55 protein-coding genes and 3 rRNA genes (2 of these 58 only partly in view) are annotated in these 57,671 nt (G+C 43.1%); 18 read left to right on the plus strand and 40 right to left on the minus strand.

From position 1 onward, the window contains the following. The 6 genes from EVU92_RS02815 to gspC all read right to left on the minus strand — a co-directional run. On the minus strand, positions 1 to 466 hold the 5' portion of the coding sequence (locus EVU92_RS02815; RefSeq protein WP_130049930.1) for a prepilin-type N-terminal cleavage/methylation domain-containing protein. It extends 134 nt beyond the left edge of the window; 466 of the gene's 600 nt are visible here — the first part of the coding sequence; its start codon is at positions 464 to 466; the stop codon falls past the left edge of the window. A gap of 55 nt (positions 467 to 521) precedes the next feature. Beyond that, a complete protein-coding gene (gene gspG / locus EVU92_RS02820; RefSeq protein ID WP_130049931.1) occupies positions 522 to 941 on the minus strand; it encodes a type II secretion system major pseudopilin GspG in 420 nt (139 codons plus the stop codon). A 78-nt stretch (positions 942 to 1,019) separates the two neighbouring features. Continuing rightward, complete coding sequence (gene gspF, locus EVU92_RS02825; protein WP_130049932.1) at positions 1,020 to 2,255, minus strand: type II secretion system inner membrane protein GspF; 1,236 nt, start codon at positions 2,253 to 2,255, stop codon at positions 1,020 to 1,022. Positions 2,256 to 2,257: 2 nt separating this feature from the next. Next, complete coding sequence (gspE, locus tag EVU92_RS02830) at positions 2,258 to 3,823, minus strand: type II secretion system ATPase GspE (RefSeq protein ID WP_130049933.1); 1,566 nt, start codon at positions 3,821 to 3,823, stop codon at positions 2,258 to 2,260. Continuing rightward, positions 3,816 to 5,879, minus strand: coding sequence for a type II secretion system secretin GspD (gene gspD / locus EVU92_RS02835; protein WP_130049934.1), 2,064 nt, complete (start codon positions 5,877 to 5,879; stop codon positions 3,816 to 3,818). Before gspD ends, gspE begins: the two co-directional genes overlap by 8 nt. Before the next feature lie 22 nt (positions 5,880 to 5,901). Beyond that, positions 5,902 to 6,843: a type II secretion system protein GspC gene (gspC, locus tag EVU92_RS02840; protein WP_130049935.1), complete on the minus strand. Its 942-nt coding sequence runs from the start codon at positions 6,841 to 6,843 to the stop codon at positions 5,902 to 5,904. A 210-nt stretch (positions 6,844 to 7,053) separates the two neighbouring features. On the opposite strand from gspC, the gene hslR reads away from it, so the two are divergent. The 3 genes from hslR to EVU92_RS02855 all read left to right on the plus strand — a co-directional run bounded on the left by hslR (position 7,054) and on the right by EVU92_RS02855 (position 10,149). Next, positions 7,054 to 7,473, plus strand: a complete 420-nt coding sequence (gene hslR, locus EVU92_RS02845) for a ribosome-associated heat shock protein Hsp15 (protein ID WP_233786780.1) — start codon at positions 7,054 to 7,056, stop codon at positions 7,471 to 7,473. A 12-nt stretch (positions 7,474 to 7,485) separates the two neighbouring features. Next, a complete protein-coding gene (gene hslO / locus EVU92_RS02850) occupies positions 7,486 to 8,331 on the plus strand; it encodes an Hsp33 family molecular chaperone HslO (RefSeq protein WP_130049936.1) in 846 nt (281 codons plus the stop codon). A gap of 279 nt (positions 8,332 to 8,610) precedes the next feature. Then, the gene (locus tag EVU92_RS02855; protein WP_130049937.1) at positions 8,611 to 10,149 is read left to right on the plus strand and encodes a phosphoenolpyruvate carboxykinase; all 1,539 of its coding nucleotides are present in this window, start codon (positions 8,611 to 8,613) and stop codon (positions 10,147 to 10,149) included. Positions 10,150 to 10,952: 803 nt separating this feature from the next. On the opposite strand, the gene rrf is transcribed toward EVU92_RS02855, so the two are convergent. From rrf to EVU92_RS02965, 21 genes are all read right to left on the minus strand, one after another. After that, a 5S ribosomal RNA gene (rrf, locus tag EVU92_RS02865) occupies positions 10,953 to 11,067 on the minus strand. Between the two features lie 124 nt (positions 11,068 to 11,191). Next, positions 11,192 to 14,074, minus strand: a 23S ribosomal RNA gene (locus EVU92_RS02870). A gap of 278 nt (positions 14,075 to 14,352) precedes the next feature. Continuing rightward, a 16S ribosomal RNA gene (locus tag EVU92_RS02875) occupies positions 14,353 to 15,893 on the minus strand. The 16S, 23S and 5S rRNA genes sit together here, the layout of an rRNA operon. A gap of 733 nt (positions 15,894 to 16,626) precedes the next feature. After that, the gene (rplQ, locus tag EVU92_RS02880) at positions 16,627 to 17,028 is read right to left on the minus strand and encodes a 50S ribosomal protein L17 (protein WP_004589197.1); all 402 of its coding nucleotides are present in this window, start codon (positions 17,026 to 17,028) and stop codon (positions 16,627 to 16,629) included. A 39-nt stretch (positions 17,029 to 17,067) separates the two neighbouring features. Beyond that, positions 17,068 to 18,054 (minus strand): DNA-directed RNA polymerase subunit alpha, encoded by a 987-nt coding sequence (gene rpoA, locus EVU92_RS02885; RefSeq protein WP_130049939.1) that lies wholly within the window; start codon positions 18,052 to 18,054, stop codon positions 17,068 to 17,070. 24 nt (positions 18,055 to 18,078) lie between these two features. Next, positions 18,079 to 18,699: a 30S ribosomal protein S4 gene (rpsD, locus tag EVU92_RS02890; protein ID WP_036974007.1), complete on the minus strand. Its 621-nt coding sequence runs from the start codon at positions 18,697 to 18,699 to the stop codon at positions 18,079 to 18,081. 21 nt (positions 18,700 to 18,720) lie between these two features. Then, a complete protein-coding gene (rpsK, locus tag EVU92_RS02895; RefSeq protein ID WP_036974009.1) occupies positions 18,721 to 19,107 on the minus strand; it encodes a 30S ribosomal protein S11 in 387 nt (128 codons plus the stop codon). 13 nt (positions 19,108 to 19,120) lie between these two features. Continuing rightward, positions 19,121 to 19,477, minus strand: a complete 357-nt coding sequence (rpsM, locus tag EVU92_RS02900) for a 30S ribosomal protein S13 (protein WP_036974011.1) — start codon at positions 19,475 to 19,477, stop codon at positions 19,121 to 19,123. A gap of 128 nt (positions 19,478 to 19,605) precedes the next feature. Next, positions 19,606 to 19,719, minus strand: a complete 114-nt coding sequence (rpmJ, locus tag EVU92_RS02905; RefSeq protein WP_002959476.1) for a 50S ribosomal protein L36 — start codon at positions 19,717 to 19,719, stop codon at positions 19,606 to 19,608. 22 nt (positions 19,720 to 19,741) lie between these two features. Next, complete coding sequence (gene secY / locus EVU92_RS02910) at positions 19,742 to 21,070, minus strand: preprotein translocase subunit SecY (protein ID WP_036974013.1); 1,329 nt, start codon at positions 21,068 to 21,070, stop codon at positions 19,742 to 19,744. A gap of 10 nt (positions 21,071 to 21,080) precedes the next feature. Next, a complete protein-coding gene (gene rplO, locus EVU92_RS02915; protein WP_054554386.1) occupies positions 21,081 to 21,515 on the minus strand; it encodes a 50S ribosomal protein L15 in 435 nt (144 codons plus the stop codon). A gap of 4 nt (positions 21,516 to 21,519) precedes the next feature. Next, positions 21,520 to 21,702, minus strand: a complete 183-nt coding sequence (rpmD, locus tag EVU92_RS02920) for a 50S ribosomal protein L30 (RefSeq protein ID WP_016710201.1) — start codon at positions 21,700 to 21,702, stop codon at positions 21,520 to 21,522. 3 nt (positions 21,703 to 21,705) lie between these two features. Next, positions 21,706 to 22,212: a 30S ribosomal protein S5 gene (rpsE, locus tag EVU92_RS02925; RefSeq protein ID WP_036974018.1), complete on the minus strand. Its 507-nt coding sequence runs from the start codon at positions 22,210 to 22,212 to the stop codon at positions 21,706 to 21,708. Positions 22,213 to 22,221: 9 nt separating this feature from the next. Then, positions 22,222 to 22,572, minus strand: coding sequence for a 50S ribosomal protein L18 (rplR, locus tag EVU92_RS02930; protein ID WP_130049940.1), 351 nt, complete (start codon positions 22,570 to 22,572; stop codon positions 22,222 to 22,224). A 9-nt stretch (positions 22,573 to 22,581) separates the two neighbouring features. Then, positions 22,582 to 23,115, minus strand: a complete 534-nt coding sequence (rplF, locus tag EVU92_RS02935) for a 50S ribosomal protein L6 (protein ID WP_054554387.1) — start codon at positions 23,113 to 23,115, stop codon at positions 22,582 to 22,584. Positions 23,116 to 23,128: 13 nt separating this feature from the next. Further along, complete coding sequence (gene rpsH, locus EVU92_RS02940; RefSeq protein ID WP_054554388.1) at positions 23,129 to 23,521, minus strand: 30S ribosomal protein S8; 393 nt, start codon at positions 23,519 to 23,521, stop codon at positions 23,129 to 23,131. 21 nt (positions 23,522 to 23,542) lie between these two features. Continuing rightward, a complete protein-coding gene (gene rpsN, locus EVU92_RS02945; protein WP_130049941.1) occupies positions 23,543 to 23,848 on the minus strand; it encodes a 30S ribosomal protein S14 in 306 nt (101 codons plus the stop codon). A gap of 10 nt (positions 23,849 to 23,858) precedes the next feature. Beyond that, positions 23,859 to 24,398: a 50S ribosomal protein L5 gene (rplE, locus tag EVU92_RS02950; RefSeq protein WP_054554390.1), complete on the minus strand. Its 540-nt coding sequence runs from the start codon at positions 24,396 to 24,398 to the stop codon at positions 23,859 to 23,861. A gap of 16 nt (positions 24,399 to 24,414) precedes the next feature. Further along, positions 24,415 to 24,729, minus strand: a complete 315-nt coding sequence (gene rplX, locus EVU92_RS02955) for a 50S ribosomal protein L24 (protein ID WP_036974032.1) — start codon at positions 24,727 to 24,729, stop codon at positions 24,415 to 24,417. A gap of 10 nt (positions 24,730 to 24,739) precedes the next feature. Then, the gene (gene rplN, locus EVU92_RS02960) at positions 24,740 to 25,108 is read right to left on the minus strand and encodes a 50S ribosomal protein L14 (RefSeq protein WP_010378257.1); all 369 of its coding nucleotides are present in this window, start codon (positions 25,106 to 25,108) and stop codon (positions 24,740 to 24,742) included. Between the two features lie 274 nt (positions 25,109 to 25,382). Beyond that, on the minus strand, positions 25,383 to 27,326 hold the full coding sequence (locus EVU92_RS02965; RefSeq protein WP_130049942.1) for an AsmA family protein: 1,944 nt from the start codon (positions 27,324 to 27,326) through the stop codon (positions 25,383 to 25,385). A gap of 225 nt (positions 27,327 to 27,551) precedes the next feature. Between EVU92_RS02965 and EVU92_RS02970 the strand changes: the two genes are divergently transcribed. The 4 genes from EVU92_RS02970 (at position 27,552) to EVU92_RS02985 (ending at position 30,457) form a co-directional block, all read left to right on the plus strand. Next, positions 27,552 to 27,971 (plus strand): hypothetical protein, encoded by a 420-nt coding sequence (locus EVU92_RS02970; RefSeq protein WP_130049943.1) that lies wholly within the window; start codon positions 27,552 to 27,554, stop codon positions 27,969 to 27,971. Between the two features lie 8 nt (positions 27,972 to 27,979). Next, the gene (locus tag EVU92_RS02975) at positions 27,980 to 28,180 is read left to right on the plus strand and encodes a helix-turn-helix transcriptional regulator (RefSeq protein ID WP_130049944.1); all 201 of its coding nucleotides are present in this window, start codon (positions 27,980 to 27,982) and stop codon (positions 28,178 to 28,180) included. Positions 28,181 to 28,325: 145 nt separating this feature from the next. Next, positions 28,326 to 29,492: a hypothetical protein gene (locus tag EVU92_RS02980; RefSeq protein WP_130049945.1), complete on the plus strand. Its 1,167-nt coding sequence runs from the start codon at positions 28,326 to 28,328 to the stop codon at positions 29,490 to 29,492. A 287-nt stretch (positions 29,493 to 29,779) separates the two neighbouring features. Next, a complete protein-coding gene (locus EVU92_RS02985) occupies positions 29,780 to 30,457 on the plus strand; it encodes a TorF family putative porin (protein ID WP_130049946.1) in 678 nt (225 codons plus the stop codon). A 63-nt stretch (positions 30,458 to 30,520) separates the two neighbouring features. Here EVU92_RS02985 and EVU92_RS02990 read toward each other — a convergent pair whose 3' ends face one another. Further along, positions 30,521 to 31,417 (minus strand): aldo/keto reductase, encoded by an 897-nt coding sequence (locus tag EVU92_RS02990; protein WP_205987917.1) that lies wholly within the window; start codon positions 31,415 to 31,417, stop codon positions 30,521 to 30,523. Positions 31,418 to 31,584: 167 nt separating this feature from the next. Here EVU92_RS02990 and EVU92_RS02995 point away from each other — a divergent pair, with 167 nt between their 5' ends. From EVU92_RS02995 to EVU92_RS03010, 4 genes are read left to right on the plus strand one after another with little or no spacing between them, the layout of a single operon-like run. Further along, positions 31,585 to 32,295 carry a YIP1 family protein gene (locus EVU92_RS02995; RefSeq protein ID WP_130049947.1) on the plus strand — a complete coding sequence of 237 codons (711 nt, stop codon included), beginning with the start codon at positions 31,585 to 31,587 and terminating at the stop codon, positions 32,293 to 32,295. A 48-nt stretch (positions 32,296 to 32,343) separates the two neighbouring features. Further along, positions 32,344 to 33,510, plus strand: a complete 1,167-nt coding sequence (locus tag EVU92_RS03000) for an efflux RND transporter periplasmic adaptor subunit (protein WP_130049948.1) — start codon at positions 32,344 to 32,346, stop codon at positions 33,508 to 33,510. Continuing rightward, positions 33,510 to 34,217, plus strand: a complete 708-nt coding sequence (locus EVU92_RS03005; protein ID WP_063702351.1) for an ABC transporter ATP-binding protein — start codon at positions 33,510 to 33,512, stop codon at positions 34,215 to 34,217. The genes EVU92_RS03000 and EVU92_RS03005 overlap by 1 nt, the downstream gene beginning before the upstream one ends. Next, positions 34,210 to 35,448, plus strand: a complete 1,239-nt coding sequence (locus tag EVU92_RS03010) for an ABC transporter permease (protein ID WP_130049949.1) — start codon at positions 34,210 to 34,212, stop codon at positions 35,446 to 35,448. The genes EVU92_RS03005 and EVU92_RS03010 overlap by 8 nt, the downstream gene beginning before the upstream one ends. On the opposite strand, the gene EVU92_RS03015 is transcribed toward EVU92_RS03010, so the two are convergent. Continuing rightward, on the minus strand, positions 35,449 to 35,772 hold the full coding sequence (locus EVU92_RS03015) for a hypothetical protein (RefSeq protein WP_130049950.1): 324 nt from the start codon (positions 35,770 to 35,772) through the stop codon (positions 35,449 to 35,451). It abuts the gene before it with no gap. Further along, positions 35,769 to 36,083, minus strand: a complete 315-nt coding sequence (locus tag EVU92_RS03020; protein WP_130049951.1) for a Bor family protein — start codon at positions 36,081 to 36,083, stop codon at positions 35,769 to 35,771. Before EVU92_RS03020 ends, EVU92_RS03015 begins: the two co-directional genes overlap by 4 nt. A gap of 174 nt (positions 36,084 to 36,257) precedes the next feature. Between EVU92_RS03020 and EVU92_RS03025 the strand changes: the two genes are divergently transcribed. From EVU92_RS03025 to EVU92_RS03035, 3 genes are read left to right on the plus strand one after another with little or no spacing between them, the layout of a single operon-like run. After that, positions 36,258 to 37,112 carry an endonuclease/exonuclease/phosphatase family protein gene (locus EVU92_RS03025; protein WP_130049952.1) on the plus strand — a complete coding sequence of 285 codons (855 nt, stop codon included), beginning with the start codon at positions 36,258 to 36,260 and terminating at the stop codon, positions 37,110 to 37,112. 8 nt (positions 37,113 to 37,120) lie between these two features. Further along, a complete protein-coding gene (locus EVU92_RS03030; protein ID WP_130049953.1) occupies positions 37,121 to 37,483 on the plus strand; it encodes a DUF5329 domain-containing protein in 363 nt (120 codons plus the stop codon). A gap of 28 nt (positions 37,484 to 37,511) precedes the next feature. After that, positions 37,512 to 38,189 (plus strand): nitroreductase family protein, encoded by a 678-nt coding sequence (locus tag EVU92_RS03035; RefSeq protein WP_130049954.1) that lies wholly within the window; start codon positions 37,512 to 37,514, stop codon positions 38,187 to 38,189. On the opposite strand, the gene EVU92_RS03040 is transcribed toward EVU92_RS03035, so the two are convergent. From EVU92_RS03040 to EVU92_RS03050, 3 genes are read right to left on the minus strand one after another with little or no spacing between them, the layout of a single operon-like run. Beyond that, entirely contained in the window at positions 38,182 to 39,243 is a 1,062-nt protein-coding gene (locus tag EVU92_RS03040) for an efflux RND transporter periplasmic adaptor subunit (RefSeq protein ID WP_130049955.1), read from the minus strand. The two genes, EVU92_RS03035 and EVU92_RS03040, sit on opposite strands and share 8 nt — an antisense overlap. Next, complete coding sequence (locus EVU92_RS03045; RefSeq protein ID WP_130049956.1) at positions 39,233 to 42,520, minus strand: efflux RND transporter permease subunit; 3,288 nt, start codon at positions 42,518 to 42,520, stop codon at positions 39,233 to 39,235. The genes EVU92_RS03040 and EVU92_RS03045 overlap by 11 nt, the downstream gene beginning before the upstream one ends. A gap of 3 nt (positions 42,521 to 42,523) precedes the next feature. Then, positions 42,524 to 42,829 (minus strand): metalloregulator ArsR/SmtB family transcription factor, encoded by a 306-nt coding sequence (locus EVU92_RS03050; protein ID WP_130049957.1) that lies wholly within the window; start codon positions 42,827 to 42,829, stop codon positions 42,524 to 42,526. Between the two features lie 132 nt (positions 42,830 to 42,961). Here EVU92_RS03050 and EVU92_RS03055 point away from each other — a divergent pair, with 132 nt between their 5' ends. From EVU92_RS03055 to EVU92_RS03065, 3 genes are all read left to right on the plus strand, one after another. Further along, positions 42,962 to 43,150 carry a DUF2892 domain-containing protein gene (locus EVU92_RS03055; RefSeq protein ID WP_054562832.1) on the plus strand — a complete coding sequence of 63 codons (189 nt, stop codon included), beginning with the start codon at positions 42,962 to 42,964 and terminating at the stop codon, positions 43,148 to 43,150. A 1-nt stretch (position 43,151) separates the two neighbouring features. Next, entirely contained in the window at positions 43,152 to 43,496 is a 345-nt protein-coding gene (locus EVU92_RS03060) for a rhodanese-like domain-containing protein (RefSeq protein ID WP_130049958.1), read from the plus strand. A 62-nt stretch (positions 43,497 to 43,558) separates the two neighbouring features. Then, the gene (locus EVU92_RS03065; protein WP_130049959.1) at positions 43,559 to 45,349 is read left to right on the plus strand and encodes an alkaline phosphatase D family protein; all 1,791 of its coding nucleotides are present in this window, start codon (positions 43,559 to 43,561) and stop codon (positions 45,347 to 45,349) included. Here the strand turns inward: EVU92_RS03065 and EVU92_RS03070 are convergent. From EVU92_RS03070 to EVU92_RS03090, 5 genes are all read right to left on the minus strand, one after another. Further along, positions 45,346 to 45,888 carry a PH domain-containing protein gene (locus tag EVU92_RS03070; RefSeq protein WP_130052212.1) on the minus strand — a complete coding sequence of 181 codons (543 nt, stop codon included), beginning with the start codon at positions 45,886 to 45,888 and terminating at the stop codon, positions 45,346 to 45,348. The genes EVU92_RS03065 and EVU92_RS03070 overlap by 4 nt on opposite strands. Positions 45,889 to 45,985: 97 nt before the next feature. Then, entirely contained in the window at positions 45,986 to 50,302 is a 4,317-nt protein-coding gene (gene pulA, locus EVU92_RS03075; protein ID WP_130049960.1) for a pullulanase-type alpha-1,6-glucosidase, read from the minus strand. A 22-nt stretch (positions 50,303 to 50,324) separates the two neighbouring features. Beyond that, positions 50,325 to 53,219, minus strand: coding sequence for a TonB-dependent receptor (locus EVU92_RS03080; RefSeq protein ID WP_130049961.1), 2,895 nt, complete (start codon positions 53,217 to 53,219; stop codon positions 50,325 to 50,327). Between the two features lie 186 nt (positions 53,220 to 53,405). Further along, positions 53,406 to 54,023, minus strand: a complete 618-nt coding sequence (locus tag EVU92_RS03085; protein ID WP_130049962.1) for a LysE family translocator — start codon at positions 54,021 to 54,023, stop codon at positions 53,406 to 53,408. 39 nt (positions 54,024 to 54,062) lie between these two features. Further along, a complete protein-coding gene (locus EVU92_RS03090; protein ID WP_130049963.1) occupies positions 54,063 to 54,467 on the minus strand; it encodes a DUF3224 domain-containing protein in 405 nt (134 codons plus the stop codon). A 77-nt stretch (positions 54,468 to 54,544) separates the two neighbouring features. Between EVU92_RS03090 and EVU92_RS03095 the strand changes: the two genes are divergently transcribed. Continuing rightward, positions 54,545 to 56,317 (plus strand): ABC transporter transmembrane domain-containing protein, encoded by a 1,773-nt coding sequence (locus EVU92_RS03095; protein WP_130049964.1) that lies wholly within the window; start codon positions 54,545 to 54,547, stop codon positions 56,315 to 56,317. A gap of 225 nt (positions 56,318 to 56,542) precedes the next feature. On the opposite strand, the gene EVU92_RS03105 is transcribed toward EVU92_RS03095, so the two are convergent. Beyond that, positions 56,543 to 57,175, minus strand: coding sequence for an OmpA family protein (locus EVU92_RS03105; protein ID WP_130049965.1), 633 nt, complete (start codon positions 57,173 to 57,175; stop codon positions 56,543 to 56,545). Positions 57,176 to 57,255: 80 nt separating this feature from the next. Then, positions 57,256 to 57,671: the 3' portion of a transporter substrate-binding domain-containing protein gene (locus EVU92_RS03110; protein ID WP_130049966.1), read on the minus strand. The gene runs 454 nt beyond the window's last position; 416 of the gene's 870 nt are visible here — the last part of the coding sequence; its start codon lies beyond the right edge, outside the window; its stop codon occupies positions 57,256 to 57,258.

Consider the following 57,671-nt stretch of genomic DNA (forward strand, 5'->3'; position numbering starts at 1 on the left):
GCGGTATTTTGAGCTTTTTTAGCTCAAGTAGGCTGTCTTCGTCACCACCGCTCATTAATTCACGCCAGTTTGACTGCTCAAGCAAGTTATCTTGTGCCCAGGCTAAATCATCAAGGTTAAGAGTAAGCTTAAAGCGCTCATCAACCTTAATTGGGGCAAACAATTTTTCACGGTCAAAAGTAACCCACTTATCACCGTCAAAAACTAAAAATTCAAATGTATCTTGGTCAAGGTGAAAACCTAACTCAACCTGATTTAAAATTGCAAACTCAGAAGCCATATTAATCGTAGTGTGTAATCTGAGAGCTTGTTTTTCGAGTTCTTCTTCAGCACCACCATCAAAACTGTAGGCAACCATTTTGGTGACAAAACCAATCACCACAAGCACCATTAAAATCTCGATTAGGCTAAACCCTTTCGCGTGCTTAGCACGGTCAGCCAAACGCAAACGACCAAGGCTTACCATAATAGTAAGCCTTGATGTGTATAAGCTTTGTTCAGTTGGCTGAATTTAGGCATTGTTACTTTTCTTCATCCCAGTTACCAATGTCATCATCAGTACCTGCTTCACCATCAGGACCCATAGAGAAGATATCAATTTTACCGATTTCTCCTGGGCTGATTAGTTGGTATGGGTTACCCCATGGATCTTCTGGTAATTTCTCAAGGAAACCGCCATCAGGAAAACGTCTTGGAATTGGCTCAATGCTTGTTTTGTTCACTAGCGCTTCTAAGCCTTGCTCTGTGGTTGGATACGTTTTATTTTTAAGCTTGTATAGGCTTAACGCATCTTCAATTTGTTGAATATCTAAGTGTGCTTTATCGATTGCAGCTTCTTCTTGCTGACCCATGATATTTGGCGCCACAATTGACATGATCATACCAATGATAACCAGTACTACCATGACTTCTAGTAATGAGAAACCTGACTGTTTGTTCACAAAAATACCTCTAACTTTCTTCAAAAATTTATTATAGAGCGACAGTGTTAACTGCTAATTGCTCTAGTATTCCCTAATTTAAAGACCTACAGCCTTATTCATTGCCATAATCGGCTGTAATATTGCCATAACAATAAACAATACAATTACCGCCATTGAGGCAATCATCGCAGGCTCTAATAGTTTCAGAGACACGTTTACCATGCTCTCAAACTCACGATCTTGGTTATTTGCCGCACGCTCAAGCATCTGCTCAAGTTCACCTGACTTTTCACCACTGGCTATCATGTGTAGCATCATAGGTGGAAAAAGTTTGGTTTGCTGAAGTGAAGCACGAAGGCTAGCCCCTTCACTTACACGTGTTGCAGCATCTTGCACCGACTTTTTCATTTTCTCGTTAACCAATACACCACCCGAGATACGCATCCCTTCAAGTAGTGGTACTGAGCTTGACGACAAAATACTTAAAGTACGCGCAAAACGCGCCGTATTCACACCTCGTGCAACCTTACCAATCCCCGGTAAATGAAGCACTTTTTCGTCATACCAGTAACGAATATGCGGCTGCTTAAGCGCTTGCTTAATTGCCACAGCTAATGCGGTTATAATGACTAAACTTATGAACCAGTAGTTTTGTACAAAATTACTAGCTGCCATTACCCATTCGGTAGTCCATGGTAAAACCTGTTTTGACTTTTCAAAGGTCTTCAAGATTTTTGGTACCACAGTACCTAACAGTACCGACACAATTGCAATAGCAAATACAACCAGGATGGTTGGATACACCATCGCTTGTGTTATTTGACTACGCATATGCTGGCGTTGTTCCGTGTAATCAGCTAAACGATTTAAAACTTGATCAAGGTGACCCGATTTTTCACCAGCGGCCACCATAGCACGATATAAATCATCAAACACATGCGGGAACTCGCTCATGCCATCGGCTAGGGTGTAACCTTCAACTACCTTAGAGCGAACGGCCATTAACATACGCTTTAAACGCGGCTTTTCACATTGTTCAGCTACCGCCATTACGGCTCCCTCAACAGGCAATGCCGACTGTATTAAGGTTGCAAGCTGGCGAGTGATCAAAGCTAAATCTGAAGTAGAAATTTTTGGTTTAAAGAAACTACTCAATAAAGAGCTCTTCGCTCCTTTAGCTTGCTTTTCACCTTCAGCAGCAGCCACGACCTCTAACGGCATTAAACCCTGATCACGTAGGGTTTGGCGGATTTGTTTTACCGTGTCGGCTTCAAGAATGCCTTTTTTCTCTTTACCTTTGCCATCAAGGGCACGGTATTCAAATGCTGCCATGATTAACCTTCCTCACGTGTTACACGCAAGACTTCTTCTAAGGTAGTGCGACCCGCTAACACACGATTACAACCATCTTGACGAATGCTTGGACTGTGTTTGCGAATATACTTTTCAACACTTTGCTCGCCTTTACCACTGTGGATCATTTCACGAATTGCTTCATCAACAACCAACAATTCATGAATACCAGTACGGCCACGGTAACCATTAAAGTTACACTCTTCACACCCTACGGCACGATAAATTGTTGGCGGCTCAGCAGGGTTGACCCCCAATAACTGACATTCGCGCTCATCGGCAATGTGACCTTCTTTACAGCTATTACATAAAGTACGTACTAGACGTTGTGACAACACACCTAATAACGATGATGATAGTAAGAAAGGCTCAACGCCCATGTCTTCCATACGTGTGATAGCACCAGCAGCCGTATTAGTGTGCAGTGTCGACATAACCAAGTGACCAGTTAATGAAGCTTGCACACCAATTTGTGCCGTTTCAAGGTCACGGATCTCACCAACCATTACTACATCAGGGTCTTGACGAAGGATGGCACGTAAGCCACGTGCAAAGGTCATATCAACCTTAGTATTGACTTGCGTTTGACCAATCCCTGGGATCTCGTACTCGATTGGATCTTCAACAGTGAGGATATTACGATCCCGCGAGTTAATTTGGCTCATGCCTGCATACAAAGTGGTACTTTTACCAGAACCCGTTGGACCGGTTACTAAGATAATACCGTGGGGCTTACTGATTAAGTCAGCAAACAATTCACGGTTACGCTCAGTCATACCTAAATCTTCAAGATTCAGCCGTGCGTTGTTTTTATCAAGTAGACGCAGTACAACACGCTCACCAAAGCTTGATGGCATAGTAGAAACACGCACATCAACAGCACGACCAGCAATTCGTAAACTAATACGGCCATCTTGAGGTATACGTTTTTCGGCAATATCTAGTTTTGCCATAACCTTAATACGCGACACCAACAATGAGGCGAGTTTACGATTTGGCTTTAATACTTCTTTTAATACCCCATCAACCCTAAAGCGAATCACTAGCTCTTGTTCAAAGGTTTCGATATGAATATCCGACGCACCTTCTTTAATCGCTTCGCTCAGCATAGCGTTAATTAGTTTAATAATTGGCGCATCATCATCACCAGCAAGTAGATCTTCAGTTTGCGGCAACTCATCTGCAAGCGAGAATAAATCCACTTCGTTACCGATATCTTCCATCATTTGCTGCGTTTCAGAACTATCACGCTGATATGAGGCCTCTAGCAACAACTCAAATTTGTCATCTGGTAATTGTTCTAGTGAAAAACCATGACCCGCGATACGTCGTACCTCAAGTAATGCATCAACGTCTAACTCACCGCGGTAATACACAGTCCAGTTATCCTGATCTTTACCTAATAATACACCTGTACGACGCGCGTACGAGAATGGCAAACGCTTGGTTGGCAAGCTAACAAGATCATCGCTTGTTAGCAGCTCATCATGATTTGCTGGCACATCGGGTGCTAACTCATCATTGATTTCTGTAATTGCATTAGTCATCGTTGCGCTCATTCGCGTTTTGTTGCTTTAGATATTCTTCGTAAGTTGGCGGTAATACCAAGGCATCATTCCATTCAGGAAGAATTGGTGCATCCGTCAACGGCATTAAATCAATACCATCTTCTTTTTGTTTGTGTTGTTCGCCACGGATAAAGTTATATTTAGAGTGGCTCAACTTATTCATACTAATGCCATCACGCACAATGGTAGGACGAATAAATACAATCAGATTACGTTTACGCTTATTAGTGCTGGTTGAGCGAAATAAATGACCAAGTACCGGGATATCACCTAATAACGGTACTTTAGAGACGCTTTCTTGCACGTCTTCATCAATCAGGCCACCTAGTACAACCATACCACCATCATCAGCCATAACCGTGGTTTTAATTGCACGTTTATTCACTGAGATATCTACCGCAGTAGCACCACTTACACTGGAAACTTCTTGTTCAATCGTTAGCTGAACCGCTGAACCGTCATTGATTTGTGGTGTAACTTTTAGCTTTACACCTACTTCTTGACGTTCAACTGTTTGGAATGGGTTAGCGTTATTTGAGCCTGTTTGCGAGCCTGTGATAATCGGTACTTCTTGACCAACAATCATTGACGCTTCTTCGTTATCCATAGTCGTTACAGACGGCGTAGCAAGAATATTAGAGTTAGTATCCGTTGAAACAGCTTGGATAATTGCACCCCAGTCGTTCTTAACAATACCCATTGCTAAACCATTGATACCGCCGAGCAGTTGTCCGAGAGGCCCCAGATCACCTTCAACGGTTTCTTCATAAGGAGTCGTATTACCAGTCTCATTACCTGTAATCGTTTTTTGTATCGTTTTATCACGAGCTTGCTCAGCAGCAACTGCCAATGATCCAACAGGTACTGTTGTACCATTGTTGAACTGCATCATCCCGCCTTGCTCTGAAATCCATTGCAAGCCTAAGTTGATACCATCAGCCTCTAACACTTCAACGATGATAGCTTCAACAAGTACCTGTGCTCGACGTACATCAAGACGTTCTATCACTTGTTCAAGTGAGCGCATCGTATCTGGTTGCGCAGTAATAACCAGAGAGTTTGAATCAGGGTGTGCTTCAATACTTGTTTCGTTTTGGTTGCGAGAACGAGTTTTAGTCGCACCACCTTGCGCATCTTCGGCTAATGTTTTGCTCACACCTTGCAGTACTTTTACAAGGTCTTCAGCTTTTGCGTAGTTTAAATAGATAACCTTAGTATTACCTTGGTTCTCTAACTCACCATCTAAACGGCTAATTAATTCAACAGCACGAGTACGTGCTTGCGCCTCTCCACTGACAATCACACTGTTAGTACGACCATCAGCAACAACCTTAGGAATTAAGAACTCAGGAACGCTTCCCTTGCCACCATCTTTGTAAATATTCTCAACAACAGATACCACATCGTCTGCGGTAGCAAATTTAAGCTGTACAATATCTACACGCTTATCACCTGCTTGGTCAACAGAGCGAATAATTTCTACTAAGCGGTTAACTGAAGCAGCATGACCAGTCAACATCATCACGTTCGCAGCATTAAAGTTTGCAACGTGACCACCATCTTTTTGGTCACTAAATTGACGAACTAGAGGACCAAGCTCTTGTACACTTACGTTTTTAACACGTACCACACGTGTCACCATCATATCGCCACTGGCTTGGTTATCTTCAGTGATCAGCGGTACATTCGACTTTTTAGCATCAGAACTTTTTTCAATTTTAATAATACCGTTATCCATCTCAACAGCTGAATAACCATAAACTTCGAGTACATTTAAGAAAAACTGATAATAAAGCTTCTCGTCCATTAGCTCGTAACTGCGCACGTTTACTTTACCGCGCACATTTGGGTCAATAATAACGGTTTTATTTAAATTCCGACCTACGATATTAATGAACTCATTAATATCAGTGCCTTTAAAATTAGCTGCATACTCAACAGCTGAAACTGAAAGCGATAATCCTGTTAATAAAAAAAGCGCTGCATATTTAGCTAACCCTTTTTTGATTTTTGTGAGGTGTAGCGCGTGAACCATTCTATAAAAACTCCAAAGCTAGTTATTGCAGGCTAAATTGCACATCAATTTGTTCACCATCGCGTTCGATAGTGATACTTGCGTCAGTACTATTTCGTAATTCGTTTATTGCTGACATTGCCTGTTTCAAATCATTTAATTGATAGCCATTAATCGCAATAGCTAAATCATTATTCATTAATCCCATCTGCTTGAATAAAGCAGGATCTTTACCTGGGCTTAAACGATAACCCACTAACTCACCATCAACCATCGCTTGAGAGACGCGAATATAGTCAAATAATTTACCGGGATCGTCTAATACTTCTTCACGCGTTTCGATAAGCGCTTCTTTTATTTCTTCATCTTCAGTCGCATTTATTTCACTATTTTCGACAAGCTGCGGACCTGCGGTTAATTCTGACTCTTTACGCTCTGCCAATACGGGCATAGAAACTGTTTTCGTAAAGTCGAGTCCATCCAGCATCAAAGTTTCAAAACGACCGCTAACATCTAAAATCACTCGATCGGGTAATACTTGAGCTAGCTTTGCGCGAGTTCCTTTAATTGCATCATCAACAACATATGTTTCTTGCTTGCCTTGAGATTCGATTATTGCAAGGCCAGCTTGGTCATTTTGGCTTACCGCAACAATACCGGTTAGGTTAATACTTAGGCGAGTTTCAGGGGCGTTGTTAATAACTTGATTTTGTTTTGAGGTAGGTTTTTTAGCTTCGACAACAACTTTGCCGAATAAATTCTGTTCGATAATTTGACGTGAGCTTACAGTCTCTGCTCGCTTTGCCATGGTGTTAACACCTGTTACAGGCAGTGCTCTTGTATCGGGCTCCGGCCACACAAGCCAAAATAGCTTGGATGATAAAAAAGCAATATAAACAACAACTAACAGCACTACAAATGCACTTAGCTTGGCATGAGGTAAGCCGTTCAAAAACTGTTTAACTTGTTGTAAGTGTTGATCCATAAACTCTATTTCTTATTTTAATTTACTGCTTGATAGCTGGCCTATAGTACCTTTTCATTTTTCATTCAACAAGCGCGCTTATATTAAACTTTGTAAACAAGGTAAATTCGACGAACAGTGGGCTGCAAGGAATTACTACGACTGTTTATTTGTGATTAAGTTTCATGGTAAATTTTGCCTATATATAAGCAGCTTTCAAAGAGCACAATTGTGTCAAAAGGTAACACTCATAAGTCGCAAGACAAGCAAGATGAATTAAACGTACGCCTTGATAAGTGGTTATGGGCTGCACGTTTTTATAAAACCCGCTCAATCGCACGAGACATGGTGCAAGGTGGCAAAGTACATTATAATGGACAACGTACCAAGCCCAGCAAAATTGTTGAAGTCGGTGCTGTAGTTAAACTGCTACAAGGGGTAGACGAAAAGGTCGTGACAATTGAAAAGATCCTTGAAAAACGTCAAGGTGCCCCCATTGCACAAACCTTATATCAAGAAACTCAAGCTAGTATTGAGAAACGCGAAGCAAATGCTATCGCCCGTAAGAACAACAGCTTCTTTGCTCCACATCCTGATCGTAAACCAGATAAAAAGCAAAGACGTGAACTGTTAAAAATGAAATCAAGTTAGGTAATGCAACTCATGCAACAAGATTTACTTCATCGTTATATATTTGATCAGCTCGATGTACGTGGCGAACTCGTACAAATTGAAAACACTTATCAAGAGATGATCGCAAACCATAATTACCCAGCACCTGTGCAAACCTTATTAGGTGAATTACTTGTTGCTACCTGCTTATTAACAGCTACTTTAAAGTTTGAAGGTGAAATTGCCGTTCAACTACAAGGCGATGGCCCTGTTAAATATGCGGTAATTAATGGTGACGATAAACAAAACATGCGAGGCATAGCACGTCTACAAGGTGAAGTGACAGGAAGCACAATAAAAGACTTAATTGGTAATGGCTATATGGTTATTACAATTACGCCTACTAAAGGTGAGCGATACCAAGGTATTGTACCTTTAGAGCACGATAGCTTAGATAAATGCCTAGAGAACTATTTTGAGCAATCAGAACAGTTAAAAACACGTCTTTGGTTTGCAACTGAAGTAACAGCAGACACAGCAAAAGCAGCTGGCTTATTCTTACAAGTATTACCTGTGAATAAGGAAAAATCTGTTGAAGACTTCACTCATCTTGAAGCTATCAGCAACACTATTAAAGATGAAGAGTTACTAGATTTAGATGCAAATACAGTTTTAACCAGACTTTACCACGAAGATAACCCTCAATTATTCGAGCCACAATCTATTAGTTTCCGTTGTGGCTGTAGCAGAGATAAAACAATTGCTGCGTTAGTGAATGTAGGTCAAGAAGAGTTACTTGCCGATGTAAAAGCAAACGGCGAAGTAAAAATTAGCTGCCATTACTGCTTAAAAGATTACATTTTTAACGAACAGGATATTAAAGCTATTTTTAACTGATACACCCAATTAAAAATATTATTGTATTAAAGCCGCATTCGATGCGGCTTTTTTATTAAAAAAAATTATCAAAAATAATGATACCGGTGTCATGAAAAAGCGCCATTTTATGACACCGGTATCATTGAAATTATTCATGTTTTTTGCCAAATATATGCCTTTTTAGGCCCTTCAGACACTCGAATATCCCTAATCCTTCTGTTACTATTCTTTTAGCAAAAGGGAAAACTAAGAACCCCAGAGCTATCCCGTTCAATCTCTCACAATTTAGGTATAAACATGACTGCAAACGCTACTAGTTTTGTTGATCTTACAGCAGCTGAACTTGTCGAACACGCTATTCGTCGTGGCGAAGGGACTTTAGCCGCTAATGGTGCTTTTGTTGCTAAAACCGGTGTACGCACTGGCCGCTCTCCAAAAGATCGTTTTATTGTTCAAGAGCCAAGCACTGAAAACGAAATCCAATGGGGCAACGTAAACCGCCCATTCGATGCAGACAAGTTTGATGCGTTATGGGCACGTGTAGAAGAACACGTGAAAAGCAAAGACCACTTCATCTCTCACCTAGAAGTTGGCGCTGATCCTGAGCACTATTTACCAGTTGTAGTTACAACAGAAACTGCATGGCATCATATTTTTGCCAAAAACATGTTTATCGAACCACAAACATACAATACTGCCGACTTCCCAGAGTGGCAGGTAATGAACGTACCTTCATTTGTATGTGACCCAGAGCGTGATGGCACAAACAGTGATGGCACTGTAATCATCAACTTCGCACAACGTAAAGTACTACTAGCTGGTATGCGCTACGCAGGCGAAATGAAAAAATCAATGTTCTCTGTACAAAACTTCCTACTTCCTGCAAAAGGTGTATTACCAATGCACTGCTCTGCAAACGTAGGTGAAGCAGGCGACACAGCTTTATTCTTCGGTCTATCTGGAACAGGTAAAACAACATTATCTGCGGATCCTACTCGTTTCCTTATCGGTGATGACGAACACGGTTGGGCACCTGGTAGCGTATTTAATATCGAAGGTGGTTGTTACGCTAAATGTATCGACCTATCGCAAAAGAACGAACCTGTTATTTGGAATGCAATTCGCTTCGGTACAATCTTAGAAAACGTTGTACTTGACGAAAACCGTGTACCAGATTTCCATGATACAAGCCTTACACAAAATAGCCGCGCGGCTTACCCTCTAGAGCACGTTGAAAAACGTAAAGTAGAAAACCGTGCTGGCGAGCCAAAAGCGGTTGTATTCTTAACGTGTGACGTGAGCGGTGTATTACCACCAGTTTCAGTACTAACTGAAGAAGCTGCAGCTTACCACTTCCTAAGCGGTTACACTGCAAAAGTAGGTTCAACTGAAATCGGTTCAACAAGCGACATAGAGTCTACATTCTCAACATGTTTCGGTGCTCCATTCTTCCCACGCCCTGCAGGCGTTTATGCAGAGCTTCTAATGAAGCGTGTACGTGAATTCGGCGCTAAAGTTTACCTAGTTAACACAGGTTGGACAGGTGGCCCTTACGGTACTGGTCAACGTTTCGATATCCCAACTACACGTGCTGTAGTTGATGCAATCGTATCAGGTAAACTAGCTGATGTTGAAACTCAACACATCGATGTTCTAAACCTAGATGTACCAGTTTCAGTTCCTGGTGTAGACAGTAAGCTTCTTAACCCAATCAACACATGGGAAGATAAAGAGAAGTACGCAGAATACGCAAACAAACTAGCATCTGACTTCACTGAAAACTTTGCAAAATACGATGTTTCAGAAGCAATCAAATCAGCAGGTCCAAAAGCTTAATACCAATTCGCTTAATTAAGTGATCTATTTTGAGGCAATAAAACCTCGTTGATAGCAAGGCAAAAATTTCGTTATTTAGTTGTTCTAAATCAGAAATTTTTAACGCAGATAGCGACAGGTTTAATCCCTCAAAATGATTAAGTATTATTGCGGATTGGTATGATACCAAGCTTACCTTCAGATTAAAAACGCCAGCTATATGCTGGCGTTTTTGTTTTTGGGTTATGAGTTAGCGATTTGTGAGAGTAAAGTTAGCGAGTTAGGATAAGCCATATAGGCTCTAGGCTCTAGGAAAAGTGTCGTTGTAGGAATGGCTTTAGCCATGAATGTGTTGGTTATGGCCTAGATTCGACACTGACGTGCCTCCTACTCGTTTTGTTGCTGAGGAACACTCTGAAGTACCAAACAATCCTTTAGATCAACTGCCATCTAATGTATGACAACGCATCACGTATGAATGGCTTTAGCCATAAATGTGTTGGTTACGGCCTAGATTCGACACTGACGTGCCTCCTACTCGTTTTGTTGCTGAGGAACACTCTGAAGTACCAAACAATCGTGTAGATCAACTGCCATCTAATGTCTGGCACCTGAGATACGCAACACGTAGGAATGGCTTTAGCCATGAATGTGTTGGTTATGATCTGAATTCGGCACTGACGTGCCTCCTACAGGGTTTTGTTGCTGAGGGAGACTCTGCACTATACAACCCCACATTTCAGCTGACGTCTGACGGCTGAAAGCTGACAGCTCCAAACGCAAAAAAGCCCGACTCTTTCGAATCGGGCTTTCTTTAATTTGGAGCCTGGCAATGTCCTACTTTCACATGGCAAATGCCACACTATCATCGGCGCTGTTTCGTTTCACTACTGAGTTCGGCATGGGGTCAGGTGGGTCCAAAACGCTATTGTCACCAAGCAAATTTGGGTCGTTAATCGCTTTAGCAATCAACTAAAATCTGGAATTCTGATATCAAGTAAATGTCTACTTTAGTTTCTTAACTTCTGTCTGTTACGCTGTCACAAAACGCGTTTGGCGTTGTATGGTTAAGCCTCACGGGTAATTAGTACAGGTTAGCTTAATGGCTCGCACCACTTCCACATCCTGCCTATCAACGTTGTAGTCTTCAACGGCCCTTCAGAGACTTTAAAAGTCTAGTGAGAACTCATCTCGAGGCCTGCTTCGCGCTTAGATGCTTTCAGCGCTTATCAGTTCCGAACGTAGCTACCGGGCAGTGCCATTGGCATGACAACCCGAACACCAGCGGTTCGTTCACTCCGGTCCTCTCGTACTAGGAGCAACCCCTCTCAATTCTCAAACGCCCACGGCAGATAGGGACCGAACTGTCTCACGACGTTCTAAACCCAGCTCGCGTACCACTTTAAATGGCGAACAGCCATACCCTTGGGACCGACTTCAGCCCCAGGATGTGATGAGCCGACATCGAGGTGCCAAACACCGCCGTCGATATGAACTCTTGGGCGGTATCAGCCTGTTATCCCCGGAGTACCTTTTATCCGTTGAGCGATGGCCCTTCCATTCAGAACCACCGGATCACTATGACCTACTTTCGTACCTGCTCGACGTGTCTGTCTCGCAGTTAAGCTGGCTTCTACCATTACACTAACCGTACGATGTCCGACCGTACTTAGCCAACCTTCGTGCTCCTCCGTTACTCTTTGGGAGGAGACCGCCCCAGTCAAACTACCCACCAGGCACTGTCCGTAACCCCGATTAGGGGCCAACGTTAGAACATCAAAACTACAAGGGTGGTATTTCAAGGACGGCTCCACAAAGACTAGCGTCTCTGCTTCAAAGCCTCCCACCTATCCTACACATGTAGGTTCAATGTTCAGTGCCAAGCTGTAGTAAAGGTTCACGGGGTCTTTCCGTCTAGCCGCGGGTACACAGCATCTTCACTGCGATTTCAATTTCACTGAGTCTCGGGTGGAGACAGCGTGGCCATGGTTACACCATTCGTGCAGGTCGGAACTTACCCGACAAGGAATTTCGCTACCTTAGGACCGTTATAGTTACGGCCGCCGTTTACCGGGGCTTCGATCAAGAGCTTCGTCCGAAAACTAACCCCATCAATTAACCTTCCGGCACCGGGCAGGTGTCACACCGTATACGTCATCTTGCGATTTTGCACAGTGCTGTGTTTTTAATAAACAGTCCCAGCCACCTGGTCACTGCGGCTCCCGTCCGCTTAGAGAGCAAGTCTCATCACAGATAGGAGCGTACCTTCTCCCGAAGTTACGGTACGATTTTGCCTAGTTCCTTCACCCGAGTTCTCTCAAGCGCCTTAGTATTCTCTACCTGACCACCTGTGTCGGTTTGGGGTACGATTCGGTATAATCTGAAGCTTAGAGGCTTTTCCTGGAAGTATGGCATCAACAACTTCACACCCTTGGGTGCTCGTCTCGTGTCTCAGTCTTAAGAGTCCGGATTTTCCTAAACTCTCAACCTACTCACTTTCACATGGACAACCAACGCCATGCTTGTTTAGCCTGCTCCGTCCCCCCATCGCAATTATACCAAGTACGGGAATATTAACCCGTTTCCCATCGACTACGCCTTTCGGCCTCGCCTTAGGGGTCGACTTACCCTACCCTGATTAACATGGGATAGGAACCCTTGGTCTTCCGGCGTGCGGGTTTTTCACCCGCATTATCGTTACTCATGTCAGCATTCGCACTTCTGATACCTCCAGCATACCTCCCGGTACACCTTCAACGGCTTACAGAACGCTCCCCTACCACTCAAACAAAGTTTGAATCCGCAGCTTCGGTGCATAGTTTAGCCCCGTTACATCTTCCGCGCAGACCGACTCGACCAGTGAGCTATTACGCTTTCTTTAAAGGATGGCTGCTTCTAAGCCAACCTCCTGGCTGTCTGGGCCTTTCCACATCGTTTCCCACTTAACTATGACTTTGGGACCTTAGCTGGCGGTCTGGGTTGTTTCCCTCTTCACGACGGACGTTAGCACCCGCCGTGTGTCTCCCGGATAGTACTTTACGGTATTCGGAGTTTGCAAAGGGTTGGTAAGTCGGGATGACCCCCTAGCCTTAACAGTGCTCTACCCCCGTAAGTATTCGTCCGAGGCTCTACCTAAATAGATTTCGGGGAGAACCAGCTATCTCCCGGTTTGATTAGCCTTTCACTCCTAGCCACAGGTCATCCCCTAACTTTTCAACGTTAGTGGGTTCGGTCCTCCAGTTGATGTTACTCAACCTTCAACCTGCCCATGGCTAGATCACCGGGTTTCGGGTCTATACCTTGCAACTAAACGCGCAGTTAACGCTCGCTTTCACTACGGCTACCCTAATCGGTTAACCTCGCTACAAAATATAAGTCGCTGACCCATTATACAAAAGGTACGCAGTCACCCTCGAAGGGCTCCTACTGCTTGTACGTACACGGTTTCAGGTTCTATTTCACTCCCCTCACAGGGGTTCTTTTCGCCTTTCCCTCACGGTACTGGTTCACTATCGGTCAGTTGGGAGTATTTAGCCTTAGATGATGGTCCACCTATATTCAGTCAAAGTTTCACGTGCTCCGACCTACTCGATTTCACTTAAGATGCATTTTCGTGTACGGGACTATCACCCTGTATCGTCAAACTTTCCAGAATGTTTCACTAACACATAATAAGCTTAAGGGCTGGTCCGGTTTCGCTCGCCGCTACTTCCGGAATCTCGGTTGATTTCTGTTCCTACGGGTACTTAGATGTTTCAGTTCTCCGCGTTCGCCTCGTTAACCTATGTATTCAGTTAACGATACCTGCAAGCAGGTGGGTTTCCCCATTCGGAAATCCTAGTCTCAAGCGCTTTTTACTAGCTTGACTAGGCTTATCGCAAGTTAATACGTCCTTCATCGCCTCCAACTGCCAAGGCATCCACCGTGTACGCTTAGTCACTTAACCATACAACCCAAACGGGTCTTTGTTAGTGACAGCTGTTAACTTCGCCAGAAGTTAATTCATCAAATAATGATGAGAATACTAAAGTAGATACCAATTAATCTTTCGATTAATGGCATATTTTTTACTTTTGAAAACTCTTTATAGATACAAGTATCTATAAGAATTTTAATATCAGCTTTCCAAATTTTTAAAGAGCATATTAATTAGTTAAACCAAGTGGTTTAGCTAACTAACAATCATCTGTGTGGACACTACGAACAAATAAGTTCTAAATCGTATAAGGAGGTGATCCAGCCCCAGGTTCCCCTAGGGCTACCTTGTTACGACTTCACCCCAGTCATGAATCACTCCGTGGTGAACGTCCTCCCGAAGGTTAGACTATCCACTTCTGGAGCAACCCACTCCCATGGTGTGACGGGCGGTGTGTACAAGGCCCGGGAACGTATTCACCGCATCATTCTGATATGCGATTACTAGCGATTCCGACTTCATGGAGTCGAGTTGCAGACTCCAATCCGGACTACGACGCACTTTAAGTGATTCGCTTACCCTCGCAGGTTCGCAGCACTCTGTATGCGCCATTGTAGCACGTGTGTAGCCCTACACGTAAGGGCCATGATGACTTGACGTCGTCCCCACCTTCCTCCGGTTTATCACCGGCAGTCTCCTTAGAGTTCCCGACCGAATCGCTGGCAACTAAGGATAGGGGTTGCGCTCGTTGCGGGACTTAACCCAACATCTCACAACACGAGCTGACGACAGCCATGCAGCACCTGTATCAGAGTTCCCGAAGGCACCAAACCATCTCTGGTAAGTTCTCTGTATGTCAAGTGTAGGTAAGGTTCTTCGCGTTGCATCGAATTAAACCACATGCTCCACCGCTTGTGCGGGCCCCCGTCAATTCATTTGAGTTTTAACCTTGCGGCCGTACTCCCCAGGCGGTCTACTTAATGCGTTAGCTTTGAAAAACAAGTCCGAAGACCCGAGCTTCTAGTAGACATCGTTTACGGCGTGGACTACCAGGGTATCTAATCCTGTTTGCTCCCCACGCTTTCGTACATGAGCGTCAGTGTTGACCCAGGTGGCTGCCTTCGCCATCGGTATTCCTTCAGATCTCTACGCATTTCACCGCTACACCTGAAATTCTACCACCCTCTATCACACTCTAGTTTGCCAGTTCGAAATGCAGTTCCCAGGTTGAGCCCGGGGCTTTCACATCTCGCTTAACAAACCGCCTGCGTACGCTTTACGCCCAGTAATTCCGATTAACGCTCGCACCCTCCGTATTACCGCGGCTGCTGGCACGGAGTTAGCCGGTGCTTCTTCTGTAAGTAACGTCACAGCTAAGTGCTATTAACACTTAACCTTTCCTCCTTACTGAAAGTGCTTTACAACCCGAAGGCCTTCTTCACACACGCGGCATGGCTGCATCAGGCTTGCGCCCATTGTGCAATATTCCCCACTGCTGCCTCCCGTAGGAGTCTGGGCCGTGTCTCAGTCCCAGTGTGGCTGATCATCCTCTCAAACCAGCTAGGGATCGTCGCCTTGGTGAGCCATTACCTCACCAACTAGCTAATCCCACTTGGGCTAATCTTATGGCGTGAGGCCCGAAGGTCCCCCACTTTGGTCCGTAGACATCATGCGGTATTAGCAGTCGTTTCCAACTGTTGTCCCCCACCATAAGGCATATTCCCAAGCATTACTCACCCGTCCGCCGCTCGACGCCAGAGGTGCAAGCACCTCTTCGTTTCCGCTCGACTTGCATGTGTTAGGCCTGCCGCCAGCGTTCAATCTGAGCCATGATCAAACTCTTCAATTAAAAGTTTTTTCTGTCCCGAAGGACATGCTCAATGAATTCTGATTTTGATTCTTTCGAATCGAATTGACTGTGCTGAAACAAGTAAACTTGTTTCCGTTGGTCACTCAGTTCAATTGAGACTCTAAATTTGTGTGCGTCATCTAGCGAACTAGAATCGGCTGTTAGAACTCAATCTGTACGAGTGCCCACACAGATGATTGCTTTATATTGTTAAAGAACGTTTGAGATACTTTCGCGTCTCAAGGGCTGTGCATTCTACGCAAGCCGTTATTTTTGTCAACACTTAATTTTGAGAAAAGTTTATTTTTTCAAAACTCAGTCTTACTTGACTCAACCAACTCGTCGTTTTGCTTTTTTGTAAGCAGTCCGCCGTGTCGGTGGATGCGCATTATAGGGAGATCCGAATTCAGATCAACTGTTTTTTGCAGTTTTTATTAAAAAAATGACTGTTCGCGCAAAATACGAACGAAACGTGCAAAAACCACACTAAATTGGCAGTATTTGGGTTATTTAAACAATACAAGAAGTAAAAACTTATTTGTAGTTTGTATAAAGATGGGCTTACTTAATAAAGAGAAACGTAATGATCTTTACATGTGATCTTCGTTGCTAGTTGCTAGTTGCTTCAAGATGGTATGGTGATGATTGTGGATTGATAGAGTTATTTTATTAGAAATGAATTTCAGAAAGTAAAAAGCCGAGCATAAGCTCGGCTTTTTGGTGTCTTTACGACTTACTCTGCAGACTGCGCGTCTTCTTGAACTTCTTCGTTTGTCGCTGGGCGACCAACTAGTTCAATATAAGCCATTGGTGCATTATCACCAGCACGGAAGCCACACTTAAGAATACGAGTGTAACCACCAGGACGGTCTGTATTACGTGGACCGATTTCGCTGAATAATTTACCAACTACTTCATTATCACGCGTGCGAGCAAACGCTAAACGGCGGTTTGCTACACTGTCAGTCTTAGCCAGTGTGATTAAAGGTTCAATTACACGGCGCAACTCTTTAGCTTTAGGCAAAGTTGTTTTGATGATTTCATGTTTCACCAAAGAACCAGCCATGTTGCTGAACATCGCTTTGCGATGGCTGCTGTTACGGTTTAATTGACGACCACTCTTACGATGGCGCATGACCCTATCCTTCTAACTAAACTAATATAGTGATTTAGATTATTCAGCTAGGCTTGCAGGCGGCCAATTTTCTAGGCGCATACCTAGAGAAAGACCACGTGAAGCTAGCACGTCTTTAATTTCAGTTAGAGACTTCTTACCTAAGTTAGGCGTTTTAAGAAGCTCAACTTCAGTGCGCTGAACTAAATCACCGATATATTGAATTTGCTCGGCTTTCAAACAGTTTGCTGAACGTACTGTTAGCTCAAGATCATCAACTGGACGAAGTAGAATAGGATCGAATTCTGGCTTCTCTTCTTTCTCTTCTGGCTCAGTTACATCACGTAAATCTACGAATGCATCTAATTGCTCAGCTAAGATAGTAGACGCACGGCGGATCGCTTCTTCAGGATCTAAAGTGCCGTTTGTTTCCATATCAATGATTAACTTGTCTAAGTCTGTACGTTGCTCAACACGGGCTGATTCAACCGAGTACGCAATACGTTCAACTGGGCTGAATGATGCATCAAGCAGCAGACGACCAATTGGACGCTCATCGTCATCAGAGGATAAACGACTAGATGCCGGCACATAACCGCGACCGCGCTCAACACGAATACGCATGCTGATCTCGCTGTTAGCTGTCGTAAGGTGACAGATAACGTGATCTGGGTTGGCGATAGTTACATCACCATCGTGCTGAATATCAGCCGCAGTCACAGGGCCTACACCAGATTTAGTCAGGGTCAGAAAAACTTCATCTTTGCCTTCTAAAGTTACTGCTAGACCTTTAAGGTTTAACAGAATTTCAATGATGTCTTCTTGTACGCCCTCTTTCGCGCTGTACTCATGCAATACACCGTCGATTTCTACTTCAGTTACTGCACATCCAGGCATAGATGATAACAGTATACGGCGTAAGGCATTACCCAAAGTGTGACCGAAGCCACGCTCTAATGGCTCTAAAACTACTTTAGAACGCGTTGGGTTGATAGCGTCGATATCGACTAACCTTGGTTTTAGGAATTCGGTAACAGAACCCTGCATTTTATCCTCTCTTAACTCTTAACTTTACTTAGAGTAAAGTTCGACGATTAGTTGTTCGTTAATGTCCGCAGACAGATCTGAACGCTCAGGTAGGCGCTTGAAGCTGCCTTCCATTTTCTTACCGTCAACTTCAACCCAAGTCGGCTTTTCACGTTGCTCAGCCAACTCTAGAGCAGCGATGATACGTGCTTGTGTTTTCGACTTCTCACGAATTACAACAGTATCTTCTGGAGTAATTACGTATGAAGGGATATTCACTACACGACCATTAACTAAAATCGCTTTGTGGCTTACTAACTGACGTGCTTCAGCGCGTGTGCTAGCAAAACCCATGCGATATACAACATTGTCTAAACGTTGCTCTAAAAGCTGTAACAAGTTTTCACCTGTATTACCTTTAAGGCGAGCAGCTTCTTTGTAGTAGTTACGGAATTGCTTTTCTAGTACACCGTAGATACGACGAACTTTTTGCTTTTCACGTAGCTGTAAACCGTAATCAGATAAGCGACCTTTACGAGCGCCGTGCTGACCAGGTGCAGTCTCAAGTTTACACTTAGAGTCGATAGCTCTTACGCCGCTCTTAAGGAACAGGTCAGTACCTTCACGACGACTCAGCTTGAGCTTAGGGCCCAAATATCTTGCCATGTTATTTCTCCTAACCTATTGTTAAACGCGACGTTTCTTCGGTGGACGACAACCATTATGAGGGATTGGCGTCACGTCAGTGATGTTGGTGATACGGTAACCAGCAGCATTCAAAGCACGTACAGCAGATTCACGACCTGGACCTGGACCTTTGATGAAAACTTCTAGATTTTTTAAACCGTATTCTTGAGCAGCAGTACCTGCACGCTCTGCAGCAACCTGAGCCGCGAATGGAGTAGATTTACGTGAACCACGGAAACCTGAACCACCTGCTGTTGCCCAAGATAGTGCATTACCTTGACGGTCGGTAATTGTTACAATAGTGTTGTTGAAAGAAGCATGAACGTGAGCCATACCATCAGCAACTTGCTTTTTAACCTTCTTACGACGAATTGGTGCTTTAGCCATAATCTACCCCACCTTATTTCTTGATAGGCTTGCGAGGACCCTTACGAGTACGCGCGTTAGTCTTAGTACGTTGACCACGTAGTGGTAACGAACGACGGTGACGTAGGCCACGGAAACAACCAAGGTCCATAAGGCGCTTGATATTTAATGTAACTTCACGACGAAGGTCACCTTCTACAGTGTACTTGCCAACTGCTTCACGCAATACGTCAAGTGTTTCGTCTGAAAGTTCACCGATTTTTGTGGTCTCGGCGATACCAGTCGCTGCTAAGATAGCCTTAGAGCGAGTCTTACCTATGCCATAAATAGCAGTTAAACCGATAACTGCATGTTTATGATCAGGGACGTTAATGCCAGCGATACGGGCCACTAACACATCTCCTATATTTGAATTTGGTAATCATCTGTTTGAAAAGCCCGTAAGGATACTCAAACGAAGACCAAATCACAACTAAAAACACAGGCCGAGTAAATAACTCAGCCTGCACGACTGTTTAATTAGCCTTGCCTTTGCTTGTGCTTAGGCTCACTGCAAATTACGCGTACTACACCAGCACGTTTAATAACTTTACAGTTACGGCATATTTTCTTAACGGAAGCACGTACTTTCATTGCTCAACTCCGTAAAATGACCTTATCGACCGTAGCCTTTAAGGTTTGCTTTTTTCAGCACAGAATCATACTGATGTGACATCAGATGCGTCTGTACTTGTGCCATAAAGTCCATGATTACAACAACGATAATCAAAATTGATGTACCGCCGAAATAGAATGGCGTTTGCCATGCCATAGTCATGAATTCGGGCACCAGACAGATAAAGGTTATATACAAAGCACCTGCCAATGTCAGGCGTGTCATCACTTTATCAATGTATTTAGATGTCTGCTCACCTGGACGAATACCTGGGATAAATGCGCCAGATTTTTTCAGGTTATCTGCTGTTTCACGCGGGTTAAATACCAACGCGGTGTAGAAAAAGCAGAAGAAGATAATAGCCGCAGCTAAAACCATCGCATATAAAGGTTGACCTGGAGTCAACGTTGTAGCGATTGCTTGTAGCACATCAGCGACCGGACCTTCACCCTGGCCGAACCAGCTTGCAATTGTACCAGGGAACAGAATTATACTGCTAGCAAAGATTGGTGGAATAACACCCGCCATGTTTACTTTCAGTGGTAAGTGCGTGCTTTGAGCAGCAAATACCTGACGACCTTGTTGACGCTTCGCATAGTTAACGACGATACGACGTTGACCACGCTCAAAGAATACAACTAGGTAAGTAACAGCGAATACGATTACAGCAATCAATAACAGTACAAGTACATTCAGATCACCTTGGCGCGCCATTTCGGCTGTCGAACCAATAGCAGACGGCAGGTTAGCTACGATACCAACAAAAATCAGAACAGAAATACCGTTACCGATACCACGTTCTGTAATTTGCTCGCCCAACCACATTAGGAACATAGTACCAGTTACTAAACTCACTACAGCAGTGAAGTAGAAACCGATACCAGGGTTAACAACTAACCCGTCCATCATGCCCGGTAAGCTTGTAGCAATACCGATTGATTGGATAGTAGCAAGCACAAGCGTGCCGTAGCGTGTGTACTGGCTAATTTTCTTACGCCCTTGCTCACCTTCTTTCTTAAGCTCTATAAACGGCGGATACATATGCGTTAATAGTTGCGTAATAATCGAAGCCGAGATGTACGGCATAATACCCAGTGCTAACACTGAAGCGCGCTCAAGCGCACCACCGCTGAACATGTTAAACATTTCAACAATGGTGCCCTTTTGTTGCTCGAAGAAATCGGCAAGTACAGCGGCGTCAATCCCAGGGATCGGCACGAATGAACCTAGACGGTAAATAATGATAGCACCTAATACAAATAGTAATCGACGCTTCAATTCCGAAAGCCCACTTTGTGCACTTTTCATATCTTGACCTGGTTTAGCCATTAGTACTTCCTTAGTCTTCTACCTTGCCTCCGGCAGCTTCGATAGCTTCGCGAGCACCTTTAGTCACTTTAAGACCTTTAACGGTAACTGCGCGTGAAACTTCGCCAGATTTAACTACTTTAACGAACTGGATGTTCTTTTTAACTAGACCAGCTGCTTGTAACGCGTTTACGTCTACTACATCGCCTTCAACTTTAGCGATTTCAAAAAGGTTAACTTCAGTAGATACTAATGATTTACGTGAAGTGAAACCAAATTTAGGTAGACGACGTTGCATAGGCATTTGACCGCCTTCGAAACCAACGCGAACTTTACCGCCAGAACGTGATTTTTGGCCTTTATGACCACGGCCACCAGTCTTACCAAGACCAGAACCAATACCACGACCTAGACGTTTCTTTTCAGTTTTTGCACCAGCAGCAGGTGAAAGTGTATTCAAATGCATCGAATTAACCCTCAACCTTTACCATGTAAGAAACTTGGTTAATCATACCACGCACACATGCTGTGTCTTCTAACTCAACAGTGTGATTGATACGACGTAGACCAAGACCACGTAATGTAGCTTTATGCTTCGGTAAACGACCGATAGAGCTCTTTACTTGTGTTACTTTTACAGTTTTATTAGCCATGGTTTACCCCGTGATTTCGTCAACGCTAAGACCACGTTTAGCAGCGATTGACTCTGGAGAATTCATGTTCTCTAGAGCAGCAATCGTTGCACGAACGATGTTGATCGGGTTAGTTGAACCGTATGCTTTTGACAATACGTTCTGTACACCAGTTACTTCTAGTACTGCACGCATCGCACCACCGGCGATGATACCTGTACCTTCAGAAGCAGGCTGCATGTATACTTTAGAACCCGCGTGGCGACCCTTGATTGGGTGCTGTAGCGTGTTACCGTTAAGGTCTACACTGATCATGTTGCGACGTGCTTTTTCCATTGCTTTTTGAATAGCAGCTGGAACTTCACGTGCTTTACCATAACCAAAACCTACTTTACCTGCGCCGTCACCAACTACTGTTAGTGCAGTAAAGCTAAAGATACGACCACCTTTAACTACTTTAGACACACGGTTTACCGCGATTAGCTTTTCAGCCAAATCAGGCTGTTGTTGCTTTGCTTCTACGTTAGCCATTGTCTACTCCTAGAATTGCAGACCGGCTTCACGCGCTGCATCAGCAAGCGCCTTCACACGGCCGTGATATTTAAAGCCACTGCGATCAAAAGCAATCTTTTCGATGCCTTTGTCAGCTGCACGTTCAGCAACCGCTTTACCAACTGCTTGAGCAGCTGCAACGTTACCTGTGCCTTTAACTGTTTCGCTAATTGCTTTTTCAACAGTAGAAGCAGCAGCCAGTACATTACCCTCAGCAGTAACTACTTGAGCGTAAATGTGACGTGGCGTGCGGTGGATAACAAGACGCGTTGTGCCTTGTTCAATATAATTTCTACGAGTGCGTTTAGCACGACGTAGACGAGCTGTTTTTTTATCCATCGTCTTACCTTACTTCTTCTTAGCCTCTTTACGGCGTACATTCTCGTCCGCGTAACGAACACCTTTACCTTTATAAGGCTCAGGTTTACGGTATGCACGGATGTTAGCAGCTGTTTGACCAACTAACTGCTTGTCTACGCCCTTAACTAGAACTTCTGTTTGGCTTGGTGTTTCAATCGTAATACCTTCTGGTACTTCGAAATTCACTGGGTGTGAGAAACCAAGAGTTAAGTCTAATACTTTGCCCTTAGCTGCTGCACGGTAACCAACACCTACTAACTGAAGTTTCTTCTCGTAACCTTCATGCGTACCAACAACCATGTTGTTGATTAGAGCGCGAGCAGTACCTGCTTGTGCCCATGCATTAGCTACGCCTTCACGAGGTAAAGTTGTAATAACGTTGTCGTTAACTTGTACTTCAACAGCGTCGTTGATAGTACGAGTTAATTCACCGTTTTTGCCTTTAACTGTGATGTCCTGGCCTTTTAATGTAACTTCTACACCGGCAGGAACATTGATTGGTGCCTTTGCTATGCGAGACATAGTTCCCCTCCGATTAAGCTACAAAGCCAATGATCTCACCACCAACGCCGGCACTACGTGCTGCGCGGTCTGTCATTAGGCCTTTAGAAGTTGATACGATAGCGATACCAAGACCACCCATTACCTTTGGTAATTCGTCACGTTTCTTATAGATACGTAGACCAGGGCGGCTAACACGCTGGATATTTTCAATAACAGCTTTGCCTTCGAAATATTTTAAATCGATAGAAAGCTCAGGCTTCGCTTCACCGCTTACAGCGTAATCTGCGATATAACCTTCATCTTTTAATACTTTAGCTACTGCTACTTTCAGTTTTGAAGTTGGCATCGTTACTGATACTTTCTTCGCTGACTGACCGTTACGGATACGTGTAAACAAATCCGCAATAGGATCTTGCAAGCTCATAGTCTTACTCCCGTGATACTATTACCAGCTAGCCTTTTTAAGGCCAGGAATTTCACCGCGCATAGCTGCTTCGCGAACTTTGATACGGCTCATGCCGAATTTGCGAAGGTAACCATGTGGGCGGCCCGTAACGTTACAACGATTACGTTGACGTGAAGAGCTAGAATCACGTGGTAAAGCTTGTAGCTTTAATACCGCGTCCCAACGATCATCGTCAGATGTATTTACATCACTGATGATAGCTTTTAGTGCCGCACGCTTTTCAGCATACTGAGCAACTAATTTAGTGCGCTTTGCTTCGCGCGCTTTCATAGAATTCTTTGCCATAACCCTACCCTTATTTCTTGAATGGGAAGTTAAACGCTTCTAACAACGCACGGCCTTCATCATCTGTTTTCGCAGAAGTAGTGATTGTGATATCCATACCGCGAACACGGTCTACTTTATCATAATCAATTTCTGGGAAGATGATTTGCTCACGTACGCCCATGCTGTAGTTACCACGTCCATCAAAAGACTTAGCACTTACACCACGGAAGTCACGGATACGCGGGATAGCGATTGAAACCAAACGCTCAAAAAAGTCCCACATACGCTCGCCACGTAGGGTTACTTTACAACCAATTGGGTAACCTTCACGCACTTTGAAGCCTGCAACTGATTTGCGTGCTTTAGTGATTAGAGGTTTCTGACCAGAGATTGCTTCTAGATCCGCAACAGCGTTATCTAAGATCTTCTTGTCAGCTAGAGCTTCGCCCACACCCATGTTTAATGTGATCTTTTCGATCTGAGGGACTTGCATGACAGAGCTGAAACCAAACTTCTCTTGAAGTTCAGCGACTACTTTGTCTTTATATACTTCATGCAGTTTCGCCATCATTCTACTCCAACTATTAGATAGTTTTACCAGTAGATTTAAAGATACGTAATTTCTTACCATCTTCAATCTTGAAACCTACACGATCTGCTTTACCCGTTTCCGAGTTGTAGATCGCAACGTTTGATACGTCGATAGACGCTTCTTTCTCAACAATACCGCCAGCTTGGTTCAACTGTGGAACCGGCTTTTGGTGCTTCTTGATTAAGTTGATGCCTTCGACAAATACTCGACCAGACTCAGTAACAACTGAAAGCACTTTACCGCGCTTACCTTTGTCTTTACCGGCTAGTACGATTACTTCGTCATCACGACGGATTTTTGCTGCCATGATAGACTCCTTATAGTACTTCTGGTGCTAGTGAAACGATTTTCATGAACTTTTCAGTACGAAGTTCACGAGTCACAGGGCCGAAGATACGAGTACCAATTGGCTGTAAGTTATCATTTAAGATAACAGCAGCATTGCTATCGAAACGGATCAAAGAACCGTCCGGACGACGAACGCCTTTTTTAGTACGCACAACTACCGCGTTTTTAACATCACCTTTCTTCACTTTACCGCGAGGAATAGCTTCTTTTACAGAAACTTTGATGATATCGCCAACCGCTGCATAGCGACGGTGCGAACCGCCAAGGACTTTAATACACTGCACTTTGCGAGCGCCGCTGTTATCAGCAACGTCCAGCTGAGTTTGCATTTGGATCATGTTAATGACCTCCGGTGTAGAAATTACAACACGCCTTAATTCTGTTTAAAATCAAGACATTTCGGTTAAATTCCACTCAAAAAACAAGCAAGTTGTCTCTTAAGGGCGGGCAATTGTAGCAGCAATGACAAGGAAGTGGTAGGTTATTTTTTAATTAATTTGGAATTAATCGTGCTGCTTGCATTAAGGAATTACAGCGACTTGCTGGTTTGTTATTGATTATAAAACAAACAGGGCGCTAATGCGCCCTGTTTTTGACTTTAATTAAATTTTATTAATTTCCAAATAGACCTTTTAATTTGTCTTTTATTTTATCTTTGGCTTTTTCTTTCACTTCTTCTTTAGCAGCCTCACTCACATCTAAGCTATAACCTACATCATGGAATGGGCCTTTTATACGCAGAGGAATTTTAAACCCAGTGCTGTCATCTGTCGTACCCTGCCCTTCGATTGAATCAACAATCCCCGTCACTAAACGGTAGTCTACAGTGGTCATTGGTAAATCAATCTTACCTGAGCCGGTAATACGAATAAGCGGGCTTAATAGAGATAAGTCTGTATTTTCACCAATACCATTTGTGAATACAAAACTACCTTTAAGTGCTGAGAAGTCTGTCTGTTGTGAGTTATCAAAGCCAGTATCCAGGCCTTCTGATACCGCACTTAAATTACCCTTAATCAGCTCTTTTGCTTTACGAACCATCTCTGCAATATTGGCTCCTTTCACTGCACCATCTGCAAACTCAAAGCCCACCTTGCCGTTAAGGGCATTAATAAAGCTTTTTTGACTTTGACCTGTGGTCGTTAGATCCCAGTTTAAAGAGCCTTTACCCATTAACTTATCGAAACCGGCCGCATCAGTAAGTAATGGCTGTGCATCGATTTTATCTAAAGAAAAGTTAGTGCTAATTTTATAAGGTGTTTGCTTAGCGTTAACGGTGATTACACCTTTGCCATTACCTTCGTATGCAACAAACTTATCTAAGCTGATGTTAGCTACTGCATTTTTAAGGTTCACTGTTAACTGGTTTTCGCCAAGTGTAATATCATTTGCTTTTAAACCACTTGAACGCACAACAACATTTGCATCAAGTGCATTTAGGCCGCTCATATCAATTGTTGTATCATCCCAAACAATTGGCTGCGCTGGCGCATCTGAGGCTGGTTCTGCTTGCTCTTCTTTAGCTACCCCCTCAGGTAAGTAAGGGTTTAAATCAAGCATGCCTAAATCAATATCGGCATTTACAACTAAACGGTCGCCAAGCTTAATATCGCTTTTACCTTTAATTTGTAGCTCATCTAGGGTGGCAAGTAGCTCAGCCAGTTTAAACTGCTCACCTTTTAAATGCATTGAACCTTTTACATTAAACGCATTGAAAGCATTCTCTTTAGCATTAAGCTCAACACCCTGCCAATTCGCAATGTTTTTAACTGAGTCACCACTGACAGATAGAAGCCCTTGCACATCATTACCCATTTCTGCAATTGCCCCTTTGAAATTCAAATCGATCAAGCGTGAATCAACCTCAGTGCTGACATTAAAGGTTTCGCCCTCAATCGCTTTTACGGGTGTATCTAGCGTTACATCCAAATCAAAACGCTCACCCATATAGGTAATACCGCCTTTTAACTCAAGGGTTTTACGAAGAGAAGGTAATAAAATGGCTAACTCTAAATCACTTATCTGTTGTTTTGCCCCAGTTTTACCGTCTAGATAAGTAAAGGTACCACCATAAATTGCCACTTCACCAAGCTCAATATCAAAGTTATCTGGTAAGTTAACGGCACCAGAACTCTTTTGCTGCTCAGTCTGTGGTTGCTCTGCAACCGCATCAAATAGCTGCCAGTTTGCTTTACCATTTTTATCGGTTTCTAACAAAATCGTTGGTTCGTTAATAACAAATTTATCTAGCTTAAACTCACCGCCAAATAACGACATCCAAGGAATACGGATAGCAAGTTGCTGCATACTTGCCATATTTTTTTGCGAACCAGTTTGCATATTGGCAAAGTTTACATCATTCAGTTCTAGCTTTAATGATGGAAATACCGACAGCTTTTTATCGCCATTAATAGTCAGACTACGACCTGTGGTTTGTTCTACTTGCTCCGATACTTTATTAAATATCGCGTCTGTAGGAATGAGGAATGGTGCTGCGACTACTAATGCAATTAGTAATAAGAAAATGACACCAACAACTTTCAGTAAGGTTTTCATAATCATCCTTAAAAATGGGCAAACAATGTTCATATCATAGCGGGAGTTAGGCGCAAATGCATTGCCCAACCCACAAAAAGGTTTGTAAACAAGCTTAGGTATAAGAACATGAATCAGCGCTGAAATATTTTGATACCTTTAGGTTACAAATAAATCTTGACCGAATGATACCCTAGGGTTACATTGATACCTAGAGGTTACATTTAAATCAAAAAGGAAAAGATTATGTCTAAGCAAGATATACAAACGGAAGAAAAGTTTATGAGCCATAACGCATGGTTTTCAATATTCATGGGAATTACGTTATTAATCATTAGTGTTTACCCAATGCTTAAGCAAACATCAGCACCTTTACTGTTTATCGGCGCTGCCGCTTTTTTAGGTTCATTTTTTATGTTTGTGATTAGAGGTGGGTTTACATGGAAACTTGGGTATCGCCTTATGTATACCGATGAATTTTTAAAGACAATTGATACCATCGCTTATAAACATGTGGTTCTTGGATTACTTTTTAGCATGGGGGTTATTTTTTTATTGTCTGATGACCTTGCTTTAAATGTATCTCATAGCATGATGGCCACATTTTACCTCGCTCAAATGTGTTTAGTATACGGCGTATCAATTCTTTGGCAGAGTAGAGACTAGGTATAATAGTGGAAAATAATATCGCTAAATTCCGTAAAGAGAAGGGTTTATCGCAGCAAGAACTCGCTGATGCCATTGCAGTATCACGTAAAACCATTAGCACAGTTGAAACAGGCCGCTTTATACCTTCGGTTATTATCGCGTTAAAAATTGCAACCCACTTTGAACTTACCGTTGAGCAATTATTTACACTTGATGATAATGATTAATTAATCAAGTCAATCGCAATCTTGCTCTATCAGTAAGATTGCATCATTTCATTACTTCGGTATGATGCACGACCCTGTTGTTTTTGCACCCTGTGTACTAAAATCAAACAACCTAATTTGGTCAAAACTGGAGTATCGATTAAGCATGAAGAAACTGCTTATTTCACCGTCAAAAATGGCGCTTGGCGAGCAAGAAAGTCAAATTTATCAAAACATCCTCAAGCAGGCCTCTGATATCAGCTTAAACCTAATGGCAGTTAAAGTAGAAAACCACCCTGAAGACTTTTTAGGCTGGTGCTATGAGCTATTAAGTGCAAGCCGCGATCGCATTAACTACGATCTATTAGAAGATAAGCAATTACCGACACTTAAGAAACTTCATGACTTATTAATTTCTGCCATCAGCTTTTTGCAATTAAAAACCTTAAGAGTTGCACCATGGCCAGTTATCGCAGGCTTCATCGAACAGCATAAAGAGCTTGTGGCACTTGATGAGCAACTACGTTTAGCTAATTACATTGCAGCGATTAAATCACAATCATTAAAAGAGATGATCCCTGAAGACCGTTTAGCGTTTTCAGGTAAACACAGTGCGTCGCTTGATCCAAGCAGCTATAACTTCGATGTTGAATGGTTTGCTTCTACGAAGAACGCAAAAGGCTTTCACCAAATGTTGAGTGATTTGCCTGGTGCATTCGATGAAGCCTTAGCGCACATTCCACTTGAAGGCGAAATAACCCAAGAGCATTATCAACACTTTATGGTTGCATACTTGATGGCATTTAATGGTAGCGATGAAAAGCCAACGCTTGCTCCTGCAACTCGCTTACTTGCGATGCGCCGACCTGATGTGTTTACACCAATCGTAAATAGTAAACTTGATGCCCTTTGTGGGGCACTAGGTATTACCAAATTAAATAACCGTGATTTTGAGCGCTACTGGCAAGATATTGTAGAAGCAATCCATAATATGCCTTGGTTCAAAATGGCTAGCGCCGCAAATGAACTTGAGCAATCTTTAGTTGAAATTAAAGCCCTATTACCTAGCTTCTTTTATTATGCAGATAAAAGTACCGCCGATAACTCAAACTATATTAAGTTGTTAAACAAACCTAAGAGTACCACGAGCTCAGCAGGTAAAAAGACCGTACGCCGTGGCAAAGAATCAGCTGAGATACTGGTAGACCGCGCATTAGCAAGTGATGATATCCCTGAACATATCAAAGCAAAGCGCGATTCAATCATCAGTGAAGTTGAAAAAGGCCGAAGTGTTGAAGAGACTATTAGTCTGATGCGAGCGATTTTCGGCTAAGTCACTCTCAAATAAGAGAAACCCGGGTGCTTCGCAATTGTGCAACCGGGTTATTTTTTGCACCACACAAGTGCGCATGAACAATTCAAATATCCACTATTTTTTCAATTAAGCCATCTTAGAAGTCTGTTTTTAAAGCATTTAAGCATAAAATATCCTATTCAAAATGAACTTGGCACAACCAGTGCAATATCGTATCCAGACAACACATAATAAATGTCCTCGAATAATAACCAGACTGCAATCTGAAATGGGACAAAATCAACATAACAACAGGATACAGAAACATGCTAAAACTAAAAAAAACGGTCGCAGCAAGCGCTCTTGCGCTATTAACTTTGAGCTCGACATATAGTTATGCAGAAGTCACAGCAAACGCTGCGGCAACGTCAAATTACTTATGGCGTGGTCAAGAGCAAACTGGCGGTGATGCTGCAATCCAAGGTGGTATCGACTACGCAAGTGAATCTGGCTTTTATGCGGGTACTTGGGTATCGAATGCTAGCTGGGCTGACGACATGACTTACGAGCTAGACCTTTATGCTGGTTTTGGCGGTGAAATCAATGAAACCTTTAGCTACGATGTTGGCTACATTTATTATGCATACCCAGATGCAGCATCTTACACAGATGCAGATTTCTCAGAAATCTACGGTAGCATTAGCATGGGTAGCTTCACCTTTGGTGCAGCAGTACTAGCAACATCAGCAGCTAGCGGTGACGGTACAGACTTTGGTGATTCACTTTATTTAAATGCTGACTACAGCTTCCCAGTTGGCAGTACCGGTGCAGAAATGGCCCTTCATTTAGGTCATTACTCAGGGGATTTCATTGGTGATGATGACATCATCGACTACGGCGTTTCAGTGTCGAAAGACGGCTTTACTTTCGGTCTTTCAGACAATGACATCGATGGTTCAGATGTAAAAGTGTACGTCGCTTACGCGGTTGACTTCACTTTATAAAGAATGTGTTACTTGCTGCAACACGAAGGGCCGTAAGGCCCTTTTCTCGTTTAGGGCTATTCGTTAAGGCACACTATGACCAGTTGAGCCTTGCCAAATGCGATACCATTGTTCACGGCTCATAGAGAACTGCTTAGCTTCAACCGCTGATTTAACACGTTCAATGTTACCCGTACCAAGTACCACAGACGGTGCACTGGGGTGCATTAACAACCAAGCATAAACAACTTGATCAATGCCTGTGGCACCAATTTCAGCACCAACCTGCTCTAGCACTGCACGTAAACGTACCGCTTTTTCATCATCACTTGAGAATAAACGCCCCCCTGCCAATGGTGACCAAAGCATAGGTTTGATATCGAGCAATTGGCATTGATCTAAGCTGCCATCATCAAGGGCTTTCATTTCGTAAGGTGAAAACTCAATTTGATTAGTTACAAGCTCAAAGTCTAAACGCGACTGTAACAAGCTAAGTTGTGATGGCGTAAAGTTAGATACACCAAAGTCAATCACATCACCATTTGCTTTTAGGGTATTAAATGCTTGTGCCATTTCATCGGCATTCATCAAGTAATCAGGGCGATGAATAAGTAATACATCTAAACGATCAGTGTTGAAGTTTTTTAGTGACTGCTGTGCTGAGGCAATAATATGCGCGGCACTTGAATCATAGTGGTTTGCTTTGCCTTGTAATCCTAGGCTTGCAAACGCAGGCTTAATACCACATTTAGTGATGATTTTGATTTCATCACGAATACTTGGTTTTAGTTTAAGTGCTTTACCAAATTCAGCTTCACAACCGTATTCACCGTAGATGTCAGCATGATCGGTATGTGAAACTCCCATATCGATTGCATTTTCTAAAAAACTTAAGCATTGCTGGGGCGTTACCTGCCAATCTAACAAGCGCCAGAACCCTAATACCAACTCATCAATACAACGACCATTGCTATTCACCATAACGACCTACTTTTCCTAATAAGTTCGATTCAAATTAATCCTTTAACCATATCACAGATTTACTAATCACAGCTGTTAACATACAGTTACAAAACAAATTGCTAATTTGTTACTAAACAGGATATTTTAGTACCTAAAAACAAATGTTATAAAACAAGGAATAAAAAATGAAATCATCAAATGTAATGACCGCATTGGTTGATATTTTTATCAGCCCGAGTAAAGCCTTTAATGGTTTAAAAGAAGCAAAAGGTTGGTCTTTTGTTGCCTTTATTTTACTTGCCGGCATTCTCGCCGCCAGCATGTTTGCTTTTTATAATAAAGCTGACCCGCAATTTTTAATCGATCAACAAGTGGCAGCCGCCAGTGTTGATGCCACTATTGCTGAGCAAAAAATGATTCGCCAAAGCATGGAGCAAACCATAGATATGCAGGTTTGGTTTGCCATCTTTGGTGGCATCATTGGTTTGGCTGTTATTAATGCTCTGATGGCAGGCTACTACTTATTTGTATCTAAGCAAGACCCAGAAGCTAACTATGGTTATGGTGCTTGGTATGGCTTTGGTGTGTGGGCCATGATGCCTTTGGTTATTTATTACTTAGGCTTTTTAATCTTAGTGCTTACAGCAAGCACTAACCAAATTTCACAAACGCTAATGAACTACTCTTCGATTAACCAACTTTTAATTGGTTTAGAAATTGGTCACCCATTTTACACCTTATTGGAGAGCCTAAATATCTTTTCTATTTGGAGCATTTTCATCGCAGCTATCGGTTTGAAGAGCTGGACTAATTTCACTTTCAATAAGGCGCTACTGTTTGCTGCCCTGCCAAGTATTGTTATTTACGGTATTTGGACTGTAATCGCTCTCGTTTAATTCTGCTTTGAGCGGCGATATGCCGCTCTTAACTACCAAGGAAGTAACATGAAAAAAGCCATTATTATTGGCCTCGCTGTTACAGCATTTGTCGCTTTACTAGTATCAAAACAAGTCACAGGCAATAAAGATGCACCAGAAATGCATATTGCAGAAGTTGCACAAGGCAATATTGCCGATTCAATTTTAGCCTCTGGCAACCTAGTCTTTAACACCCAAGTGCAGCTGCGCTCTGAAGTGACTGGCCGCGTAGCGAAAGTGTTTGTCGAAGAAGGAGAAAGTGTCACTGAGGGCGATATTCTTATGCGTCTAGATACTACAGCGTTTGAATCTGAAGTTGCACGCAACAAAGCCGTGCTTCGCGCTACTGAAATTGATATTAAGCACAGCGAAACCCGACTGAAAAATATCGAGCGTCAACTAAGCCGCCAAAAAGAGCTTTATGAAGTTGGCCTCGCTGGCCAAGAAGTGTATGAAAACCTACAAAATGCCCGCGATTTAGCGAAAATAGATATTGAAGCAAAGCGTGAAGCTTACAACCAAGCCCAAGCGTCATTACTCATTGCTGAAGACCGTTTAAATAAAAGTGTATTTCGCGCACCAATGAGTGGGCTACTTGCATCGGTAAATATTAAAGAAGGTGAAACCGTAATTGCCGGAACAACCAACATTATTGGCTCAGATCTGATGCTAGTAGCAGATCCAAGCGCTATTTTAGCCGAACTTCGCGTGGACGAAACCGATATTGCTGGTATAAAACTAGACCAACATGCAGATATCTATGCTGCCGCTTACCCAAATCAACCTTTTACTGGCAAAGTCATAAACATTGGCACATCAGCAAAAAATCAAGCCGGTTCACAAGGCTTATCATTTAAAGTCAAAGTACTACTTGATGCCACTGACCGCCAGCTATATGCCGGAATGAGTTGCCGCGCAGAAATCGCCACGAGCATTGCCGAAAATGGCTTAAAACTGCCTATTGAAGCTATTCAAAAAGAGGATGATAGCTACTTTGTCTGGAAGCTTAATACAGATAACACCGTAACTAAAACAACTGTTACGGTGGGTATTTCTTCAGATATTGAACAAGCGCTAACCAGCGGTGTTGCAAAGGGGGATCGTATTGTTATCGGCCCTGCTAGACCACTTAGTTCACTTAAAGAAGGTGATACGGTAGCCGTTAAAAACAGCCCTGAAAAAGGTGCTAACTAATGTCTGCGGTGATCAAGCTCAGCAATATCAATAAACAATACAAAATGGGCGAACAAGTTTTCAAAGCCCTTGATGATATTAATATTGAAATTGCTCAAAATGAGTATGTTGCCATTATTGGCCCTTCCGGTTCAGGTAAATCAACCCTGATGAACTTGCTTGGCTGTTTAGATACTCCCACCAGTGGCGACTACTATTTAAAAGATAAGTTAGTAAAGCGCATGACCGAAACGGAGCTTGCTCATCAGCGTAATGAAAGTGTTGGCTTTATTTTTCAAAGTTTCAATTTATTACCACGAGCATCCGCTCTTGAAAATGTTATGCAGCCTTTGGTGTATCGATTTATTTCTGCCAAAGAGCGAAAGCAGCAAGCGCTCGAATCATTACAACGGGTTGGTCTTGGCGATAAGGTAAATCACCTTTCGAGCCAGCTTTCTGGTGGCCAACGTCAACGTGTCGCTATTGCTCGCGCACTTGTTACTAAACCCCACATTCTACTTGGTGATGAGCCTACCGGTAACCTAGATAGTAAAACCACCACTGAGATCATGGCGCTGTTTGATGAGCTTCATAACGAAGGGCACACCATTATTTTGGTTACTCACGAACAAGATATTGCTGATCACTGCCAACGTGTTATTCGTTTAGTTGATGGCAAGGTTGTCAGTGATACCCGTAAAGGCGAAGGAGCAAGACAACATGTTTAAATCTGCTATCGCTGTTATGGAAGGCACTAAAGCCGCACTCATGGCAATTAAAGCAAACGCGATGCGTAGTGCCCTTACCTGCTTAGGTATTATCATTGGTGTTGCAGCGGTTGTGACCGTAGTGGCAGTAATGCAAGGATTTACCAAGCAAATTAATGATCAGCTGGCTGATATGTCTCCTGATGTGACCAATATAAAACCTTACACTAGCGTAGAAAAAGAAATGGTAGGCCAACAAGCAAAGCTAACCTACAGCGACTTTTTAACCCTAAAAGCACGCGTTAAAGAAGCCGAAACCTTTACTGCGCTGATGTTTACTTGGCGCTTTTCTGGTGCAGCAGAGTACGGCAATAAAAGTCATGCTTCACGCGTGATGGGTACCGAGCAAGACTACCAAAAAGCTTACCGCACCTACCCAGAACTCGGCCGATTTATTCGCGCAGAAGATGATGAAAAACGCCGTCGAGTGGCGTTTATCGGCCCTTCAATTATCGAAAAGCTCAACTTGCCTGAAAACCCTGTAGGTGAATATATCAAACTCGGTGGTGAGTGGTTTCGCATTATTGGTGTTGCTGAAAAACAAGGTAGCTTATTAGGTTTTGACCAAGACGATTACATTAATATTCCAATAAGTACCATGAGTGCGCTAGAAGGCGGCAGTGTTGATACTAATGTGCAAATGATGTTTCGTTTAAAAGACGATGCTAACGAAACGCAAGTACTGGGTAAAATTCGCCGCATCTTGCGTCAATTACATAAACTAAAAGACGGCGAAGATGACGACTTTGAGTTTGAAACCGCCGAAAAAGCCCGTGCTAATATCGATAAATTTACCGGAAGTGCAACCGCAATTACCGCGGGGATAGTCGGTATCAGTCTGGTGGTTGGGGGTATCGGTGTGATGAATATCATGCTGGTTTCGGTAACAGAACGCACTCGTGTGATCGGCACTTTAAAAGCATTAGGGGCAACACCTGGCTTTATTATGCTGCAATTTTTAGTTGAAGCGGTGGTGCTATCGCTTTTTGGTGGCTTAATTGGTTTAGCGATAGGGTATGGTGCCGCGGCACTGATTTCGTTATCAGTGCCGAGCATGCCAGATGCATACATACCGGGTTGGGCGATTATGCTGTCATTTGGCTTTACGTCATTGATTGGTATTGTGTTTGGCTTAGCGCCCGCTATTAAAGCGGCACGCTTAAACCCAATTGATGCACTGCGTTATGAATAACTAGTCTGGCTTATAAGGTACTTGAGCACAGCTTATTTCAACTGTTTTCGGGTACCAAATAGGCCCAACTTGGTTTACTGCAATTTCAGCAAGACCATTGGTGAACGACTTATAAGTGTGAACGGTTTGCCACTCTGAATCTGGGCATTGTTCAGATAAGTCGACAGGCTTTGAACCTTCGTAAAGCGCCGCGGCAAAGTTATGATGCCACTGCTCTGTTGCAGGCGCTTTATTGCCTTGCGCTGCACTGCCATTATCGAAGTAGATATTTGTGCAACCACTTAAGGTTGCAACTAACACCGCTGTTATTAGTAAGCTTTTCATAGTTGTTGCTCCTGTGCTTGTTGCTCACACCATACTTTTACTGTGTGAGGAGCATAAATTCCGAGTGTAACTAGTCCTAATGCGCCATCAGCGAATGTTTGTTGTGATTGCATTTGGGCAACTTTTTTATCTTGGCAAATAGCCTTTACATCAACGCGCTCTTCACCAACAAGCCCCCACAGAAAGAATGGGCGGCTATCTTGGTAATCAGCTTTAGTGGCTAATTTATTGGTTATTTTTTCTGGCACTATGGTGACTGATGAACAAGCTGTCACCGATAAGGCGAGCAGCATACAGGCCATTTGTTTCATGAGTAGTTCCTTTGTCTTAGTTGTTAAGCTAAGTAAGTATAAGAACATGAGTACTCATTTTGGGTAAGAAAGCGTATAGAAATTGTAGGAAATACTACAGTTTCTAACATTTAGCCTTTGAACTAAACTGGGCTAACAACGACTAACTCTCAAGGAAAGTAACTAAAGGTCATTATGACGGCATATCTGCGTATATTTTTATTACTTGTGTGTTTGAGCGCGCTGTCTTGGTATAGCTTTTCGAGCGATCCTAGCTCTGATGAGCAGCAAGGTATAACCAAAACTGCCGTGAACCTTGCTAATTGCCAACAGCAGTTAGCACAAAGTCGCATGCAAACTTACGCAGCGCATTACATTTTGCCCTATCAGTTCAAGTTATTGAGTTGGAATATCTACAAAGCACAAATAGATGGCTTACTCACAGATTTACAAAACCTAAATGACGATGCTGATATTGTGTTACTTCAAGAAGCTATCGAAGAACCAGCTCTTACAAAGCTCAAACCATATTGGCGTTTTGCTAAAGGCTATAAGAGTGGCAGTGTGCAATCTGGAGTTATGACACTCAGCCGTTGGCCCGCCACTGTGCATTGCACACTCACTCACAAAGAGCCTTGGCTACGTAGCCCAAAAGCCACCAATATTGTGGAGTATGCGCTGCCAGATCAACAGTTATTACTCAGTATTAACCTGCATGCCATTAACTTTACGGTTGGTGTAAATGACTTTAAACAACAGCTAGACGATGCCGCCGCCATTATGCGAACGCATAAAGGACCTATCGTATTTGCCGGTGATCTCAATACCTGGAGTGATGAGCGCCAAGCCTTATTGCAGCAAACGTTGACCCAACTAGGCCTACACGAGGCTATCTATTTAGATGATAAACGCACCAAAACATTTGGATTAGCACTTGACCAAATATGGGTGCGAGGTGTCAAAATAGAAACAACTATAGTGCCTGAGCTTGCAAGCTCAGATCATAATCCAATAATTGCAACCTTAACCATAGAGCAAAAAGAACAGTGAAAATAACAATGAAAAGATATTGGTTTATCGCATTAATGTTCTTGAGCATTAGTCAATTCTGTATTGCAGCCACTCCAGAGCAAGAAATTAATCACTTAATTGATTTTGTCGCTAAAAGCGATGCCGTATTTATACGCAATGACACAGAACACTCAAGCCAAGATGCTGCCGAGCACCTCGCTATGAAATATCGAAAAGCGACCCGCTATGCAAATACCGCCGACAAGTTTATCGAAAACCTAGCGAGCAAAAGCTCTTGGAGCGGTAAGCCCTATAAAGTAAGACTCAGCAATGGATCGTTACTCAATGCAAAAGATTGGTTGAGCAATGAATTAGAAGAGTACCGTCGAAACCAACATATTCATAATTAAATCATCAACACACAAGAAGCGAAAAGCCATGCAAGAACACAATAATCAACCACTCAATGACTTTATTGAATACCCTCATGACGAAATGCTTAAACGCGCCGAAGAGTTTTTAGCCGTTAGTCAGCGTCGCCATAGTATTCGCAGCTTTAGCGACCGCCCTGTGCCAAAAGAAATAATCGAAACTTGTATTAAAGCGGCAGGCACTGCACCAAGTGGTGCCAATCATCAACCTTGGCACTTTGTGGCAATACACAGTAGCGATGTGAAAAAACAAATTCGTGAAGCAGCCGAAAAGCTAGAGCGCTCATTTTATGAAGGCCGAGCTGGTGAAGAATGGTTAGATGCTTTAAAACCACTTGGCACAGATGCCAGTAAGCCCTACCTTGAGCATGCACCTTGGCTAATTGCCGTGTTTAGTCAAAAGAAAGGCGGTATTTCTGCCGATGACAAAAATACCAATTACTATGTTCATGAATCTGTTGGCCTAGCAACCGGCTTTTTAATTCAAGCACTACACAGAGCAGGCCTTGCTACCCTCACGCATACACCAAAGCCAATGAGCTTTTTAACCGAAATTTGTGGCCGCGATAAAGATAATGAGCGCCCTTACATGCTGCTCATTGCAGGCTACCCAGGCACAGATGCAACTATCCCTGAGCATGCCTTAGTGAAAAAGTCGCTGGACGAAATAGCAACCTTTATTTAGTTTTAAAATCAATAGCTAGCACATCACCTGGGTTTAAACCTGAAACGATGTGCTGCTGCCCATCAACCACTTCGCCAAGGCGTACAAAACGACGCACTATCTGATTATTTTCAAGTAAGTAAACCATACTCAATTGGCCATACTGGTGCACCCAACTTGAGTCAATCAACACCCCTTTTTCAGTGGCGAGCGGTAATTGTAACTGCGCATAAAGCCCAGGCATTAACCCAGTTTGCACATCTGTTTCTAAACGGATTTCCATACTGCGCGCAGCACTATCAGCAACGGGCACTATTTCTGTCACAGTGGCAGGCATTGACGTTGATAAAGCGGGTAATTTGACTGTCAGAGCTTGGCCAACATTCAATTTAATTGCTTGTTGTTCTCTGACATTAAACGCTAATTGCAATTGCTGTGGGTTATACAGTGCGAGTAATGGCGTACCAGGGGTTGCGGTATCGCCAGGTTCTGCAAAACGCTCAACCACAACACCTGAAATCGGCGCTTTAATTTGCGTAAAACTCAACGCGACTTGTGCTTGTGTTTGCTGTTGTTTAGCAATCGCTAGGTTCGCAGTTAAATTATCGAATCTTGCTTTAGCATCGTCGTATTCACTAACAGATACCAAGCCTTGTTTGTACAAATCGTTGATACGTTTAAGCTGTTTCTCTGCTTGAGTCAGCGATGCATTAATTGCGTTTATTTGTGCTTCGCTTTGTGCAAGCCCAGCTTTAAAGTCATCTTGCTGCAAGGTGATCAATACATCACCTTGTTTTACAGTATCGCCAGCGCGTACATTTAAACGCTCAACTTGTGCCATAACTCGCGATGAGATTTGCGTATTTTGTTTTGCAATTACGGTTCCTGGCACAACTTCATCACGAGCGATATCTGCCAGTGTAACTGTCACTAACTGACCATTGTAATCGTTTGCCGATGGGTTTTTCATGCCTGCGGCTTGCTTATCAGAAAAACTGCCCGCCATGTAAAGTACCGCCACAATGATCACAAATAACGCGATAATTGAACCAATAAGTTTTGATTTACCCTGCATGAGCTTTTTCCTCTTTGGCTGCATCCTTTGCAAACACTAAATAATAAACCAGGGGCACAACAAATAATGAGAACAATGTTGATGCCACAATACCAAAAATAATTGCAATCGCTAGACCGCTAAATACCGGGTCTAGGGTGATCACTAAGTTACCTAATAAGGTAGTTCCTGCAGTCAGTAACACTGGACGCATACGCACTGTACCTGCGGCAATTAAAGCTTGTTTAATTGCCATACCTTGGCTACGAGCTTGATTTATAAATTCAACCAAAATAAGTGAGTTACGGACCACAATACCGGCAAGTGCGATCATGCCTATCATGGCTGTTGCAGTGAATAACACCGGCTCTGGAGCACCAGCAATGGTGCGCTCTCCAAATTGATTTAATAACCAAAAGCCCGGCATGATACCTATCACGGTTAATGGAATAGCCGACATGATGATCAGTGACAAACTGGCAGAATTTGTTTGAATTCGTAAGATGATGAAAATTGCAGTTAGCGCAAACGCAAAGGCAATACCCATATCTCTAAATACATCAATGGTAATTCGCCATTCACCTTCTCCACTAAAGGTTACGTCAGTGCCAGCAGGTAATTGCCAAGATTGGCTACCACCATTATTGAAAAAGTGCCTACTTTGCCAATCAGTTTGGCTAAATTCGTCAGCGCTGATACCTAAGTCGGCATTGACGTCAGCAATAATCTCTGCGGGTGTACGACCGTTTAGCTCAGCCATTACATACACAACATTACGCTGATCTTTACGCATAATTGGTTTAGCAACATCTTGATACTGAAACTCGCCTAATTCAGATAATGCCACCAGCGGACGCGGTGCACTTTGCAGCCCAAATTCATCACTGGTTTTTGCGAGTTCTCTGTCACCGCGAACCTGCAATGCGAGCAATTGAGCAAATTGATTTCGGTCTTGATACGGCAGTTGCAGTTTAATATCAACAGGGTCTGTTTCGCCGCTAACATATAACACCCCAACATTTTGCCCATGCGAGGCAATGGCTAAGGTCTGGGCAATATCTTGCGTAGAGACCGCCGACAATGACGCTTTACTTTTATCGGTAACAAAACGTTGTAAGGGTGCATTGGCAGCAACACTGGTATCAACCTCAACCACATGCGGCTCTTGCTTTAACCTTGCCGCAACTGCAAGAGCTGCTTGATAGTGAGTGTCTGTATCAACAAATGGCTCACTGTAAACTTCAGCCACTAAGGTACTTAAAACAGGCGGGCCTGGTGGTACTTCAACCACTTTAATAACAATGCCATCGGTTGCCAGTGGTGCTAATGCTGCACGCAAGCGCATGACCACAGCATGAGATTGATGATCACGCTCAGTTTTATCAAGCAGTAATACTCTTAGCTCAGCAAGATTGGCGGCTTCGCGTCGATAATAACCACGTACCATACCATTAAAGTCCATACTAGATGGCTGGCCAACGTAGGCTGCCACCTCGCTTACCTCATTTAATTTCCAAGTGACAGTTTGTACTTTTCGCGTGAAAGCTGCGGTTTGCTCAAGGCTCGTGCCCTCTGGCATATCGATTAAAACTTGCAACTCGTTTTTATTATCGAACGGTAGCAACTTTAAAGGCACGACACGCATGACGGGTAGCATGGCACTGGCGACAAACAGGCCTAATGTGGTCCATAGAACGAGTTTTGCACGGCCTTTAGACTCAAGTAATGGCGATAAGATGCGCTCATACAAACTATGCGGATTGGCTTCTAGTTGCATACTGTCATCAACGGGCGCTTTCAGCAGTTTCATGGCCAACCAAGGCGTTACAAAAAATGCCACAATGGTAGAAACCATCACACTGACTGGCACATTAAATGCCATAGGTGCCATATAAGGGCCCATCATGCCAGTAATAAACGCAAGCGGGATAAATGCCACCATAATAGTCAATGTTGACATAAACAACGCCACGCGTATTTCGCTCATAGCATCAACTATGCGTTGTTTTTTATCACCTTTTTGCGTTAAAAAACGACTTATGTTATCTATGCCTGTGATGGGATCATCAACCAATAAACCTAGAGAAAGTATTAATGCAAACAGCGTGACTCGGTTAATCGTATAACCAAAGGCAAAATCAAGTGTCAGGGTTATGCCGTAACAAATAGGCACAGCTAAACCAACCACAATTGCTGGTCGCCAGCCTAAAAATACGCCAACAAAAATAACCACGGTAAACACCGCAAATACTAAACTCGAGGTAAGATTATTTACTTTTTCGTTCGCTGTTTGGCCATAGTCTCGCAGTACGGTGTAGCCCACTTCATCTGGCAGCAAATTAGCCGATAAGCTGTCCATCATGCTGTGTACTTCATTGGCTACAGCTACCGCATTAGTGCCTGCTTGCTTAGCGACACTAATGGTAACTAAAGGAAGTTGTTGCTGGTTATCTGATTGAGCCAACCATTGATAGCTTTGTGCTTCGCTTGGACCATCACTCACCTCGGCCACATCACTTAGGTAAACACTCTTACCGTTAACCACGTTGACAACAAGGCGTTCTATCGCAGATTGAGAACGTAAAACATCACCCACTTGTAAGGCAATTTGCTGCTTACCTTCAACAACACTGCCCACATTAACTAATTGGTTAGATACGCTAAGCGCATAATACACATCGGTTAGGGTTGTTTGATGTGCAGCAAGCGCGCTTGCATCAAGGTTAATCGTTAATTGACGAGTTCTACCAGCAATCACTTTCACTTCGCTGGTGTTTTCGATGCGCTGTAAACTGTTAGCGATTTCGTTGGCAAAGCGGGTTAGTTGGTAATCATCGTAAAGTTTTGGATCTTTACTAAATAAGCCCAGCATCACAATGGGTACATCGTTCACTTCAACCGGGCGTATTTGCCATGAACTGATCACTGACGCCATCGTGTGTTGATAGCTATAGAGTTTAGCGTAAGTGTCGAGGATGGCTTGCTCACGGTCGTGACCAACTTCAAAGCGAAGAGTAACAACAGCAGCATTACTTTGTGTAGTCGAGTAAATATGCTCAACGCCCGTTAACTGCGCCAATAACTTCTCCAATGGTTCAGTTACCAGCCTGGCTACTTCTGGCGCTTCAACGTTTGGCGCTGCCACATATATATCAAGCATAGGAACCACAATTTGCGGCTCTTCTTCACGAGGGGTTTGCTTTAATGCCATTAAGCCAAGCAGCACCGACATAATAAAAATAATGACGGGGAGGCGACCGCTCAAGCTGTTTTTTACTGCATTATCGATAGCATTCATTGCTTAATTACCTTTGCAAAATAAGCCATGTAGGGTCGCTAAGATCGATACCACGTTTTTATCAACCACGCGATAATAGATAGTTTGGCTTTCACGTCGAGTCGAGACTATCTGCGCTTTTCTCAGCGCCGCTAAGTGTTGCGATAATGCTGACTGTGCCAACGGCACAGCTTCGTTTAATTCGCTCACGCTCATTTCACCATCTTGCAGCGAACATAAGATCATCAAGCGATTTTTATTCGCCAATATCTTTAGCATTTGCTCTGCTTGTTCCACATTGTCGGCCATAGCCGCAAAATCGATGTTCATAATCACACTACTCTATATTCTTAAATACCGCTAAAGTATAGATTGATATATTAGAAAAGTCTAATATTAGAATTTACTAATGTAGGTTTTTCTAATATATTAAATGCATCACTCTGTTATTGAGGTCTTATTATGAAACTAAATGACGCGCTTCGCCTAATTGCTGGTGTAATGATCTGTATTTCATTGTTGCTACAACAGTTTCACAGTCCGTTGTGGATTTGGTTTACGGTATTTATTGCTCTAAACTTAATTCAATCGGCATTCACTAAGTGGTGCCCAATGATCACTATTTTACGCAAACTTGGCATGGAGGATTAGTATGCTGACACCAATTCCTGACTTAATGAAAATTATTGCCCCAAACCAGCGCCGCATTAACGCTGACCAAGCAAAACAAGAATTAAGCGAAAATCACGGTTTATTAATAGACGTACGTGAGCCGGCTGAACACGCCACAAAAGCAGCGACAGGTGCTATTAATATCCCGCGCGGTGTACTTGAAATGAAATTAATGGAAATTGAAAAAGATCCTGCAAGGCCAATTTACTTACACTGTGCAAGTAGTGCCCGTGCCACACTTAGTGCCGAAGCACTTACTCGTGTTGGCTACGAAAATGTCACTGTAATCACCTGTAATGCAGAACAAATTTGCCAAGTGTTTTAGCTTCATAGAATAGTAACACTGGTCGGATAAGCTCGTACTTTTCTATTTGTAGGTACAGAGCAATGACTTTTACACGCAGACGCTTTTTAAAAGCATCGGCGGCTGGTTTTGGAGCCGCCGTTTTATCTTTCGGTTTAACTGGCTGTAGTCTTAATGACGATGATGAGGAAACCACAAAGCAGACCCCTGTCAGCTTTGATCACGGTGTTGCTAGTGGCGACCCGCTAGCTGATAGCCTCATCATTTGGACTCGCATAACCCCACTTGAAAACGTAAAGAGTGTTAACGTAGTTTGGCAAGCCTCAACGGATGCTAACTTCACAACTATAAGCCATGATGGCGAAACTCAAGTAAGTGATGCAACTGACTTCACCTTAAAAGTTGATCTGCAAGGTCTCGATGCCAACACCACCTATTACTACCGCTTCATAAGTAATGGTAAAACCTCACCTACTGGAGCAGGTAAAACGCTTCCAACCGACAACATAGAACAAGTAAAATTTGCCGTTGTCTCTTGTGCTAACTATCCTGCTGGCTACTTCCATGTGTATGGTGAAATCGCAAAACAAACCGATTTAGATGCAGTACTGCACTTAGGTGACTACATCTATGAATATGGTAATACAGGTTATGCCACTGAAGATGCCGCCGAGCTTGGCCGTTTATTACCTGATGACAATAGCGATGAAATCATTTCTTTAGCTGATTACCGCAAACGTTACGGCCATTATCGTAAAGACGAGAACCTACAAGCTGCCCATAGTCATTGTGCATTTATTACTGTTTGGGACGACCACGAAATAGCAAATGATACATGGCACAGTGGCGCAGAAAATCACAACGACGGCGAAGGTGAATTTAGCGAGCGAAAAATGCATGCGCTACAAGCTTATTTCGAATGGATGCCAATACGCAATGTCACCGATAAAGAACGTATTTATCGACGCTTTGAGTTTGGCAATTTAGTGTCATTACACATGCTCGATACCCGTGTTTTAGCTCGCGATGAACAAATTAACTATGCTGATTTCGATTTGGCTACTAGCCAAGGGCAAACTGACTTTGTTGCAGCAATCAGCTCACCTACTCGTGCTTTATTAGGTAACGAGCAACTCACTTGGCTTACCGATGGTTTAACGACAGCAACAACACAATGGCAAGTACTTGGACAACAAGTGCTGATGACTAAAATGCATTTGCCATTTGAGATTCTGCAATTACTAATGAATATTCAAGTAATTCAAGCTAGCGGTGCTGATCCATCGGCATTACTTGCTCAAGCAAACACGTTATTTAGTGAGCTTGCGCAAATTAAAGGACGCATTTTAGCTGGAGATCAAAGTGTTACAGCACAAGAGCGAGCACGCGTAGAAACGACAGCGCCCTATAATCTTGATGCATGGGATGGCTATGCTTATGAACGTGAGGTAATACTTGGGACAGCAATTGCAGCGCAAAAGAACCTTGTCGTTTTAGCGGGTGATACACATAACAGCTGGGCAGGACAATTAGTCACTGATGCCAGCAATCCTGTTTCTGCTAAAGCCGCTGCCGGTGTTGAGTTTGCGACATCTTCGGTTTCTTCACCAGGACTTGAGAACTACTTAGCGTTAAATACACAATCGAGCGAAGCTGTCGCACAAATTGAGCAAGTCATTGCATTGCTGGTTAACGACTTAGCTTATAACAACTTAGTTGAACGCGGCTACTTAACCGTCACCTTTACTCAGCAACAAGCAGTTGCCCAGTGGCATTATGTAAGTAGCGTTAAAACAGCCGATTACACACTGCTTAACGAGCGTCAAAAAACACTCAGCGTACAAGCTGGTAGCCCTACTTTACAAATGGCCTAACGCTTTTCATCTAATAGCGTAACTAACATTTGCTCAATGTTTTTTACGCTATAAGTAAGTGAACGTAGCAGTTCTAACTGACTGTCTTCAGGTTGATGCTCTGGTTTAGCGCTGCTAGTTTGAGTCATCTCATCTTTTTGTTTCAAGATTGCTTCGCGAAACTTCTCAGCATCAATCACTCCGAGTAATGATACCAATGCACCTTGCCCCGACTGACCTGCCGTTTCAAAGCTCAGTCGATAGAGACCAAATTGACGCATTAAGGGACCTTGACTTAGTGCTACATCGGTTATTTTTTCAAGTGGGATCGACTTTTCTTCTTTAAAAAAGACACCACGCTTCACCACTAATTTACGAGTTAACAAAGTAGCTGACATCGCCGCTAAAATACGCCCTGCCACCAGCCAGATTATTAACGCAACAATGGGAATGAAAGGGATACCTACCATACTAATCATACAGGTAAAAATACCCAGTAATAACCAATACCGTTTTACTTTGGGATCAAAACTGGCACTCAATAAACTGGTTTCTGTCATCATAGACTCCTTGATAAGAGTTATGACAATATACAAACTTTTCATTAAATACAAAAAAAGCCGAGCTAAGCCCGGCTTAAAGGTACTGCAGGGAAAGCTATTCCACTGCTTCAACCGTCACTGTTAGTTTACTCAGATCGGGGCCTTGCACGGTAAAACGGTAATCACCCGCTGTCGGGATATTCAAGGCGATATTAGCACCAACGGCTTCTAGTAAGGCCGCTTCACCAATCACAGCAACAGGTGCATCACCACTGCCGCCATAATCTACTGTACTCCAATCTTCAGAAGCAACTTTGAACTCATAGTCACCAGCTTCTAATGTCATGGTTGTACTATACATCGCATCACCTGCATAAATTAGAGGGTTATCCGTTCCCCAGCCATTGACGCTGCCGCGTAAGTATACTTGAGTTTCCCCAAACATTTCTGCGTTGAACACGGCCATAAGAGGCTCTTCGAGATTACTGGCGTCAAATACAAACTGATATTGACCATCGGTTGTAATATCAATTGTCATGTTTGCACCTTTTACTGCAAGCTGTTTTTCTGTGCCTAAAGTCACAGCCGCACTACTCTCACCTGAGCCATAATCCACCGTGCTCCAATCCTCAGAGGCCACTTTGAATTCATAGCTACCTGCAGATAATTGTTTAGTGAAGGTGTAAATACCTTTACCTTGATACATCAACTCGTCACTGGTACCCCAATCGTTTAAGCTACCGCGTACATAAATCGGTGTGCTAACAAATGGCTCTTCGTTATATACCTTAAGTATTGGGTTATCGGTGTCTGTGGCATCGAATGAGAATACATAAATAGCATCCATTGCCGCCGTAAAGGTCATATTGGCACCACTGCGTGTCAATGGCTCATCTTCGCCTTCGATCACTTCAGCATCATCTGCAGAAAGCGCACCAAAATCAACGGTAGACCAATCTTCAGAAGCGACTTTAAACTCATAGCTACCCGCTGTTAAAGGAATCGCAATTTTGTACTCGCCATTACCCACATATTCAAAGCTATTTGCCGTGCCCCAGTCGTTTAATGAGCCACGAACATAAACCGTTGTGCTACCAAATGGCACGATATCTGGCGCACCTACAGTAGCATCCGCACTTAGGCCTTCGCCTTGTGCATCACCTTGTGGTTTCACAAACACTGCAACAGTATATGGCGGAACATTAAAGGTACCTTCACCCTCACCAGCTATAAAGCTTGCCGCTGACATACTTGAGTCAACACTGGCTTTTAAAACAGGGTGAAGCTCAAAACCCGCAGCAGTTGATACCGTATGCGATAAGCTTTGCTCCGTACCGTTCATAACCACTACAATGGCATCGTATTGGCTATCTAGGTCAGTCAACCCAACGCCATCATCGATACTCATCACAACTAAACCTTGCTGTTGACGCTTACCAATATTGTGAAAGCCAACACGGTCTAAAATGTCTTGCTCTGTGGTTAAACTAAAGAGTGGGCTGGCACTACGAATTGCCAAGAATTCAGTAAATACATTACTTGCGTACTCAATGTCACTTGCCATCGCTTGTGCGTTAGGATTTGCTGAAATAGGCGCAATTTCGCCCCACTTCGCTTGGTTATCTTGCGCAGGCGGTAGGCCTACATTCCAGTTATTGGTATCCATACTAAAATCAACAAAGTTGAACCAATCACCAGAATCATAGCTGTTACGATCCATTGATTTAGAGCGCAACATATCCGCACCCATTTGCATAAATGGAATACCTTGGCTCATCAGTGGCATAGCTAGAGCCATATTGTGAACACGTACACGCTCTTCAATACTTAAGTTAGTGCCGTGCTTGTATTGCAGCTGATCCCATAGTGTTTCGTTATCATGCTTAGAGACATAGTTAATGCTGTCAGCCGGGTCAAGGGCGTAAGCCGCTGGCTGACCACTCCAGCTAAAGCTGCTGCCTTTTGCTGAATTACCTTTAAAGTCTTTAAGAATGTAGTTTTGTAAGTTACCTGCCAGTGATAAACGCAACGTATCTTGCTCAGATAAGTTGCCATCTGTGGCATTATTGCTAAAGAACGCACCACCGCGAATTGCTTCACGGATACGGTCATTAAAGGTACCTACCTCAGTGCCAGCCATATCCAATTGTTTCGCTTGCACAAATAAACGGTTATCTGCCACTTCACCAAAGTTCCACCCTTCACCGTAGAAATAGGTATCAGGGTCAACTGCTTGCACTGCACTAAGTGCGGTCATAATTGATGCTTTTGGCATATGCCCCATCACGTCAAAGCGGAAGCTATCGTAACCAAAATCACGAGCTAGAATCACCATAGAGTCAGCAACAAACTTATCCATCATGACATGTTCTGTTGCAGTATTTTCACAACACGTTGAGCGCTCAATATCACCCGATGTTTCGTTATATCTATGGTAATAACCTGGTACCAGTTTATCGAAGACTGATTTGTCCCAGACACCTGATGATGTAGTGTGGTTGTAAACAACATCAAGCACAACACGCAAACCAATTTCTTGTAAAGACTGGATCATCGCACGCGTCTCTTTAACTCGCGCTATACCTTCTGGCGATGAAGCGTAAGAACCTTCTGGAGCAATAAAGTGGTGCGGATCATAACCCCAGTTAAAGCTATCAACACCACGCATTGCATTGGCAAGCGCTTGTGCATCATCAGAGCCAGGTAGGTATGACGCCATAAGGTCAATAATTAATGCGTTTTTGTCTTCGGTTTTACATGCATCTGCATTGTCGTCAATGCGGCTACATAAATCACCTAAGGTTGCGGTAATATCAACACGCTGACTGGCATCTTCATCAATGGTGCCAATATCTGTTAGTGGCAGTAAATGAAAATGTGTTAAACCATTATCTGCTAGCTTTTTAAGATGTTGCATTGGTGCGCTATCAAGCTCAGTAAATGCTAGATACTTGCCCCGGTTTGCTTCGCTGACCGTTTCATCACGCACACTAAAATCACGCACATGACCTTCGTAAATGACCGCTTGCTCAGGGTAATCAACCGTTGGCACCATACGCTCATCCCAACCGGTCGGTTTAGTATCCTCATCATCAAGGTTAACCAGTTGGCTGTATAAACCATTGGTTGAAACGTTCAATGAATAGGGATCTGTGCTCCATAAGCTTTCAATTTTCTTAGTCGTAGGATGATAAACATCAAACATAAAGCGGTAGTAATGACGATCGTGACTGATATCGAGATTGCTTGACCAAATACCCGTTGCGCTATCAAAGGTCATAGCAAGTTGTTCAAGCTCTGTTTTATCAGCATCATAAAGCGCTAATTTCATATTGCTGGCAGTCGGCGCCCATACCGACACATCAATGCCATTATTGGTGTAATGCACACCTAGTTGTGCTTCATTAGCGTCACTTTCGCCACTGGTATATAAATCATCTAGGGCTTTAGCTGTTTGCACATAGGTTGCTTCAATTAGCTTGCCATCAGCATCATAGCCTGCCACAACCAACTGTTGTTTAATAAGCTCTTTTGCTGCAGTTGCATCCCAGCTACCTTGGTATGCATTCCATCCAGCAAGGTGTGGCACTTTAGCGATTTGTTCATCGCTCAAAGATGTCGATGTAAGCTCAACCACTTGACCATTTAACTCACCAGTATCTTCATCGACAGCTAAATCTGCATTGTTTGATGAGTGTAATTTAATGATGCTTGTCAGCTCATTACTTGGCTGGTAAATCACAGTAGATAAATCAATCCAATGCGCTGATGCACCAGAAATACTCACCGGGCGCTCACCTAAGCTAACAATTGGGTATTCAAATACTGATGGTTCACCATGAATAGTAAAGTTCATTCGTTGGAACTTTTCATCGTCCTGCATCAATGGCATTTTTAAATCGACATCACCAAACGCTTTGCCAGATCCTTCGGTACCAATATGCACGATGAAGTTAGCACACTCGTTATAACCTTCTTTTAGTTTTACAATCCAGTACGCACCATAGTTAGGATCAATACCATCGTATTCATGCCCATTGGCCCAATCAGTGGCATCAAACGGCGCTGCGTACGCATCACAGTCATCATTATTCCATGAGTGAAGACGGTAACCTTCATAGGCATCATCACTGGTGCGGTTATAAAATAAGATGGCTTCGTCATCTGCGGGGAAAACCACAGGGTCAGGAAGAGTTGGATCAGCACCAACTACACAGCTCTCATTATTCTCATCTGGTACCGTTGGTGCCGGACAACTAATCGGCGGTGGATCAACACACTCAGTACCCGCTTCATTGGGGACTTGCGGTACGCTACAGGTCAATAAAACTTGCCCTGAATCTATATCGTTACTTGCGCCACCACCACATGCAGCTAGCAATACCATGCTGCATGCAATCAGTAAGCGGCTAAAATTAGCTATTATTTTCATGTTTTTATCTCCAGCTTACTGATCAATGGTTATAGGTAAAACCTAGATAAAACTGGCGACCAAAGAATTGCGTGGTCCCTGTTTTACTGGTTGTTCCAAAGTAGCTTTGTGTTGGTTCATCAGTCAGGTTATTCACTTGTAATAACATGCCGAATGAATCTGTGAACTGATACGATGTTTGGAAATCGACAACCGTTTCCGCATCAAAATTCACCACTTGCTCATTGACAGCAACTTGCTCTGAAACAAAGTCATCGCGATAACGCACATTCAAACGTGTTTCAAAGTTTTCATAGCTGTAAAAAAGTGTGCCGTTAAAGACATTGTTTGAAAGGCCAGGCAAATCTTGCGACACAGAATCGCCACCTAAATCAGTAATAGATTGCACTTCGCTCTCGGTATATGAGTAACTAGCGTTAATGCCTAGACCTTCAAACGGTGATGGTAAGAAAGAGAAAACTTGCGTATAGGCAAGCTCAATCCCACGAATATAACCACCTTTGGCATTATTAACCGCAGTAGTGTACACACCATTAGTAGTTTCGATTTGCTCACCGCTGACAGGGTCCACAATGTATTCTGGTACGTTAAAACCATTACCTTTGAAGTCAAAGTTCTCTATGGCTACCGTATCTATGAATGAGTCAATATTCTTATAAAACGCAGCAACAACCAGAGCACCATCTGTGTCTTCAAAGTATTGCTCGTATGAGATATCGTACTGGTCCGCATAGAAAGGTTTTAAGAATGGATTATTGGTACTTGAACCGTTAATTTCGCCGTCATTGTTAACCGATGCACTAGCATCACCTGCTAAACGGTTAATTGGAGCACGCGCCATCACTTTTGCCGCAGCAAAACGAACTTGTGTCGCGTCACTTACTTTAAAATTCAGGTTTAACGACGGTAAGTAATCAGTGTATTTAATACCTAACACGCTAGGCGCATAAAGGTCATTAACAATGCCATTGTCATCGACAATATATTGCGCACCAAGCTGCGGATCGCCACCGACATTTTCAAGTACTGTCGCTGACTGGTCTGTATCAACTCTGCGAATACCAAGGTTACCTGTGACTGGTAGAGTACCAATTTCGGTATCAATATTAAGCATAAGATACGCTGATACCACTTCTTCGTACACTGATCCGCTTTGTAGCATGGTCCATGAATAGTTAGTGGTGTAGCCTTGTGTGTCAGGCTCTTTGTCACCATCCAGATCAACGACGCCATCGGCATTACCCCAGGTTTGTACTGGCTGAGGAATACCATTTGGGAACCATGCGTTGAGTGCTTTATCTAAATCTATCGCTAAGTATGATGGGAAATAACTAAACTCACCTTGCCAATCAACTACTGTAGTCATATCGTCAGTTAGACGAAGTGGCGGCTGTGTCGAAGAGAATGCGCCATCGTTACCGTATTCAAATACAGAGCGATTATTACTGTACTCACGGTCTGAATAACGAGCGCCAAATTCAATTGAGCTAAACCAATTGTTCTCTAACTCATATTTAAAATCGAGTCGAAATGCTTTTACTTCATCTTCATTTTCATACGGATAAATACCGTATTTACTAACCATAACTCGGTCGATATCGCTAAATGCGTCGGCTTGATTAAAGCCAATATCAGGTAAGTTTAAGCCGTTCAATTGATAGTTAAGTGATACATTGGTATCAAACACAGGGTTTTCAACGGTAGCATCTTCTGCAACCAATGCCCAAAGTAAACCATTTCGGAAGTTACTCTTAGCACGTGATAGCGACACGTCAGCGTTCATGTTTAAACGCTCGGTAATTTGCCAATCTGCATTAATACCGTAGCTATCTACTTCATCAAAGTCTTGGTTATCATCATTAACGATTTCAACGCGAGTAAAGCTATTTGATGTGCGGTTAATCGCACCACCAATAACCGCATTACCATCAAGTACTGGGTTAGCATATACAGCAGATGGACCACCGAACTTAACCCGGAAACCACGGGCAAATGACTCGCTATCAAAACGAGATAAAAACGCATCACCTTTTAATTTAAAGCTATCGGTTGGCGCCCATTCAATCGAGGTTAAATAGCCATTACGGGTTTCTTCACCGCCTAAATGCTGAAGCTCAAAACCCTCGCTGATGTATTCATTAGCAGGGTTATCTGCTGGGCCATCGGTATCATTTGCTAACCCATCAACATCTTTATTGCCGTTATATGCAAAGCCGATAAACTGAGTCGCCACACTTGGCTGGAATAAGCGTGCGTAACCCAATGCGACACCTAATGTATCGTCAAGAAACTTACCTTGGTAAGAGAAGCTAATACGATCGCCGTATTCGGTAGCATCGAATACCTCTGAAGCACGGTCGTTATACATACCCCGCACATTAGCGGTAAATTTGTGTTGCTGGTCATTATCCAATGGGCTGGCTGTTTGTAACTCTACTGTACCCGCTACGCCCCCTTCTATAAGTGATGCTTTGGGTGACTTATACACCGCCGCCGAACTGATTAACTCAGACGGATATTGGTCAAACTCAATACTACGGCTACCACTGGTAGATACTTGCTCACGACCATTTAATGTCGAAAAAACAAATCCACCGGATAAACCGCGGATGTTTATTTCGGCAGCTTGGCCACCGGTACGTACCGCTGAGATCCCCGGTAGCCGTGTTAATGCATCAGCCATCGACACATCAGGTAATGCTCCTAAGTCATCAGCTGATAGTTGCTCAGAGACTGTGTCGCTAAAACGTTTTTGATTTAATGATTGAATTAAGCTGCGACTGAAGCCGCGCACTTCAATTACTTCAAGCTCAGGATCTACTTCCTTTGCCGATGTGCGTTCTTCTTCCGTCGCCGCCATTGCACTATTTGCTGCCACCAAGGCCAGCATAAGCGCACTTAGCTTGAATTTCCCCATTGGATTCCCACCCTGTTGTCGTTGGAGGTGTTGTATTTGTGGTTATTGTTGTTGTCAAAAAACAACCAATAAAGTGTAACCAAAAGGTGAATATTGTGTGATGAATACGTATGCAATAGGAGCTTACTGGGGAGAGCTGCGATCACCTCCCTTTTTATTAGTGGTGTAATCGCAACAAAGAGAGATTTATAGGGTAATAACGACGCGAACTGCTAAGGTAATAAAAATTACCCCTAGCAATTTTTCAAACCATGGATTCGCCTTAGTAAAACCAAAACGCTTTTTTGATATTTCGGTTAACAGTGCAACAAGTAGATACCAGCCTGTATCGAGTACAAACACGGTTAAACACATGATCAACCCGACTTGCAAAGTCAGATTCTCTGGGTCAATAAACTGCGAAAATAGGGCTAGAAAGAATACCGCAAGCTTTGGATTTAAAAAAGCAATGGCAAAACCATCTTGCAAAGCGATGCGAGGACTTGGCTTAGTCTGCTCAACATTCAGTGTTTGCGGGCTAGGTTTAGCTAACAGAATACGAATCCCCAAATAGGCGAGATATGCTGCACCGCCATAGACCAGCACTTGATAAAGCGTTGGTAACTGAGTCATCAGCGCGCCTAAGCCAAGTAACGAGGCACACGCATAAAAACCAACCCCAATACCATGGCTTAACGCCGCTAACATGCCGTTCTTCACACCTCCATGTAGACTGTGCTTTAAAACCACAGCTAAACTTGGCCCCGGAGACATAGCACCCATCACGCAAATTAAAACTAAACTCAACCACTCAGTTAGTGTCATTATTCTTTATTCTCTATTAACAATAAAACTGATGTAATGTTAGTCCATCAGTTGGTATTCAAAGTCATAATAATGAATACCCGATTCAATTCGAATTGCCATTTTACCTGAAATACCTTCAAGCTCTCCAGCACCGGAGTCAGGCACCACTTCTAAAGTTAATCGGTCAGTCCCTTTATCCATAGTGCCAAAATGTTGCAGTACAAAACTACCTTGCTTACCTTCTAAGCTACCAACAACTTGCTCAATTGCTACATAGCCTGCACTGCCTTGAGTTGCAGTCATGGCACTGAGCATTTCGCCTTGGCTTGTTGCCTCTAATGGGCCTGAGAACTGTTTATCAATCGACATGCGTCCTAAATTAACGCCATCTTGACCTGTGGCATATCCGCCAATTGGGTTTAATTTTACGCTGAATTGACCACTGATCGTTGTAGATTCCATACTAATCCCTTAATAACTGTTGATTTTTAGAGCGTTGATAACCATATCTATACCCTATTCACCAATAAGAATCTAGCATGCCTAACAATAAAGAAAAGGCGGCATTTAGCAGCCTGTTACCAATTTTAGCTTTTATAAAACCCTATAAATGGGTGGTGTTTGCAGCGCTTGGCGCCTTGTTGCTCACCGCTGGTGTGAACTTATCACTTGGGCAAGGCGTTAAATTTGTTATTGATCATGGCTTTATTGCTGGCTCACAAGCTCAGCTTCAACAAGCAGTAATGGTACTGATTGGTTTGATTAGCTTATTAGCGGTAGGTACTTTCTGTCGCTTTTATTTAATGTCGTGGATTGGCGAGCGAGTCAGTAACGATATGCGTAAAGCTGTGTTTGATCGTATTGTTACGTTGCACCCAAGCTACTTTGAAGAAAACCGCAGCGGCGAGCTAATGTCGCGACTAACCACCGACACCACCTTGTTGCAATCTATCATCGGCTCCTCTTTTTCGATGGCATTGCGCAGTAGCTTAATGCTGATTGGTGGCTTGGCTATGCTACTTATCACCAACCTAAAGCTAACTCTTGTGGTTGTTGCCTGCGTACCCGTAGTACTACTGCCGATGATGATTTTTGGCCGAAAAGTGAGAAAGCTCGCAAGCTCAAGCCAAGATGCCATTGCCGATATCAGCACCTATGCTGGTGAGATCATTCAAAATATTAAAGTCGTGCAAAGTTATAGTCACGAAGAACGTGAAAAAGCAGCATTTAGCGAAGAAACCAACAAGGCGTTTCAAGTAGCGAAGAGCCGTATCAAACAGCGCTCGTTTTTGATTGCAGCGGTTATATTTCTGACCTTTAGTGCCATTAGCGTGATGCTTTGGGTTGGCGGCAGTGACGTATTAGCTGGCACCATGACAGGTGGTGAACTAGGCGCTTTCGTGTTTTACGCAATTATGGTGGCCATGTCTGTAGCAACAGTTGCAGAAGTATATGGGGAACTACAAAGAGCCGCAGGGGCAGCAGCACGATTGTTAGAGCTACTCGCCGTTGAAAGCATGATCAAAAGTCCAGATACAAATCATGATGCACAACTTGAGGAAAACAAGCTTGATCACCCCGCTATTCAGTTTAATGAGGTGTCTTTTCATTACCCTTCAAGGCCAGATAAAGCCGCTTTAAATGCGCTAAATTTACAAGTAAAACAAGGGCAAACTGTTGCTATTGTTGGCCCGTCAGGGGCTGGTAAAACAACGTTGTTTGAGTTACTGCAGCGCTTTTATGACCCAAGCTCTGGGAGTATTTCGCTGGCAGGAATAAACATAAAAGCGCTTTCTCTTGATTGCTTGCGCCAGCAAATGGGGATGGTGGCACAAAACCCAATTTTATTTAGCTCAGATGTAATGCATAACATTCGCTATGGCAACCCAAGCGCCAGCGACGAGCAAGTATATGCTGCGGCTAAATATGCCCATGCTGATGAGTTTATTAATCAACTACCTGATGGCTATCACAGCTTTTTAGGGGAGCAAGGTGTCAGGCTTTCTGGTGGGCAAAAACAACGCATAGTCCTCGCGCGAGCAATATTAAAAGACCCAGCTATCTTATTGCTTGATGAAGCAACCAGTGCACTCGATGCACAAAGTGAGTTTCATGTACAAGCTGCGTTAAAGCATCTAATGAAAGACAGAACAACACTCATTATTGCCCATCGTTTAGCAACGGTTAAACATGCCGATGTAATTGTTGTAATGGATAAAGGGGAAATAATTGCAACTGGTACACATCAGCAATTGTTTGAGACTAACCCATTGTATAAACAATTGTGCGAATTACAGTTTAATCGAGATTAAAAAAGAGGAATGTCAGGTTTGAAAGGGCATATCAAACCTGACCACAACTTTAGATGTAATACCAATTAGCTTAATTAAGTAGTCTATTTTGAGGCAATAAAACCTCGTTGATAACAAGGCAAAAATTTCGTTGTTTAGTTGTTCTAAATCAGAAATTTTTAACGCAGTTAGCGACAGGTTTAATCCCTCAAAATGACTAAGTATTATTGCGGATTGGTATAAAATCTAACCTTGTGTATTTGGTACGATCTGAATTTCTACGCGACGGTTTAAAGCACGACCATTTGCTGAGTCATTGCTCGCTACAGGACGCGTTTCACCATAACCTTTTGTGCTAATGCGCGCAGACATGATCTGATGATTAACTAGGTAATCTTTTACGCTTTGTGCACGCTGCTGAGACAACGTCATATTGTAGCTATCTTTACCTGTGCTATCTGTATGACCTTCAACACTTAAATACGTTTTTTCGTACTTATTCATCACGTTAGCAATCGCGTCTAGCGTGCTGTGGAAACCTGATGAAATATATGACTGATCTGTCGCAAAAGTAATGTTTGATGGCATGACCAGACGGATATTATCGCCTTCACGAACCACTTCAACACCAGAGCCCGCTAGCTCATCGCGAAATGCTTCTTCTTGCTTATCCATATAATCGCCAACGGCTGCACCAGCTAATGCACCAATAGCTGCACCAATGAAGATACGTTTATCGTCGTGATCACCTGTTGCTTTACCTAGAACTGCACCTGTTGCGGCGCCAATCGCAGCGCCTTTACCTGTATTAGTTGTCTCACAACCTGTTAAAAGAACGGCTAAAACGCCCACTGTTAAAACTGATTTTGTAAAAGTCATGTGTCTCTCCATGGCAATTATTCAAATTGAATTGTTAACAATTATGAATGAGTTTCTATGAACAAACGATGAAGAGTGGGTTACTTATCAAGTGTTACAGTAGTAATCGGAGGTAAGTTATATCTTTTGACCAATTCTGTTAAGCGGCCATTGAGGACTAACGTATTGAGGCGCTCTTGAATTTTTTCGGCCAAATCTGAGCGTGCGAATTGTTTACTTAACGCAATGTGACCATATATGACATCTTTATGGCGATACGGCATTTTTACGATTTCTTGTGAAGGTCGCTGCAGAAATACAGAGGCATGATCAGCTGTGCTCTCAACAGCAATCACTAGCTCAACACGATTTTTTAATAGCATTTCAAATGCATTATTTTCACTTAAAGCCTCAACTTTTATAAGTGTTTTATCGTTATCGAAACGAGGAAAGTGTGCTGCACCTCGCATTACAGCAATACGTTTACCGGCTAAATCTTGATAGCTATTTATTTCAA

It is taken from the genome of Pseudoalteromonas sp. MEBiC 03485 (assembly GCF_004195145.1).
GTDB lineage: Bacteria > Pseudomonadota > Gammaproteobacteria > Enterobacterales > Alteromonadaceae > Pseudoalteromonas > Pseudoalteromonas apostichopi.

What these genes read in the sequence shown, in the direction of transcription:
- gspF (WP_130049932.1), bottom strand. Translation starts at nt 2,255, where the DNA reads ATGGCAGCATTTGAATACCGTGCCCTTGATGGCAAAGGTAAAGAGAAA.
- gspE (WP_130049933.1), bottom strand. Translation starts at nt 3,823, where the DNA reads ATGACTAATGCAATTACAGAAATCAATGATGAGTTAGCACCCGATGTG.
- gspD (WP_130049934.1), bottom strand. Translation starts at nt 5,879, where the DNA reads ATGGTTCACGCGCTACACCTCACAAAAATCAAAAAAGGGTTAGCTAAA.
- gspC (WP_130049935.1), bottom strand. Translation starts at nt 6,843, where the DNA reads ATGGATCAACACTTACAACAAGTTAAACAGTTTTTGAACGGCTTACCT.
- hslO (WP_130049936.1), top strand. Translation starts at nt 7,486, where the DNA reads ATGCAACAAGATTTACTTCATCGTTATATATTTGATCAGCTCGATGTA.
- EVU92_RS02855 (WP_130049937.1), top strand. Translation starts at nt 8,611, where the DNA reads ATGACTGCAAACGCTACTAGTTTTGTTGATCTTACAGCAGCTGAACTT.
- rplQ (WP_004589197.1), bottom strand. Translation starts at nt 17,028, where the DNA reads ATGCGCCATCGTAAGAGTGGTCGTCAATTAAACCGTAACAGCAGCCAT.
- rpoA (WP_130049939.1), bottom strand. Translation starts at nt 18,054, where the DNA reads ATGCAGGGTTCTGTTACCGAATTCCTAAAACCAAGGTTAGTCGATATC.
- rpsD (WP_036974007.1), bottom strand. Translation starts at nt 18,699, where the DNA reads ATGGCAAGATATTTGGGCCCTAAGCTCAAGCTGAGTCGTCGTGAAGGT.
- rpsK (WP_036974009.1), bottom strand. Translation starts at nt 19,107, where the DNA reads ATGGCTAAAGCACCAATTCGTCGTAAGAAGGTTAAAAAGCAAGTTGCT.
- rpmJ (WP_002959476.1), bottom strand. Translation starts at nt 19,719, where the DNA reads ATGAAAGTACGTGCTTCCGTTAAGAAAATATGCCGTAACTGTAAAGTT.
- secY (WP_036974013.1), bottom strand. Translation starts at nt 21,070, where the DNA reads ATGGCTAAACCAGGTCAAGATATGAAAAGTGCACAAAGTGGGCTTTCG.
- rplO (WP_054554386.1), bottom strand. Translation starts at nt 21,515, where the DNA reads ATGCATTTGAATACACTTTCACCTGCTGCTGGTGCAAAAACTGAAAAG.
- rpmD (WP_016710201.1), bottom strand. Translation starts at nt 21,702, where the DNA reads ATGGCTAATAAAACTGTAAAAGTAACACAAGTAAAGAGCTCTATCGGT.
- rpsE (WP_036974018.1), bottom strand. Translation starts at nt 22,212, where the DNA reads ATGGCTAACGTAGAAGCAAAGCAACAACAGCCTGATTTGGCTGAAAAG.
- rplR (WP_130049940.1), bottom strand. Translation starts at nt 22,572, where the DNA reads ATGGATAAAAAAACAGCTCGTCTACGTCGTGCTAAACGCACTCGTAGA.
- rplF (WP_054554387.1), bottom strand. Translation starts at nt 23,115, where the DNA reads ATGTCTCGCATAGCAAAGGCACCAATCAATGTTCCTGCCGGTGTAGAA.
- rpsH (WP_054554388.1), bottom strand. Translation starts at nt 23,521, where the DNA reads ATGAGCTTGCAAGATCCTATTGCGGATTTGTTTACACGTATCCGTAAC.
- rpsN (WP_130049941.1), bottom strand. Translation starts at nt 23,848, where the DNA reads ATGGCAAAGAATTCTATGAAAGCGCGCGAAGCAAAGCGCACTAAATTA.
- rplE (WP_054554390.1), bottom strand. Translation starts at nt 24,398, where the DNA reads ATGGCGAAACTGCATGAAGTATATAAAGACAAAGTAGTCGCTGAACTT.
- rplX (WP_036974032.1), bottom strand. Translation starts at nt 24,729, where the DNA reads ATGGCAGCAAAAATCCGTCGTGATGACGAAGTAATCGTACTAGCCGGT.
- rplN (WP_010378257.1), bottom strand. Translation starts at nt 25,108, where the DNA reads ATGATCCAAATGCAAACTCAGCTGGACGTTGCTGATAACAGCGGCGCT.
- EVU92_RS02965 (WP_130049942.1), bottom strand. Translation starts at nt 27,326, where the DNA reads ATGAAAACCTTACTGAAAGTTGTTGGTGTCATTTTCTTATTACTAATT.
- EVU92_RS02970 (WP_130049943.1), top strand. Translation starts at nt 27,552, where the DNA reads ATGTCTAAGCAAGATATACAAACGGAAGAAAAGTTTATGAGCCATAAC.
- EVU92_RS02980 (WP_130049945.1), top strand. Translation starts at nt 28,326, where the DNA reads ATGAAGAAACTGCTTATTTCACCGTCAAAAATGGCGCTTGGCGAGCAA.
- EVU92_RS02985 (WP_130049946.1), top strand. Translation starts at nt 29,780, where the DNA reads ATGCTAAAACTAAAAAAAACGGTCGCAGCAAGCGCTCTTGCGCTATTA.
- EVU92_RS02990 (WP_205987917.1), bottom strand. Translation starts at nt 31,417, where the DNA reads ATGGTGAATAGCAATGGTCGTTGTATTGATGAGTTGGTATTAGGGTTC.
- EVU92_RS02995 (WP_130049947.1), top strand. Translation starts at nt 31,585, where the DNA reads ATGAAATCATCAAATGTAATGACCGCATTGGTTGATATTTTTATCAGC.
- EVU92_RS03000 (WP_130049948.1), top strand. Translation starts at nt 32,344, where the DNA reads ATGAAAAAAGCCATTATTATTGGCCTCGCTGTTACAGCATTTGTCGCT.
- EVU92_RS03005 (WP_063702351.1), top strand. Translation starts at nt 33,510, where the DNA reads ATGTCTGCGGTGATCAAGCTCAGCAATATCAATAAACAATACAAAATG.
- EVU92_RS03010 (WP_130049949.1), top strand. Translation starts at nt 34,210, where the DNA reads ATGTTTAAATCTGCTATCGCTGTTATGGAAGGCACTAAAGCCGCACTC.
- EVU92_RS03015 (WP_130049950.1), bottom strand. Translation starts at nt 35,772, where the DNA reads ATGAAAAGCTTACTAATAACAGCGGTGTTAGTTGCAACCTTAAGTGGT.
- EVU92_RS03020 (WP_130049951.1), bottom strand. Translation starts at nt 36,083, where the DNA reads ATGAAACAAATGGCCTGTATGCTGCTCGCCTTATCGGTGACAGCTTGT.
- EVU92_RS03025 (WP_130049952.1), top strand. Translation starts at nt 36,258, where the DNA reads ATGACGGCATATCTGCGTATATTTTTATTACTTGTGTGTTTGAGCGCG.
- EVU92_RS03030 (WP_130049953.1), top strand. Translation starts at nt 37,121, where the DNA reads ATGAAAAGATATTGGTTTATCGCATTAATGTTCTTGAGCATTAGTCAA.
- EVU92_RS03035 (WP_130049954.1), top strand. Translation starts at nt 37,512, where the DNA reads ATGCAAGAACACAATAATCAACCACTCAATGACTTTATTGAATACCCT.
- EVU92_RS03040 (WP_130049955.1), bottom strand. Translation starts at nt 39,243, where the DNA reads ATGCAGGGTAAATCAAAACTTATTGGTTCAATTATCGCGTTATTTGTG.
- EVU92_RS03045 (WP_130049956.1), bottom strand. Translation starts at nt 42,520, where the DNA reads ATGAATGCTATCGATAATGCAGTAAAAAACAGCTTGAGCGGTCGCCTC.
- EVU92_RS03050 (WP_130049957.1), bottom strand. Translation starts at nt 42,829, where the DNA reads ATGAACATCGATTTTGCGGCTATGGCCGACAATGTGGAACAAGCAGAG.
- EVU92_RS03055 (WP_054562832.1), top strand. Translation starts at nt 42,962, where the DNA reads ATGAAACTAAATGACGCGCTTCGCCTAATTGCTGGTGTAATGATCTGT.
- EVU92_RS03060 (WP_130049958.1), top strand. Translation starts at nt 43,152, where the DNA reads ATGCTGACACCAATTCCTGACTTAATGAAAATTATTGCCCCAAACCAG.
- EVU92_RS03065 (WP_130049959.1), top strand. Translation starts at nt 43,559, where the DNA reads ATGACTTTTACACGCAGACGCTTTTTAAAAGCATCGGCGGCTGGTTTT.
- EVU92_RS03070 (WP_130052212.1), bottom strand. Translation starts at nt 45,888, where the DNA reads ATGACAGAAACCAGTTTATTGAGTGCCAGTTTTGATCCCAAAGTAAAA.
- pulA (WP_130049960.1), bottom strand. Translation starts at nt 50,302, where the DNA reads ATGAAAATAATAGCTAATTTTAGCCGCTTACTGATTGCATGCAGCATG.
- EVU92_RS03080 (WP_130049961.1), bottom strand. Translation starts at nt 53,219, where the DNA reads ATGGGGAAATTCAAGCTAAGTGCGCTTATGCTGGCCTTGGTGGCAGCA.
- EVU92_RS03085 (WP_130049962.1), bottom strand. Translation starts at nt 54,023, where the DNA reads ATGACACTAACTGAGTGGTTGAGTTTAGTTTTAATTTGCGTGATGGGT.
- EVU92_RS03090 (WP_130049963.1), bottom strand. Translation starts at nt 54,467, where the DNA reads ATGGAATCTACAACGATCAGTGGTCAATTCAGCGTAAAATTAAACCCA.
- EVU92_RS03095 (WP_130049964.1), top strand. Translation starts at nt 54,545, where the DNA reads ATGCCTAACAATAAAGAAAAGGCGGCATTTAGCAGCCTGTTACCAATT.
- EVU92_RS03105 (WP_130049965.1), bottom strand. Translation starts at nt 57,175, where the DNA reads ATGACTTTTACAAAATCAGTTTTAACAGTGGGCGTTTTAGCCGTTCTT.